Below are 57,332 nucleotides of genomic sequence, written 5' to 3' on the forward strand. Positions count from 1 at the left end.
CTTCACCCCGACGCCGGCCTCAGTGCCGACCAGTTTGATCGCGCCGGCGTACATGCCGCCGAGGGCCGAAGAGTCGATGGCCAGTTGCGGTTTGCTGCTGCCGTCATCAGCACGGGCCGTAGCACTCAGGGTTTGTGCGTTGACGTCGTTGCGCCCGGCAACAATCGTCAGGTTCTGCGCCTGAATCTCGGCGTTGATTTTTGCGCTGCGGGTGATGATTTCAAAGCGGTCGACATTGGTTGCGTTGAGTCCCGCGCCCTCGATGGCCACAGAACCCTGATCAACCTGAAAGCGATCCAGTCGGCCGTTGTCGAGCACTGGTTTACCGGTGGTCAACGTCACGCGTGGCGAGTTGATAAAACCGCAACCATTACAGGTAATGCCATAAGGGTTGGCGACGATCACCCGCGCCGACTGCCCCGCCACCTCGGTGTAGCCGCGCAACTGGCTCGGATTACCGCTGATGACTTCGTTGAGAATCGCCTGCGCCGAACCGCTGTTTTTCAGGTTCGGGTTGTCGATGATATGCCCGCCCAGCTGGGTGAGATTGTTCTGCGTCGAGCCGTTGTTGAGGATCAGCCCCTGCGCACCGACGTTGTAGTCGTGGAACTGGTTATGCGACAGGCCGCTGGCATTGGGCGTAGCGATGTTGATGATCGGCACGCCATTGCCGGCGCGATCCAGCGAGGTATTGGGGTTGGCCACGACAATACCGTCAGCCTGCGCCCACATCGGTTGCCAGAACATGACATTGGCCAGCAAAAACGCCACCCCGCGCTTGGGCATGCCCAAAAAACGTTCACGGTTTTTTACGGCCGCAGAAGGTTGGAGTGCAAGAAAGGCAAACTGGCGAACGTCCATGTCGGTGTTCTCGGAAAGTTGTTATTAGAGGAAGAAATCCAGCCGGAAATAGATCGGTGCTTCACGCTCGGTCAGCGCGTCCGGGCGTTCCAGGGAATGGGCAAAGGTCACGCTGGCGGCGACGTGCTGACCACGGGCAAACAGGTCCAGCGAATTGCTCGACATGCGCCCGTGTTGATCGCCGTTGTAGCGACCGTTCTGGATCACACCCTGGTCGTAACCGAGGCTGGTGCCGTATTCGGAGAACACCGGTTGCAGCCATTCGATGGTTACCGGACGCGACCAACGCAGATCGTTGCGCCAGTAACCGCCACTGTCACCGGACAGTGATTGATCCTTGTAACCACGAATCGACGACGAGCCGCCGAGGCTGGTGCGCTGCGGGCTGAACAGCACGTCTTCACTGCGCTGGCCGGTCATCAGGCTGCTGAAGCTGAACGACTCGCCCCACAACTTGAACGGCTGCAGGTAGCTCAGGGTGGCGGTGTATTTGCGGTAGCGTGCATCAGGCTCGCCGGGGCCGGGATCGTGACTGCCCTGCGCATCGAAGGCACCGATGCCCTCTTGCATGCCGGCGTCAAAGTTGACGAAGGCACTGCCGACACGGCGACCGTGGTTGAAGCCGAACTGCGCTTCGCTGATGCGGTTGCTGCTCAGTTTGAGTTTGCTGTCTTCGATGAAGTTGTTGGTGCGCAGATACGACAGACCCGCGCTGAGCGAGGTCTTGCTGACGGCGTCGCGATGGATCACCCGCTCGGCGCGCAACTGATGGTTTTCGCTGTCGCCAGTCTGTTTGAAGTTGTAGAGGTTGGCGGCGATTTGCGAGCGGTATTCGCTCTGGCTGTAGGTGTAGCTGAAGGTCCACCAGCCCCACGGCAAGCTGTAATTGAGCATGGCGTTGTTGGAGGTGTGCTGATGATCCGTCATCGCATCGTGACCGCCGCGCAGGCTCAACTGATCCGCCAGGCCGAGCGGGCTGTCCCAGTCGAACGTGGTGCCCCACTGCTGTTCGCCAGTGCTGCGCTGGCCGTCGTTATTGCGTGACAACCCGACTCGCCATGGCTTCTGCGGCGTGTTGGTGACCAGCACTGCACTGCCACCGACGTTCTGGCCGGGCGCCAGCTCCATTTTTGCCTGATTCGATGGCAGGCGGTTGAGCTGATCGACCATTTGCTCGATCTCGCGCAAGTTGACCAGTTCACCGGTGTTGCCGGGAAAGGTCATGGCCAGTTCGCGCGCCGAGAGCTGACTGTTTTCCGCGCCCTTCATGCCTTCCAATTTGCCTTCGACCACCAGCACTTGCAGATGCCCGGTGGACAGATCCTGCTGCGGCAGGTAGGCGCGGCTGGTCACCAGGCCTTTCTCGATGTAGTGATCGGTGATGACTTTGAGCAGCTCGTTGAGCTGCGGCACACCGAGGCATTCGCCGATATAGGGTTTGAGCAGGCGGGTCTTGTCACCCTCGGAGAGGCTGTCGGCACCTTTGAGCTCGATGTCTTTGATCGGGAAACAGCGGGTGTCGGTGGGGGCTGCCGGTTGCGCAGGTTTGGCGTCCTTGCCGGGCAGATCCTTGAGTTCCTCAAGGCGTCGCTGCTGCTCTTCGAGCAGGCGGTTCTGGCGGTCACGGATAAGGTCGGTGTCACCTGGAGTCGGAGCGGCGACGGCAATCTGAAGTGGAGACAGGCACAGCAAAGCTACGCACAACCTCGCCACGAGGGCGGGTGAGGACATGTTCGATCCCTCGATACGAAAGTAACATCAAAATAGTGGCGCGATATTAGATGGCCATCATTTTGACGTCAAACTATCGTTTAAACCTTTTGTCGGGTTTGTATCAAGAATTGAACAAACGGGGCCGTTGCAGCCCCGCGATGCTTCTGACTGGCTTACCCGCGAATACGGTGCTCATCAAAAGCATAATCTTCCTGGCAATCAGCCGAAGGACCTTTCTCCACATTGACGTAATGCACCGTGTCAGCATCAGTAAACTTGTAGGTGTAAACATCAGGCGCAGTGACGCCATTGGTTCTCAGCACACTCTTGCCATTGGTAGCTGTCCAGGTGCCATGCTCGGTTTGCACCTTCTGTGTCTGCTTGGCGTCGCGGAAAAAGGTGATGGAGAACGTACCGTCGGCGTTGAACTGGTTTTTCCAGGACATGAACTGGCATTTGCCGTTTTCGTCGCGCTGACCTTTCCATGAACCGACCAGCGATGGGTCAACGACCGGCTTATTAGTGGCGCAGCCAGACAATGTCGCAGCCAGAATAATAAGTGCCAGGGAGAGATTCCGTTTCACAGGGTGTTTCCTTTTTTTCGATAAATTCAGTGCGCTGTGCATGCCGACTCAACTTTTTACGAGCGTGCGCTGCCGAGGCTGAGTAACGTCATAAACATGCTGTTCGCAATGCTCACCACTGAACTGGAACTCCACCTGGTAGACCTTGCCGCGCTCGGGAGTGAAAACAGTGGTCAGCGGCCCGCAGGTATAAATACCTCCCGTAACCCGGCTGTTCGAATACCCCGAAATTTCAAAGGGCTTGCCGGCATCCGCTTGTGCCTCCACTTGCGGGAAGCGCTTGACCGTGGCGCTGTTGGCCACTTCATTGAGTTTGGCGATCCAGCCGAAAACATGGCCCCGACCTGAATCGACGACGGTGCCAAGGACCTCCATTCGACGGTCAGGATCATCCGCGCGCCGGATGGAAAACTCCACCGGATTGGTGCCACCGGAGGCTTTCATGATGACCTTGGCGTGCTGGTCATCCGTGGCCACTTTGTTCTGGCCCAGTTGAACACCATCTTTCAGCAGGCTTGGAGAAGAATCCCGAACATTGGAATGGCAGCCTGCCAGCGTAAAAATCACAGCCAGAGGCAGTAATGCGCGTTTATTCACGGACGAATTTTCTCGATTAAGGACGGGCGCCAGGAATGGCATCAAAATAGTGGCGCGATATTAGTTGGCCATCATTTTGGCGTCAAACCTTTGTTCGTCAGTGCTCAACACCCAGTCGCGTCGCGACGTCCTCCGGTGCCAGCAGGCGACCATCGGCCGAGATCAATTCCAGCTTGCGAATCGGCTGACGCTCCTTTGCATCAACCATTACCGACCCCGGCTCACCCGGCGCGTACATGAATTCTCCGCCCCACTGCGACAGCACGACGATCACGGTCTGCAAGGCTTTGCCACGCTCGGTCAGCACGTATTCCTTATAAGCCCCGCCGTCGGCGGCTGGCATCGCCTGCAGAATCCCCTGCTCCACCAGCCCCTTGAGGCGGGCGCTAAGCATGTTTTTCGCGATATCCAGACTCTTCTGGAAATCATTGAAACGCCGGATGCCATCCAGCGCATCACGAATGATCAGCAGCGACCACCAATCACCGATCAGGTCCAGCGTGCGGGCAACCGGGCAGGCATTGCCCTGCAAACTTTTGCGTTTCACGTAAATGTACTCCCTCGAATCAGTGGGCGGCTGTGCGGCTCAGGGTTGCATCATACAACTCTATCGCCGATCGACGGCTGAACTGCACAAAACCAGCACCTGCATACAAGTAGCCGGATCGCTTTGCACTGATAGTGAATGCCGCCATTCCGGCACTACCGCGAACCCTGAAGCAAGGAGTTTCCATGAGCACCTTCACCACGCAAGACGGCACCGAGATCTATTTCAAGGACTGGGGCAGCGGTAAACCCGTGCTGTTCAGCCATGGCTGGCCGCTGGATGCCGACATGTGGGAATACCAGATGGAATACCTGAGCAGCCGTGGCTATCGCACCATTGCGTTCGATCGCCGTGGCTTCGGCCGTTCTGATCAGCCGTGGACCGGTTATGACTACGACACCTTTGCCGACGACATCGCGCAATTGATCAATCACCTGGACCTGCGCGACGTGACGCTGGTGGGCTTCTCGATGGGTGGCGGTGACGTCAGCCGCTACATCGCCCGACATGGCAGCGAGCGCGTGGCCGGTCTGGTGTTGCTCGGCGCAGTGACGCCGCTGTTCGGCAAGAAAGCCGACTTCCCGCAAGGCGTCGACACCTCGGTGTTCGACGGGATCAAGGCCGGCCTGCTGAAGGATCGCGCGCAGTTCATCGCCGATTTCGCCGCGCCGTTCTACGGCACCAATCAAGGTCAGAAAGTCTCCGAAGGCGTACTCACGCAAACCCTGAATGTCGCCCTGCTGGCGTCGCTCAAAGGCACGGTGGATTGTGTCACTGCATTCTCGGAAACCGACTTCCGTCCGGACATGGCGAAAATCGATGTGCCGACACTGGTCATCCATGGCGACGGCGATCAGATCGTGCCGTTCGAAACCACCGGCAAACAGGCGGCGGCGCAGATCAAAGGCGCCGAGTTGAAGGTTTATGCCGGTGCACCGCACGGGTTTGCGGTGACGCATGCGCAGGCGTTGAACGAAGACTTGCTGGCGTTCCTTAACCGATAACCCGGAAAAATCTGGCGCCCAACCTGTGGCGAGGGAGCTTGCTCCCGCTGGACTGCCTAGCAGGCCCCTTCTTTTGCTCAAGACGGGGGCCGCTTCGCGACCCAGCGGGAGCAAGCTCCCTCGCCACAATTTTGCTTATTGGCGGACCAGAATCCGTGTCCACCCGCCCTTCCCGAAGCCCCGTATTCAAAGGGCTTCAGCCTTCTGCATCAGAATTTTATCTTCACATCCCAGCTTAATAATATTTTACCGATATCCCCCCTCTGCCTAGTCTGACCGCAAGCAAAACGGACAAGCCAACAGCGCCCGAATCCAACTGCCTTGCTAGGAAGGATGTAGAGATGACCACTGAAATAATAAAAACAGACACGCTGATCGTGGGTGCCGGCCAAGCGGGCGTGGCCATGAGCGAGCACCTGAGCAAACTCGGTGTGCCGCACCTGGTGCTGGAGCGCAATCGCATTGCCGAACGCTGGCGCACCGGGCGTTGGGACTCGCTGGTGGCCAACGGCCCGGCGTGGCACGACCGCTTTCCGGGACTGGAATTCGATGACGTCGACCCTGACGGTTTCGCTCCGAAAGAACGCGTGGCCGATTACTTCGAAGCCTATGCGAAGAAATTCAATGCGCCGATCCGCACCGGTGTCGACGTGAAAAGCGTGGTGCGCAATGTCGGTCGTCCGGGCTTCACCGTCGAGACCTCCGAGGGCGTGATTGAAGCCAGCCGTGTGGTCGCGGCCACTGGCCCGTTTCAGAAACCGGTGATCCCGGTGATTGCACCCAAAGACGAGCGTCTTTTGCAGATCCACTCCGCGGACTATCGCAACCCGCAACAACTGCCGGCAGGCGCGGTGCTGGTGGTCGGCGCAGGCTCCTCCGGCGTACAGATTGCCGATGAACTGCAACGTTCCGGCAAGCAGGTTTACCTCTCCGTTGGCGCTCACGACCGCCCGCCTCGCGCCTACCGCAACCGGGATTTCTGCTGGTGGCTGGGTGTGCTCGGCGAGTGGGATCAAGCGGCGATGAAACCGGGGCGCGAGCACGTGACCATTGCGGTCAGCGGCGCACATGGCGGGCGCACCATCGACTTCCGTGGTCTGGCCCATCGTGGCATGACTCTGGTTGGCGTCACCGAGTCGTTCAATGACGGCGTGGTGACCTTCAAGCAGGACCTGGTCGGCAACCTCAATCGCGGTGACGAAAACTATCTGGCACTGCTCGATGCCGCCGATGCCTATATCGAGCGCAACGGTCTGGACCTGCCGCAGGAACCTGAAGCACGGGAAACCTATCCGGACCCTGACTGCGTGAAAAACCCGCTGGCCGATCTCGATCTGGCCAAGGCTGGGGTCACCTCGATCATCTGGGCCACCGGCTTCGCCGTGGACTATTCCTGGCTGCAGGTTGCGGCGTTCGATGACAAGGGCAAACCGGTGCACCAGCGCGGTGTGTCGAGCGAACCGGGGGTGTATTTCCTCGGTCTGCCGTGGCAGTCGCGCCGGGGTTCGTCGTTCATCTGGGGGGTGTGGCATGACGCCAAACACGTCGCCGATCACATCGCCACCCAGCGCAAATATCTCGACTACCGCGATGCCGAGCAGCGTGAAGCCACCCTGCACGCGAACGCCCACAACAAAGCCGCCGACACCGTCGACGCCTGAATTCGCTCTTTCGATCCGGCGCCGATTGCGCCGGACAACCCTGATTCTGGAGCTGCACATGAGCAAGCCAACCCACACCCGCATTCGTATGTTCAACACCAAAGACACTTACCCGAACCAGACGCTGGACAATGATTTGTGCCAAGCCGTGCGCGCCGGCAACACCATCTATGTGCGTGGCCAGGTCGGCACTGATTTCGACGGCAATCTGATCGGACTTGGCGATCCGCGCGCGCAGGCCGAACAGGCCATGCGCAACGTCAAGCAACTGCTCGAAGAAGCCGGCAGCGACATGAGCCATATCGTCAAGACCACCACCTACCTGATCGACCCGCGTTATCGCGAGGCGGTGTATGGCGAAGTCGGCAAGTGGCTCAAAGGCGTGTTCCCGATTTCGACCGGGCTGGTAGTGTCGGCACTGGGGCAGCCGCAGTGGCTGATGGAGATTGATGTGATTGCGGTGATTCCCGAGTAAGTCAGGAAACCGAGTCGCGGCCTTCGCGAGCAGGCTCGCTCCCACATTTGAAATGCATTCCCCCTGCTCGCGTTAAGGCCGGCAAGGAAACCTGCTACCCAACTTGAAATGCATTCCACTGTGGGAGCGAGCCTGCTCGCGAAGAGGCCAGCCCAGACACACAAGGAGTTCAATAGATGACCTTTTCAATCGCAGCCCGCTGCGCCGAAACCGGCCAGTTCGGTGTCGCCATCAGTTCCTCCAGCATCGCCGTCGGCGCGCGCTGCCCGTGGCTGTTGCCGGGTGTTGGCGCAGTGTCGAGCCAGAACATCACCCTGCCCTCCCTCGGCCCGGAAGTGCTCGCGCTGATGGAGCAAGGCGTAGCCCCCGATGCCGCGCTGGACCAGGTGCTGACCCGCAACGGTTACAGCCAGTACCGCCAGATCACCGCCATCAACCACCTCGGCCAGACCGCGCATTTCAGCGGTTCGCAGACCCTCGGCGTGCACAATGCTGTCACCGGTGAACAGTGCGTGGCGGCCGGCAACATGCTTGCCGGGCGCTCGGTGATTGAAGCGATGGTCAGTGCCTTTGAAGATGGCGAAGGCCAACTCGCCGACCGCTTGCTCAAAGCCCTGCACGCCGCTCAGGCGTTGGGCGGTGAAGCCGGTCCGGTGCACTCCGCCGCAGTCGTTGTGGTCGGCGAGCAGACCTGGCCGATCGTCAATTTGCGCGTCGACTGGGCCGATGAAAACCCGATCGGCCAGTTGCAAAAACTCTGGGACGCCTACCGGCCGCAGCTGCAGGACTACATCGATCGCGCCCTCGATCCAGCCAAGGCGCCGGGTTATGGCGTGGCTGGAGATGATCGATGAACAGCAGCGTCGAGTTGCTCAAGACCCTGGTGGGGTTTGACACCACCAGCCGTGAATCCAACTTGCAGTTGATCGAGTTCGTGCATGATTACCTCGCGGGTTTCGATGTGCCTTGTGCGCTGATTTACAACGAGGAACGCAGCAAGGCCAACCTGTTCGCCACGATCGGCCCGGTGGATCAACCGGGCATTGTGCTGTCCGGGCACACTGATGTGGTGCCGGTCGACGGCCAGCCGTGGACAGTGCCACCGTTTGAATTGACTGAGCGCGACGGCAAGCTGTTCGGCCGGGGCACCGCCGACATGAAGGGCTACATCGCCTGCGTGCTGGCACTGGTGCCGGCGCTGGTGCAAGCCTCGTTGCGCCTGCCGGTGCATATCGCCCTGTCCTATGACGAAGAAGTCGGCTGCCTCGGCGTACGCTCACTGCTCAAGGTGCTGGAGCAACGCCCGGTCAAACCGCTGCTGTGCATCATCGGCGAACCGACCGAACTGAAACCGGTGCTCGGCCACAAGGGCAAACTGGCGATGCGCTGCGATGTGCACGGCCATCCATGCCATTCGGCCTACGCGCCGCTCGGGGTCAATGCCATCGAATACGCCGCTGAGCTGATCGCTGAACTCGGTCGCCTCGGCCAGCAACTGAAAGCGCCAGAGCATCACGATGCGCGGTTCGACCCGCCCTACAGCACCGTGCAAACCGGGGTGATCAGTGGCGGCAAGGCGCTGAACATTGTCCCGGCCGATTGCCGTTTCGATTTCGAGATCCGCGCCCTGCCCTCACAGGATCCGGCCCTCGTTGCCGAGGCGCTGCAAGCCTATGCCGAACGCGAAGTGCTGCCACGCATGCGCGCGGTCAGTGAGCAGGCCGCTATCCACTTCAGCGCGCTGTCGGCTTATCCGGGGCTGGCCACCGATGCACAGAGTCAGGCTGCCGAATTGATCGCGGCGTTCTGCGGCTCGACAGCGTTCGGCACCGTGGCGTTCGGCACTGAGGGCGGTCTGTTTGATGCGGTGGGCATTCCGACCGTGGTCTGCGGCCCCGGCAGCATGGACCAGGGCCATAAACCCGACGAGTTTGTCAGCCTCGCTCAGTTGCAGGCCTGCGATGACATGCTCCAGCGCCTGCTGTCGTTTATTCGCGGCTGAACACGGGCTCGACTGCGCTCATGCGTACAGTCGAGCCAGCTCTTCGCGACAATGATCGACAAACAGCTGCACCGGTTTGGTCAGTTGCACCCGGCGCAGCCAGGCGGCCGACAATCCCGAGCCGGTCACGCTTTCTGCCAGCGGCACGCAGACCACTTTCTGGCCGTCGTAGGTGTAGTCGCTGAACGGCTTGGTCACCAGAATCGAGAAGCCGAAACCATTGCCGACCATGCCGCGCACCATCTCGATCGACGGTGAGCTGAAGACAATATTCGGCGTCAATCCGCGCTCCTCGAAAATGCTCACGAAATAGGTCCGGCTCGGCACCACGTCGAGCAGAATCATCGGTTCCAGCACCAGATCATGCAGCGAAACTTTCGCCTGTTGCGCAAAGCGGTGGTTGGCCGGCAGCAACGCGTACGGCTGTTGCGGCGGCATCAGCGGCGTGGTTTCGATGGTGCTGTCGAGGTCGTGTTCGAACATCATCGCCAGGTCGATACTGCCGGCGGTCAGCGCCTGCACCAGCTCTTGCTGTTCGCCATCGCGGATGCGGATTTCCACGCCCGGCCAGCGCTGTTTGAAGCCGGCGATCAGGCGTGGCAGATACAACGGCGCGACGGTTTCAAAGCAGCCGATGTCGATCTGCCCCGCCACCACGTCGTTATCGGCCAAGGCGTTCTGTTCGAACTCATGGGCCACCCGCAGCAGCTCCAGCGCCTTGCGATAGAACCGCGAGCCACTCGGCGTCAGGGAAACCCCTTGCGCGTGATGGCGGATGAACAGCTGCACACCGAAGCTTTCTTCCAGGTGCTTGATCGCGGTGGAGACCGACGGCTGCGCGATTTAGAGCTTGCGCGAGGCCTCGGCAACACTGCCGCAGTCGGCGGTGGTGACGAAGTATTTGAGCTGGCGCAGGTTGTAGGCAGCCATGGGAAAACCTCCGAAGATGCGGCAGTTTCATTGTGGCGAGGGAGCTTGCTCCCGCTTGAGTGCGCAGCACTCACAAAATCAGTGGTGCCGCTGGAAGTTTTGGGGCCGCTTCGCAGCCCAGCGGGAGCAAGCTCCCTCGCCACAGAGATCTCATACGAGCCAGTGTGAACATACCGGAGCGCCCCTCAAGCCGAAGCATATTTTTTTTAAGGTCTGAAACAACAAACTTACTAATTTATCTATCCCGACGCTTTGCACATGATCACTTCAACAAGAAATGCGCCGCCCGTGCCGGCGCTTGCCGAAGTACGTCCACGTACTCATCCTTGCCTTGGAGTTCGTCATGGCTACCCCTGCAGCATCCTCCGCTCCGCTGATTGAAAAACACACGATAGGATACGTGCCCCCCGAAGATCGCCACGGAAAGGTCAGGGATCTGTTCACGCTCTGGTTCGGCGGCAACATCGCGCCGTTGCCCATCGTTACCGGTGCGCTGGGCGTGCAGTTGTTTCACTTGAATCTGGTCTGGGGCATCGTCGCCATTCTTGTCGGCCATCTGGTTGGCGGCGTGCTGATGGCGCTGCACTCGGCGCAAGGCCCGCAGATGGGCATCCCGCAAATGATTCAGAGCCGCGCACAGTTCGGCTCGCTCGGTGCGCTGCTGGTGGTGCTGATTGCCGGGGTCATGTACATCGGCTTCTTCGCTTCCAACATCGTGCTGGCCGGCAAGTCGTTGCACGGTGTGGTCGACAGCGTTCCAGTGCCGGTCGGCATCGTCATCGGTGCGTTCGGTTCGGGGATCATCGGCATCATCGGCTACCGCTTCATCCATGTGCTCAACCGCATTGGCACCTGGGTGCTGGGGATCGGCATCGTCGTCGGTTTCGTCTACATCTTCACGCATATTCAGACCGACGACTTCCTCACGCGCGGCAGCTTCAACCTGTCCGGCTGGCTGGCCACGGTGTCATTGGCGGCGTTGTGGCAGATCGCGTTTGCACCCTACGTGTCCGACTATTCGCGTTACTTGCCGGCCGATGTCAAAGTCTCGTCGACGTTCTGGACGACCTATCTGGGTTCGGCACTGGGCTCGAGCCTGGCATTCATCTTCGGTGCCGTCGCCGTGCTCGCCACGCCGGTGGGCATGGACACCATGGACGCAGTGAAACTCGCCACCGGCTCGATTGGCCCGCTGATGCTGGTGCTGTTCCTGCTCAGCGTGATCAGCCACAACGCCCTCAACCTCTACGGCGCGGTGCTGTCATTGATCACTCTGGTGCAGACCTTCGCCTACCGCTGGATCCCCACCGCCAAGAGCCGCGCGGTGATCTCGATCATCGTCTTGCTGGCCTGCTGCTTTGCCGCTGTCGGCGCCTCGAAAGACTTCATCGGCCACTTCGTCGACATGGTGCTGGTGTTGTTGGTGGTGCTGGTGCCGTGGACGGCGATCAACCTGATCGACTTCTACGCCATCCACAAAGGCCAGTACGACATCCAGTCGATCTTCCAGGTCGATGGCGGCATCTACGGCCGCTACAACCCGCAGGCGTTGCTGGCCTATGCGATTGGCATCGCGGTGCAGATCCCGTTCATGAACACGCCGCTGTACGTCGGCCCGGTGTCGGCGCACATCAACGGCGCGGACCTGTCATGGCTGGTGGGATTGTTGGTGACTTCGCCGTTGTATTTCTGGCTGGCCAACCGCGACACCTCCTATCGTCGGCGGATGATGGGCGGGAAACTGGCGAGCAGTCTGTGAGATTGATTTGCTAAAAAAAGAAGGCCCGCCCAGTGCGGGCCTTGTCTATCACGGTGTGGTATTACTTCAGGCCTGACGACTATTGGGTAAGGGCAATCCAATGCTGCGAATACTCGGTAAGGCCTCATCGATCAACGTGCGCAAAGTGCTGTGGACGTGCGCCGAATTGCACATTCCGTTCGAGCGTGAAGACTGGGGGTCGGGGTTCAAATCGACGAACGATGCGCAGTTTCTCGCGCTCAATCCCTGCGCCATGGTGCCGGTGATTCAGGACGGCGATTTCACGCTGTGGGAATCCAATTCGATCATTCGTTATCTGGTGTTGCGCTACGGCGGCGCGCAGCTGTATCCGCTTGAGCCGGTGGCCCGGGCGCGGGTCGATCAATGGATCGACTGGCAGGCTTCGGAACTGAATCGCTCGTGGTCGTACGCCTTCATGTCACTGGTGCGCAAGTCGCCGGATTATCAGGACAGCGCTGCACTCGCCGTCGGGATCGAAGAATGGTCGAAGAACATGCACATCCTTGATCGACAGTTGCAATCGACCGGTGCGTACGTCAGTGGCGAAGAGTTTTCACTGGCAGATATCCCGATCGGACTGTCAGTGAACCGCTGGTTCGAAACGCCGCTGAAGCATCCTCGCCTGCCCGCTGTCAGCGCCTACTACGATCGTTTGAACCAACGCGAAGGCTATCGCCTGTACGGGCGAAACGGTACGCCATAACGCAAAAAACCGCTGATCCCGAATCGCGGAGTCAGCGGTTTTTTATTTGCCTGAAAAGTAAATCAGGCTGGCACGCCCAGAATGATGTGCGAAGCCTTGATCACCGCAATCGCGCTGACGCCCTTGGCCAGGCCCAGCTCGGCAACGGCATCACGGGTCACAATCGAGTAAACCTTCGAACCACCGGCCAGCTCGATCACCACTTCAGCATTGACCGCACCGTCGGTCACGCTCAGTACTTTACCTTCCAGGCAGTTACGCGCCGACAAGCGAATGTCGCTGGATTCGGTCATCAGCATCACCCATGGCGCCTTGACCAGTGCGACGGCTTCTTTGCCCACCGCAATGCCGAGGTTCTTGATGCTTTCCATGGTCACGACGGCAACCAGTTGCTCGCCGCCAGCCAGGGTCAACACCACTTCGGCGTTGACGGCGCCGGCCTGAACCTGGCTGACCTGACCTTTGAATACGTTGCGTGCGCTGACTTTCATGCTGGACGTCCTTTTTTTGACTTTAGAGTTAGGAAACGGCGTGCATCATCAAAGTTGACGCTATATAAAAACAACTACAGCGCTGCGCCCGGTTGTCACGCCTGCACGTAAACCCATGCATCGACTCCAGACTTTAGCAGCACGTTGATGAGTTAAATGAGCAAATCTTCGTAAAACGCGCCAAACGGCTGCGACGGGTGGGCGATCTGGATTTCCAGAACCCACACGCCCGCATGCGGCGCCTGATCGAAGTCACCCAGATCGCCTCCCCGGTGAATCGCATGAGGAAAATCGCTGACCCGATGGCCCTTGATATTCAGGTTCAACACCCAGCCCATTGCCTCGGCCTGATCACTGGCATAACGATAAAGCTCAACACCGGAAACACCCTGACGCCAGAAGGCTTCGACCCGGTTGAACAGCTCCTTTGCCGCCGCCGCGCAGGCAATCATTTGCGGGTCGGAGCCGGTGGTGTAAGTCGCGCCCGCATCGCCTTCATGGCCCTGCCAGACCACGCCCATATCGATGAAGAAAATATCCTCTTCGCCCAGCACCGGATCGCCGTCAGAGCGCTGTTTGAAGGTCTTCAGCGTGTTGGCGCCAAAGCGGATCAGCAGCGGATGCCAGATGCGGTCCATGCCCAGTTCGGCGAGGATTTCCTTGCCGCGCGCCGTCGCTTCGGATTCGAGCATGCCCGGTTTGATCACCGCAGCAATGGCGTCGACGGCTTTCCAGGTCAGTTGCTGGGCATGGCGCATGGTTTCCAGCACAAACCGTTCGCCGACGGCTTCTTTGCCGCTCAGGACTGTTTTCTCGCTCAGGGCTGTGGTCATTTTCTGGTTCCTCATGGCTGCGCTGTATAGTTTTTTATATTGCGAAACGCCGATAAAGATACAGCCATGACACAAAGTGTCAATTACTCTTCTGCACGTACCACGCCGCGCTCTTCAAGCAAGCGCACAAACATGCTCAAACTGCGCGAAACCGTGCCCCGTCGCCACACCAGCCAAGTGGTCAGAAAGCGAAAGTCCGCCGCCAATGGCCAGACGCTGACGGTCGCGCTGCCGGGCATGCTCTGCAGCATTTTGCGCGGCATCAGCGCCAGCCCAGCGCCGGCGCTGACACACGCGAGCATGCCGTGATAGGACTCCATTTCGAAGATCTTGCCCGGCACGGCGGCGTCGGTGCTGAACCACTTTTCGAAGTGATGCCGGTAGGAGCAGTTGGAACGGAACGCATAGATATTCTCGCCGTTGACGTCTGCCGCACGTTGGACCGGGGCGTGATTGAGCGGTGCGATGATGACCATTTCTTCCTCGAACGCCGGTACGCCCTCCAAGGTCGGGTGCAACACCGGACCGTCGACAAAAGCGGCAGCCAGACGCCCGGAAAGCACGCCCTCGATCATCGTCCCGGATGGCCCGGTGGACAGGTCGAGATCGACTTTCGGGTGCAATTGGTTATACGCCGCGAGCAACTCGGGAATGCGCACCGCTGCCGTACTTTCCAGCGAACCCAGGGGAAACGCGCCTTGCGGTTCTTCGCCCGCCACCGTCGCCCGAGCTTCCTGCACCAGGTCGAGAATCCGCCGCGCATATTCAAGAAAACTCCACCCCGCCGGTGACAAGCGCAGACGGCTTTTCTCGCGGATAAACAGATCAACTCCGAGATCCTGCTCAAGTTGCTTGATCCGCGTGGTCAGGTTCGACGGCACGCGGTGGATCTGCGTAGCGGCGGCGCTGATGCTGCCGTGTTCGGCCACGGCTTTGAAAATTTCCAGCTGCACCAGATCCACAGTCATTCTCCAATCGTGAAAGAAACGATCTTTATTATTCAGTTTCCAGAAAACAAACACCACCCTACTCTAGGCTCATCCGACGAACATGCAGGACGACGCCATGAGCCAGATTTCCAGCCAGACCCACGCCATCTCGATCAACCCCGCCACTGGCGAGCAGATCGGTCACTACGCGTTTGAATCCGCGCAAGCCCTCGACGCCGCGCTGACCCGCGCCGCTTATGGTTTCGGCAAGTGGAAGCGCAAGCCGCTGCAGGATCGTTCGCGCTTGTTGACCGCGCTGGCCGCTGCGCTGCGTGAAACCAGCGATGCCATGGCGACGATGATCACTCAGGAAATGGGCAAGCCAATCGCCCAGGCTCGTGGCGAAATCGAAAAATGCGCCAAGCTCTGCGAGTGGTACGCCGAACACGGCCCGGCGATGCTCGACGCTGAGCCGACGCAGGTTGAAGGTGGCAAGGCGCGCATCGAATACCGTCCGCTCGGCCCGATTCTCGCGGTGATGCCGTGGAACTTCCCGATCTGGCAAGTGCTGCGCGGTGCCGTTCCGGCGCTGATCGCCGGCAACACTTACGTGCTCAAGCACGCGCCGAACGTGATGGGCAGCGCCTATCTGCTGCGCGACGCCTTCACCCGCGCCGGTTTCGCCGAGGGTGTTTTTGAAGTGATCAACGTCACACCTGAAGGTGTATCCACCGCCATCGCCGACCCGCGCATTGCCGCCGTGACCCTGACCGGCAGCGTCCGTGCCGGCATGGCCATCGGCGCTCAGGCCGGTGCCGCGTTGAAGAAATGCGTGCTGGAACTGGGCGGTTCCGATCCGTTTATCGTGCTCAACGACGCCGATCTGGACGAAGCTGTGCAAGCGGCGGTCGTTGGTCGTTACCAGAACTCCGGTCAGGTCTGCGCGGCAGCCAAACGGCTGATCATCGAAGAAGGCGTGGTTGAAGAATTCACCCGCAAGTTCGTCGAGGCTACGCGTAAGTTAAAGGTCGGTGATCCATTGTCCGCCGAGACCTACATCGGCCCGATGGCGCGTTTCGATCTGCGTGATGAGCTCGACCAGCAAGTGCGCGACACCCTGGAAGAAGGCGCCACCCTGCTGCTCGGCGGCGGCAAGTCGCAAGGCCCGGGCAACTACTACGAGCCGACCGTGCTGGCCGATGTCACCGACCGCATGACCTCGTTCAAACAGGAACTGTTCGGCCCGGTCGCGTCGATCATCACCGCCCGCGATTGCGCCCACGCCGTGGCCTTGGCCAACGACAGTGAGTTCGGCCTGACCGCGACGATCTACACCGCCAACGTGGCACTGGCCCAGCAACTGACCAGCGAACTGGACACCGGCGGCGTGTTCATCAACGGCTACTCCGCCAGCGATCCACGCGTAACTTTTGGTGGCGTGAAGAAAAGCGGTTTCGGCCGTGAACTGTCGCACTTCGGCGTTCGCGAGTTCTGCAATGCACAGACCGTGTGGCTGGATCGCAAATAATCCAGACACCGGAAAAACGGTGGGAGCGAGCCTGCACGCGAAGGGTGAATGTCAGCCAACACATCTGTTGCTGACACACCGCTTTCGCGAGCAGGCTCGCTCCCACTTTGGCTTTAGGCGGCGGCCTGTTGCGACTCGGCGATGCTGCGATCCTTGCTCAACAATCCCAGCACTACCGCCGCCGAGACGAGGGTGATCACCGTCAGAATGTGCAACAGGTACTGAAACGCCGACGCATACCCTTGCACCAGGCGTTCGTTGGCCAGACCTGGCACGCTGTTGATCGCATGCGCCATATCGCCTGTGGTCACCCGATGCGCGGTTTCGGCAATCAGTTGTGCTTGCGCACTGCCCGCCACAACGTGCACGGCACTCGACAGATCAGCGTGCAGCAATGACGCCAGCACTGCCGCGACAATCGCCAAGGCGATCCCCTCACCCGCCACGCGCACCGTGCTGAAGATGCCCGCGGCCATGCCTGCGCGTTCTTTCGGCACGACACTGACCGACAAACCATCCATCAGCCCCCACGGCAATCCGGCGCCAATGCCGATCAGCAGCATCGGCACCACCAGCGCAAATGTCGCGTCACCGACGTTGTACAGACTCAGCCAATGCAGGCCCACGGCAGCAATCAGGAACCCCGCTCCAGACAAGATGCCCGCGGAAACAAAACGCGCCAGCGAGGCCGCCAGCATCGGCACCACCAGCATCGGTGCCGACAACGCCAGTAACAGCAGACCGGCATCGATTTCGCTCAAGCCCTCAACGCCGATGAAGCGCAGCGGCAACATCACCACCAGCACGATGTAGCAGAAACACGTGCCGATCGGCAGCATCTGCACGCCAATGAATCGCGGATAACGGAACAGGGTCAGATCGAGCATCGGCCGTTCGACACGCATTTCGACGATCACGAAAGCTGCCAGCAACACCGCCGAAGCGCCCAATAAAGTGATCACCAAAGGACTGTCCCAACCACTGTCCGGCGCCTGGATCAGGCCAAACGTGAACAACGCCAGCATTGCGCTGAACAGCAGCGTGCCCGGCCAGTCCAGCCCCTTGGCATCGGGGTCGCGGGTTTCGCGCATGCGTGGCAGGCCGAAGACCATCGCTATCACGCCGATCAACGCGGTAAAGACAAAAATCGCCCGCCAGTTGAAGGCCTCAATCAATGCCCCTGCCACCAAGGGTCCGAACGCCAGACCGATGCCGAACGTCGTACCGAGCACGCTGTAAGCCCGGGTCCGGGCATGCCCTTCGAACTCTTGCGCCAACGCCGCCGAGCCGCTGGCCAGCGCCGCCGCGCCTGCGACACCTTGCACAGCACGCAACACATCCAGCCAGAACACCGAAGGTGCCAGGCTCTGCGCAATCGAGGCGGCGGTAAACAGCAGCATGCCGAAGGTGAACAGGCGTTTGCGTCCATACACATCAGCCAATGCGCCGGCGGCCATCAGCAAACTGCCGAACGACAGCATGAACGCGTTGGTGATCCACGTCAGCGCCACCGGGCTGCCGCCCAGATCGCGACCAATGGCCGGCGTCGCCACCGCGCCGCCGGTAAAACTGAGCGGCAAGACCAGAGCCGAGAGGCACACGGCCGCGAGTATGAGCAACTTGTCGCGCGTTCCGTGCGGCTGAATCATAGCGTTCATCATTCCATCCTTTGAGCAATCACAAAGCTGCGTCGCGCAGCGAATAAGGCGCGAAATACACAGAAAAATCCACAGAAGTTTGCGCACGAAAGAGATGAGAGCGAGCAACCTCGCTCTCACAGCTCATGCGTTCAGTTGGCGAAGTCGGTGGACAGCGCCAGCTCATTCCAATCGGCCAACTCCTGCGCCACCAGGCGATTCTTCGCCTCAATCCGCGCAATCGTGTCGCTGCCCAGCGCCAGGCGCAGCGGCGGGTTCGGGGCATTGACCAGCGCCAGCATCGCCTCGGCAAACTTCAGCGGATCACCCGGTTGCGCATGATTGGCCGCTTCGGCGAACACGCGCATCTTGCCCACGGTTTCGTCGTAGTCCGGCAGCTCGAGTTGCGTTTTGATCAACGATTGCTCATCAAGGAAATCAGTGCGAAAGAAACCCGGCTCGACCACCGAGGCTTGAATGCCCAACGGCGCCAATTCCTGATGCAGTGCCTCGGTGATGCCTTCGACGGCAAACTTGGTCGAGCCGTAAACACCCCAGCCCATGTACGCCTGATAGCCGCCGATCGACGAAATATTGATCACCCGGCCACTGCGTTGCGCACGCATGTGCGGCAGCACGGCTCGGGTGACGTTGAGCAGGCCGAACACGTTGGTCGCGAACAGGCGCTCGGTTTCGCTGGCGCTGGTTTCTTCTACCGCGCCCAGCACGCCAAACCCGGCGTTGTTGATCAATACGTCGATTCGGCCAAATCGTTTGATGCCTGCGGCGACCGCTTGATGCGCTTGCTCTTCGCGGGTCACGTCGAGGCGTACGGCCAGCAGGTTCGGCTGATCGCCGAGGCGGTCGGTGATGTCTTGCGGGTTGCGCGCGGTGGCAATCACCGCGTCACCGGCACGCAAGGCCTGCTCGGCGATGAGAATGCCAAAACCACGGGAAGCGCCAGTAATGAACCAGGTACGCATAACAACTTCTCCTGTTAGAAACCCTGACATGGGTGCCGGGCCTGTTTGATAAGTTGATGCGACTTTAAAGCCGTGCTACTGATGCGATAATCCCAACAATTTTGCATGACTTTGTGAAAGGTATTCATAGATGAAATCACCTTCGGCGGCGGATCTCAGCGTTTTCCTGTGCACTGCGCAGCACTTGAACTTCAGCAAAGCCGCCATCGAACTCGGCCTGACCCCCTCCGCTCTTAGCCATTCAGTAAAGGCGCTGGAAAATCGCCTGGGCGTGCGCCTGTTCAATCGCACCACCCGCAGCGTGGCGTTGACCGAGGCTGGCGAGCGCCTGTACGCGCGATTGAAACCGGCCTTTCGCGACATCGACGATGCGCTGGAAGACCTCAACCATTTCCGCGACAAACCCTCGGGTAACTTGCGCATCACCTCGGGGCGGCAAGCCTGCGAATTGGTGTTGCTGCCGATTGCCAGTGAGTTTTTGCAGGTGTACCCGGACATTCGTATGGAAGTGGTCGAGAGCGATGCGCTGCTGGATATCGTCGCCAATGGATTCGATGCCGGCGTGCGCTTCGGCGATCGCCTGGAGGCGGACATGGTGTCGCTGCCGATTGGCCCGACAATGCGCTCGGTAGTGGTCGGCTCACCCGCGTTTTTCGAACGCTACGCGGCACCGCAAAAACCCGAGGATCTGCACGGATTGCCGTGCATCCGCCACCGCTACCCCAGCGGTTCGATGTATCGCTGGGAGCTCAAGCGCGGCGGCATTGCCCAGGAAATCGAAGTCAACGGCCCGCTGACCCTCGGCGATGTCAGCCTGATGGTCGGGCCCGCGCTGCAGGGACTTGGTCTGGCTTATGTGTTCGAAGACATGGTCAGCGAACACCTCGCCAGCGGGCGGCTGGTGCAAGTACTGGCTGACTGGTGCCCCTGGTATCCGGGTCTGCACTTGTACTACCCGAGCCGCCGTCATGTGCCGGCAGCGCTGAAGGCGTTTATCGACTTCGTGCGCAACCGGCGCTAGCGCTTAAAGGTATTTCAACCAGACGATGTCACGGCGACGAGCCTTCAACGCCGAGAACCAGCGCACCGCCGGGAACAGCGCAATAGCCAGAATGACGGCCGCCAGCCAGATCGCCGAGACGGACGAAAAACCGAAATAGCTGCCCTGATTCAGTCCGAACAGAGCCACGCCGATCACGTATAAAACCTTCAACGCGTACAGATGCAGCAGGTAGAAAAACATCGGTGCCGAACCGAAAACGCTCAACCAGCGAATCCAGCGACGATCCTGTACACGCTCGAAGGCCAGTAGCAGCAACAGCCCGACGCTCACCGTCAGCGCGATAAACAGCAGCGACGGTGGGTATTTGGTGATGTTGAAAAAGCTCATCAGTGTTTGCAGCAGCGTGTCGCCCACGGCCCATGGTTTTTCGCCGTAGCCGTTGATCAACCGCACCCCGACAAAACCCAGCAGCCCGGCGCTACCCGCAATCAGCAGGTGTCGTTGACGAAATACCGCTTCAACGCCGCGAGCAAACCACGGCCCCAGCGCATAACCGAGACCGATCACACCAATCCACGGCAACAACGGATAGGAGGTACGCAAACGCAGGTTATCGCTGACGTCGATCCAGCCGCGATCATGCAAAATCGCCCACGGCACATGCAGCGCCGACTCCACGGGGAAATGCACAGTGTCGAGCAGGTTGTGCCCGGCAATGTTCATCAGGCTCAACGTCAGCAACAACCAGCGCGGCAGCCAGACCAGCAGCGACAAGGCGATCATGCTCAAACCGATAGCCCAGATCACTTGCAGATAAATCACGCTCGGCGGCAACTGGAACGTCCATGCGAAGTTCACCAACGTGAATTCCAGCACCACCAGAAACAGACCGCGCTTGAACAGAAACGCACTGACATCGGCCTTGCCCGCGTACTTTTCACCGAACAACCACGCCGACAATCCGGTCAGCAGTACGAACACCGGTGCACACAGATGCGCCAACGTGCGGCTGAAAAACAGTGCCGGCTCGGTGCTGGCAATGTCCATCGGGTCACTGACCTGACGGTGCAGCAAGAAGGTTTCGCGCACGTGGTCCAACAGCATTAACAGAATCACCAAGCCTCTGAGGGCGTCAATGGACAGCAGCCGGCCAGTGGTCAATGGGGCAGAACGAGGGAGCACAATCGTCATGAGCGTTTCGCAATCGAAGGGATAACAGCGGGCGCCCAAAAGGAGCACCCCTAAAAATTTGCGTTACCTTATAACAATAAACGGCAAAAACCCAAGCTCAATCGATAGTGATTCTCAGAAAAACCTCGGTTGATCTGGACGCACAAGTTGCCCAATAGCCTCAGGCTTCTATAGTGATCAAGTCCCCTGCCCTTGCGGCCTGCTGTCGAGCGTTGTCCATGGTCAACACCGATCACCTGATCATCTGCGAACACTGCGATTGCGTTTACGAAAAAGCCGTGCTCGCCAAACATCAAAAGTCCCTCTGCGTGCGTTGCGGCGGCGTGCTGCAGCGCTTCAACGGTTTGACCGTCGAACAGCGCTTGGCGCTGACGTTCACGGCGGCGATGCTTTGGCTGTTCGCCAATTTCTATCCGGTGATGAGCATCAGCCTCAAAGGCCTGAAAAATAGCGCGACGCTGTGGGATTCGGTGCTGGCGCTGAGTCAGGGGCCAATCACCTTTATGGCGATGGTCGCGGCGATTTCGATCATCATCGCCCCGGCGTTTCAACTGGTGCTGCTGGTGTGGGTGCTGAGCTTCGCGCTCTCCTCGCGACGCGCTCCTGGCTTCAAGGTGTGCATGCGCTGGCTGGAAACCCTGCGCCCGTGGAGCATGCTCGAAGTGTGCCTGCTGGGGGCGATGGTGGCGGTGTTCAAACTGGCAGGATTGCTCGATGTATTGCCCGGTATCGGCCTGTTTGCGCTGGCCGTGTTGAGCTTGATGATGATCAGGATTGCCGGCCGTGATATCCGCGACCTCTGGGACATTTTATGAAACGCCCACCGACCGCCAGCGAACTCAATCTGTGCCTGTGTCATAGCTGCGGGCTGGCCTGTGACATGACCGACGAACCGCACGAGTGCCCGCGTTGCGATGCGCCGCTGCACCGGCGCAAGAGCAATTCGCTGACCCGCACCTGGGCCTACATGCTCGCCGCGCTGGCGTTTTACGTGCCGGCCAATCTCTTGCCGGTGATGAACACCACCATGCTTGGCAGCGGTGCCGACAGCACCATCATGAGCGGCGTGCTGGAGTTCTGGGAGGCCGGCGCGTGGGACATCGCGCTGATCATTTTCATCGCCAGCATCGCGGTGCCGGGGATCAAGTTCGTCGCCCTGACGTTACTGCTGACGACCGTGCAACGCGACAGCGCCTGGGCGCGCAAGGAACGCTCGAAGCTGTACCGTTTCGTCGAGCTGATCGGCTATTGGTCGATGCTCGACGTGTTGGTGGTGGCGCTGGTCGCGGCGCTGGTGAAGTTTCAGGCGCTGGGCGATATCGAGCCACGACCGGGCATCCTGTTTTTCGGCCTGGTCGTGGTGTTTACCATGCTCGCGGCGATGAGTTTCGATCCGCGCCTGATCTGGGACAAGGACAGCGGCGGCGACCTCAGCGACGCAGAACCTGGAGCAGCACCTGTAACGGATGACGCAGTGCCTGATCCGACTGGCGCTTGACCTGACTGCGGCAGGAATAACCGGTCGCCAGTGCTTCACCCTGCTCTGCTGGCGCCTGGACCTGACGGGCCCACGACTGCTCGTAGATCACCGCTGAGGTCTGGCGATTGCGCGCCTCGTGGCCATACGTGCCGGACATGCCGCAGCAACCGGTGGCTTGCGTGGCCAGCTTCAATCCTGCACGTTCGAACACCTGTTCCCACTGGCGCGTCGCGGCCGGCGCGTTGGTTTTCTCGGTGCAGTGGGCGAGCAGGCGGAACGACGCGGTTTTGTCCTGAGGCAACTGCTCGGGCATGACCTTGAGCAACCACTCCTGCACCAGCGCCACTTCCGGGCACTGCTCCATCCCCGGCACTTTCAGATATTCCTGGCGATAGACCAGCGTCATCGCCGGATCGAGGCCCAGCAACGGCACGCCCACGTCCGCCAATTCACGCAGTTGCCGAGCATTGCGCAACGCCGCGCGGTTGAATGCCGAGAGGAACCCCTGCACGTGCAACGGCTTGCCGTTGGCGCTGAATGGCGCCAGATACACCTGATAACCCAGACGCGAAATCAGCTCGACCAGATCCGCCAGCAACGGCGCTTCAAAGTAGCGCGTAAACGCGTCCTGCACGATGACCACGCTGCGCTCGCGTTGCGCCTGGGTCAGCGCCGACAAGGTCGAAACCGTCGCCGGCTGCACCTGCCAACGGCGCATCGCCGCGTGGAAATCAAAACGGCTGAGCAGCGGCACATCGACCATGCCACCGATCCGCGCCAGTAATCCACGAACCCATGCAGCGCCCATCAAGCCGTTGTAAAGCGCCGGAATCCGCGCCATGTACGGGATGCTGTACTCCAGCGAGGCAATCAGATAATCCCGCGCCGGGCGCAGATAACGGCTGTGATACAACTCCAGAAAGCGCGAGCGAAACTCCGGCACATTGACCTTCACCGGGCACTGCCCCGCGCAGGATTTGCAGGCCAGGCAACCGGCCATGGCGTCGTAGACTTCGTGGGAGAAGTCTTCCGACTGCTGGCGCGTATTGCGCCAGCGCTGCCACAGCGTGCTGAAAAACGCCGGCGTGCGAATCGCCTCGGACAACACATCAACGCCCGCCTCGCCCTGCAAACGCAGCCATTCGCGAATCAACGAGGCGCGGCCCTTCGGCGATTGCGCTCGTTCGCGGGTGGCTTTCCACGACGGGCACATCGCATCGTCAGGATCGAAGTTGTAGCAGGCGCCGTTGCCGTTGCAGTGCATGGCGGCGCCGTAGCTCTGCCAGACCTTCTCGTCGATCTGCCGGTCGAGTTCACCGCGCAAAGTGACTTCATCGATTTTCAGCAACGCCACGTCGGTGTTGGCCGGCGTGGCGATTTTACCCGGGTTGAACTGGTTGAACGGGTCGAATGCCGCTTTCAGCGCTTGCAGCGCCGGATACAACTCACCGAAGAACGCCGGTGAGTATTCCGAGCGCAGACCTTTACCGTGCTCGCCCCACAACAGGCCGCCATAACGCTGAGTCAGCGCCGCGACGCCATCGGACACCGGACGCACCAGTGCCGCTTGCTGCGGATCTTTCATGTCGAGGATGGGCCGCACGTGCAACACACCGGCATCGACATGGCCGAACATGCCGTACTGCAAACCGTGGCTGTCGAGCAGGTCGCGCAACTCGGCAATGTATTCGGCCAGGTGTTGCGGCGGCACCGCAGTGTCTTCGACAAACGGCTGCGGGCGCGCTTCGCCGGCGACGTTGCCGAGCAAGCCCACCGCACGTTTGCGCATGCCGTAGACTTTGTTCACCGCTGCGTGACCGACCGCCAGCGTGTGGCCCAGACGCTCGACCGTGCGGTCGTTGCTCAAGTGCTCGACGAACGCCTCGACCCGGCGCTGCAAATCTTCGGGATCGTCGCCGCAGAACTCGACGAGGTTGATGCCCAGCGTCGGCCGCTCGGCGCTTTCCGGGAAATACTCGGCGACGCCGTGCCAGACGATGTCCTGCATCGCCAGCAACAACACTTTCGAGTCGACGGTTTCAATCGACAACGGCTTGAGCGCCATCAACGCCCGCGCATCGCGCAAGGCGTCCATGAACCCGGCGTAGCGAATGTTCACCAGCATCGAGTGTTTGGGGATCGGCAGCACATTCAACCGCGCCTCGACGACAAACCCCAGCGATCCCTCGGCACCGCACAACACGCTGTTGAGGTTAAAGCGATTGTCCGCCTCACGCAGGTGCGCGAGGTCATAACCGGTCAGGCAGCGGTTGAGATCGGGAAAGCGCTGTTTGATCAGCTCACCCTGCTCATCAATGATCTGCCGCGCACAGCGATAGATTTCGCCGACGCGATCTTCGCGGGCACACAGCGCTTCAAGCTCACTTTCCTCAAGCGGCAAACCGTGCAAACGCTCACCGCCGCGCAAAACCATGTCGAGTTCGAGCACATGGTCGCGGGTCTTGCCGTAGGTGCAACTGCCCTGGCCGCTGGCGTCGGTGTTGATCATGCCGCCGACGGTGGCGCGGTTGGAGGTCGACAGTTCCGGGGCGAAAAACAGCCCGGCGGATTTCAACGCAGCGTTGAGCTGGTCCTTGACCACCCCGGCCTGGACGCGCACCCAGCGCTCCTCGACGTTGATTTCGAGGATGCGGTTCATGTGCCGCGACAGGTCGACGACGATACCGTCAGTCAGCGATTGGCCGTTGGTGCCGGTGCCGCCACCGCGCGGGGTGATCACCACTTGCTGGTACGCCGGCTCGGCGATCAGTCGCGCCACGCGCGCCACGTCATCGGCGTCCATCGGAAACACCGCCGCTTGCGGCAGACGTTGATAGATCGAGTTGTCAGTCGCCAACACCACGCGGCTGGCGTAATCGGCGCTGATCTCACCGCGAAAGCCGCTGGCCTTCAGGGCTTTGAGGAACTGCTGGTAATCGTTGGTCAGGACTTTTGCGGGCGACAGCTGGGCAATCATCGGTCAGGGTATCTCGGTCAAAATCGGGCCGTGTGGCGGTGAACAGTTGTACGCAACGAATGATTGCGTCAGGCTCCGCCATCTCATGGTGCCCATGTTCATTGCTGGCGAACGCCGGGACAACCGTAAATTCGACCCACTATTGATGACTTTTACGAATGAATCCGCGCACGCTCACCCCTTCCATGTCGTTATTGCTGGCCTTTGAAGCGGCGGCGCGCCACGAAAGCTACACCCGCGCCGCCCACGAACTGTCGCTGACGCAGAGCGCGGTCAGCCGTCAGGTGCAGATTCTCGAGAAGATGCTCGGCATGCGCTTGTTCAGCCGCGAAGGTCGGCAAGTGGTGCTGACCGATGTCGGGCGCATGTATCAGAGCGAACTCGCCGAAGCCTTGGGTCAGATTCGCAGTGCCACCTTGCAGGCGATGGCGTTTGGTTCCGGCATCCACAGTTTGCGCCTGGCGACGCTGCCGACTTTCGGTTCGAAATGGTTGCTGCCACGCCTGAAGGATTTCTACACCGCGCACCCAGGCATGACCGTGCACTTGCATTCACGGATCGAAGCGATCGACTTTGATACCAGCGAAATCGATGCGGCAATCTGTGTGGGCGGCGGAGAGTGGCCGGGGTTGACTGCCCTGCCCCTGCACACGGAAGAACTGGTGGTGATTGCCAGCGCTCAGCTATCGGCTGCCGAGCGCGATGACGCCGAACAACATATCGCCGGGCAACTGCTGCTCAATGTCAGCAGTAATGCGCAGGCGTGGGCGGAATGGTTCAGCCATCACGGTTTGCCGCACCGCAGCATGCGCATCGGGCCGAGCTTTGAAATGACCTCGCACTTGATTCAGGCGGTGCGGGCGAATATTGGTGTGGGGTTGGTGCCGCGGATTCTGGTTGAAGACGAGTTGTTGAATGGCGAGTTGCTGCAACTGGGCGAGCCGATTACCAGTCGACGCAGCTATTACCTGGTGTATCCGCCGCGTAATGAGAATTTGCCGTCGCTGAAAGCGTTTCGGGATTGGTTGGTACATACACTCTGAAGAATGAGTCGCCCCCTTCGCGAGCAAGCTCGCTCCCACAGGTTATCGGGTCGTTCACAAACTTTGTATTCAACAAAGAATCCTGTGGGAGCGAGCTTGCTCGCGAAGAGGCCAGCATGGGCAACCTCAAAACCGTGGTTTAACTGCCTTCCAATCCGGCTTATAGCGCTGCATCTGCCGCACATCATCGCGCTGGCGAATCCCGCAAGTCAGGTACTGATCATGCAGCTTGCCCAACTGATCATGGTCCAGTTCCAGCCCAAGCCCCGGTGCCCGGCTGATCTTCACACAGCCATCGACAATCGGCAGCTTGCCACCCTTGATCACCTCTTCATCCGGCTCCTGCCACGGGTAATGCGTGTCGCAGGCGTAATCCAGATTCGGCACGGCGGCCGCCACATGCGCCATCGCCATCAGGCTGATGCCCAGGTGTGAGTTGGAGTGCATCGACACACCGAGGCCAAATACATCGCACATTTTCGCCAGCGTCTGCGTATCGCGCAGGCCGCCCCAGTAATGGTGGTCGGCGAGAACAATCTGCACGCTGTTCTGCGCGACACTGCGGCGGAACTCGTCGAAATCGGTGACCACCATGTTGGTCGCCAGCGGCAGACCGGTGCGCTTGTGCAGTTCGGCCATGCCGTCGAGGCCCGGGGTCGGGTCTTCGTAATATTGCAGATCACCGCCGAGCAATTCGGCCATGCGAATTGACGTTTCCAGCGACCAGTTGCCGTTCGGATCGATACGCAACGGGTAACCGGGGAAGGCTTGTTTCAGCGCCTTGATGCACGCCACTTCATGCTCCGGCGGCAACGTACCGGCCTTGAGTTTGATGCTTTTGAAACCGTACGCCTCGATCATCCGCGCAGCCTGCGCAACGATCTGCTGCTCGCTGAGTGCTTCACCCCAATTATCCGGCTTGTACGGCGAATCGACATGCTGCGCGTACTTGAAGAACAGATAGGCGCTGAACGGCACCTCATCGCGAATCGCGCCGCCGAGCAGGTCCACCAGCGGCACATTCAGGTAATGCGCCTGCAAATCGAGAAACGCCACTTCGAATGCCGAGTAGGCATTGCTCACCGCTTTACTGGCGTGGGAACCGGGTGCCAGCTCAGCGCCGGCGAGACTGGCAGGTTTGTTCGCGGCAACCGTGGCCTGCACGATGGCGCGCAACTGATTGAGGTTGAACGGGTCGAGGCCGATCAGTTGCGCCTGCAACTGCTGCTGGATCGCCAGCGCCGGGGCATCGCCGTAGCTTTCGCCGAGGCCGATGTAGCCGTTGTCGCTTTCAATCTCGATGATCGAACGCAGGGCGAAGGGTTCGTGGATGCCACTGGCGTTAAGCAGTGGCGGATCACGAAAGGCAATCGGGGTCACGGTAACGCGGGTGATTTTCAAGATAACGCTCCTGACAGATCAACAATCAATTCAATGGCTCGCGGCCGGGCTGGCCGTCGCGACAACGGCGGCCTCGTCATGCGGCTTTGCCGGGGTTTTACCTTTGGTGCCGGGCGCTGTGCGGGCGAAGAAAATCACCACAGCGGCGATCAACGAAGTGCCGGCCAAACCATACAGACCGCCCTCGATCGAGCCGGTGGTTTGTTCGAGAAAACCGAATGCCGTCGGTGCAACGAAGCCACCAAGGTTGCCGATGGAGTTGATCAAAGCGATCACCGCCGCAGCGATACGCGCATCCAGATAGCTTTGCGGAATCGGCCAGAACAGCGCAGACGCAGCCTTGAAGCCGATGGCGGCGAAACAGATGGCGACAAACGCGAAGATCGGCCCACCGGTGGTCGACATGAACATGCCAATGGCCGCGATCACCAGCGTCAGGGCCACCCAGGCTTGCTGAAACTTCCACTTGCCGGCCATCGCCGCGAAGCCGTACATGGCGACAATCGAAATGATCCACGGAATCGAATTGAGCAGGCCGACCTGGAAATCACCGAGGTTGCCCATCTTCTTGATCATGCTCGGCAGCCAGAATGTCGCGCCGTAAATGGTCAGGGCAATGGAGAAATAGATGAAGCAGAACAACGCAATCTGCCGGTCCGCCAACAGTTTGAACATCGACGGTTTGGCCACCTGCACCGCTTCACGGGCCCGCTGTTCTTCGGCAATTGCCGCGACCAGTGCTTCACGCTCCTCTTCAGTCAGCCACTTGGCCTGACGCGGATGCGATTGCAGCCAGAACCAGACAAACGCGCAGAGCACCACCGACGCAGCGCCCTCAATCAAAAACATCCACTGCCAGCCATGCAGGCCGAGGCCGCTGATGTGCAGCAGTGCACCAGACACCGGGCCGGAGATCACCGAGGCAATGGCCGAGCCGCTGAGAAACACCGCCATGGTCTTGCCGCGCTCGGAGGCCGGCAGCCACTGGGTGAAGTAATAAATGATCCCCGGAAAGAACCCCGCCTCCGCCGCGCCGAGAATAAAGCGCAACACGTAGAAACTGGTTTCCCCCCTGACGAAGGCCATGGCCATGGCCGCAGCGCCCCAAGTGAACATGATCCGTGTCAGCCAGACCCGCGCGCCGTAACGCTGCAGGAGCATGTTGGAAGGCACTTCGAACAGCGCGTAGCCCACAAAGAACAACCCGGCACCGAGGCCGTAAGCCGCCGCACCGATGCCCAGATCGGTTTCCATGTGACTGCGCACGAAACCAATGTTGACCCGATCGATGTAGTTGACGATGAACATCACCACGAACAGCGGCAGCACGTGGCGCTTGACCTTGGCGGCGGCACGGGCGAGAACCGTGACGTCCAGCGGACTCTGGAGGGTTTTCAAGGGGCGACTCCCGATCTTGTTTTTTTAGGGATGGCGTGAAGCGATGGACCGATCATGGACGGCGATCATTGATCCCGTCTAATCTAACTTGGCATTCGATTGATACCTGGATTAGATCAATGTTCGAACTGACCCAACTGCGTTGCTTCACCACCGTTGCCACCGAACTCAACTTTCGCCGCGCTGCTGAGCGCCTGAACATGACCCAGCCACCGCTGAGCCGGCAGATCCAGTTGCTGGAACATCACCTCGGCGTCGAGCTGTTTACCCGCAGCACCCGCAGCGTCGCGTTAACCGCTGCCGGTCGGGCCTTTTTCATCGAAGCCCAGAACCTGCTGGAGCGTGCGCAGCAAGCGGCCGTCACCGCCCGGCGGTTTGCCGAGGGCGACATTGGTTCGGTAAACATCAGTTTTGTCGGCAGCGCGGTGTATGAGTTTTTGCCCAAGGTGATCGCCGAGGCACGCCTGAAACAGCCGCAGGTGAAAATCGATCTGTCGGAGATGAACACTTACCAGCAGCACGAAGCCCTGCGCGCGCGCCGCATCGATCTGGGCATCGCCCGTGCGCCGCTATTGGAACCGGGCTACGCCACAGAGTGCCTGGTGCGCGAACCGTTCGTGCTGGCGGTGCCGAGCGGACATCCATTGGCGACAGCGGCTGACGTGGCGGTCAGTGACCTGGATAAACAGCCGTTCCTGATGTATTCCCACGCCGCGTATCCGCCGTTCAACGAATTGCTGACCGGTATGCTGCGCTCGGCGCGGGTCGCGCCGGATTATGTGCAGTGGCTGGGTTCTTCTCTGACGATTCTGGCTCTGGTCAACGCCGGCATGGGTCTGGCACTGGTGCCGCGTTGCGCTACCAGTGTGGTGTTCAAAAATGTGGTGTTTCGCGATATCGATCTGGGCGAAGGGGTGCAGAGCGAGTTGCACCTGATCTGGCGGGAGAACAACGACAACCCGGCGTTTGCGATGTTGCTGGAAGCGATTCGCCGGGCGGTGGCTGAGGGTTGGGGTTAAGAGACTGGCGGCGCTAATCAGCGCTTTGGCGGTGGTGGCGCACTGGGCCCTTTAACCAAGGTTTTTGCCAGTTGCTTACCGTCCGGGCCAACAAAGAGGCGCGCAATGTGAGGTGGAATAGGTTTTGGTTCTTTTGCACTCATGATAAAACCTCCTCGACGAAACTGAATTCGACCCACTGAACTTTCGACGAATCTATCACCAATAATTCGGCGCCAAAAGGGAGCGCCAGGCCATCATCGCCAAGCCAGCGTGGATTCAACACGATGAACTGCCCTTCCGTAGGGCTGGAGGGCCACTCCAAAGGCCAGCCAAACAATCGCCGCTCATCACTCAGATGCAAAGTGACAAGGCGATCGTGCCTCTCAAAGGCGCTGTACCACTCGTTGGGATGAGAGTTTTTACGTGTCAGATTTCGCTTGCGTAGCAGCGCATGCAGCCTCCCGTTTGAAGCCAAATAACAGAAAAGCCCAGCGAGACATACTGAAACAATAAAGGCCCACAATGCCTCCGCCCGAGCATCCCATTTCCCCACAGAAAAGCCTTTCGAACCCACCCACAGACAAATTGCCCCAATCCCCAATACCGCTCCCTGAATCACAAACGTAAAAATCAGCGCCTGCACAATCTGCCCGAACGTATCGGGGCGTTTGAACGCAGTCAGCGAGTAAAAAATCCACGCTGACAAGAATCCGGGGATCAAGTACTGCAACAGTGGAATAACTTCTTTGACCAGATCATCCATGATCCGAGGCTCCTTGAAAGGTCATGCCGGCCTGACAATCAACCGACCCTCAAAAGCCTAGTGCACATGGTTCAATACCCTGGTGCGCAACTGTCACCGCTCATTACGCATCCTGCAAAATCAGATCCGCACCCTTCTCCGCCACCATCAACACCGCCGCGTGGGTATTGCCCGACGTCACGTTCGGAAAGATCGACGCATCAACAACCCGCAGCCCGCCGAAACCGTGCACCTTCAGGCGCTTGTCGACCACCGACGTCTGCTCGTCGGCGCCCATCGCGCAGGAACCGCAGAGGTGATAAATCGAGCCGCAGTTGTCACGGAAGTACTGCAACATCTGTTCATCGGTTTGCACCGCTGGCCCCGGCAAAACCTCGTCGACGGTGATGGATTTCAGCGCCGGCGCATTCATGATCTTGCGCATCAGACGACTGCCCTGAATCACCTCGTCGATGTCCTTTTGCGTGCTCAGGTAGTTTGGATCGATCAGCGCCGCATCGCGCGGATTTTTCGAGGCAATTTCGATGTGCCCGCGGCTGGTTGGCCGGCACGGGTTGAAGCACAGCAGGAAGCCTGAATAGGGTTCGGGCTTGAGGCTGGCCTTGTTGTTTTTCGGGATCTGGTACGACAGCGGATTGAAATACAGCTGCAGGTTTGGATGATGCTGCTGCGCGTCGCCACGGAAGAAACCACCGGCCTGATTCACGCTCATGGCCAATGCGCCTTTGCGTGTCAGCAGGTATTTGATACCGAGCTTGAGCTGGCCGAACAGCGAGCTCAGCTGATCATTGAGCGTCGGGATATTGGCCTTGTAGTAGTAACTGGCGCAGAGGTGATCCTGCAGGTTTTGCCCGACTGCCGGCAGGTGTTTGACCAAAGGAATGCCGTGTCTGGCCAGCAGCGCGCTATCCGCCACGCCGGACAATTGCAGGATCTTCGGCGTGTCGACCGCGCCGGCGCACAGGATCACTTCCTTGCGCGCGGTAAAGGTCCGCACGACGCCATGCTGAGTAATCGAGATGCCAGTCGCGCGTTCCTGCGCGTCATCAAACAACACCCGATCGACCAGCGCGTAATGCTCGACCGTCAGGTTCGCTCGTTTCAGTGCCGGATGCAGATGGGCGAAACTGCTGGAGCAGCGCTGACCATTCCTGGTGTTGACGTCGTAGAGGCCTGCGCCTTCGAACTTCGCACCGTTGAAATCCTCACTGCGCGGATAGCCGAGTTCAGCGCAACCCTCAAGAAACACATCACAGATCGGATGGGTCTGGCCCTTCATCGGCGTGATGCTGATCGGGCCACTGCCACCGTGGTACTCGCTGTCACCCAGCGGGTGATTTTCCAGTTTGCGGAAGTACGGCAGCACGTCCTTGAAGCCCCAGCCATCGTTGCCATGGGCGGCCCAATCGTCAAAATCATGAGCCTGGCCGCGCACGTAGATCATCGCGTTGATCGAGCCCGAACCGCCCTGCACTTTGCCGCGCGGGGCGTAGATTTCACGGTTGCCCAACTGCTTTTGTGGCTGGCTGTAGTACATCCAGTTGAAGGTCGGGTTGTAATACATTTTGGCGAAGCCGACCGGGATCTTGAACCACAGCGAACTGTCCTTGCCGCCCGCTTCCAGCAACAGCACGGTGTATTGGCCCGAGGCCGAGAGCCGGTTGGCCAGCACGCAGCCAGCGGCGCCGGCGCCAGCGATGATGTAGTCGTATGTCATGCACGGTTACCGCGTAAGTCGTTGTACAAAATTCGCCGCCCTTGTGGGAGCGAGCTTGCTCGCGAAGGCGGCCTATCAGCTTGCATTTTTATTGCCTGACGTTCCGCTTTCGCGAGCAAGCTCACTCCCACAGGGGATTGGCTTGGCAATCAAAACCTGTGTCAGCCGCGAGCCGGCGAGGTGTCTTTGACGTCAGCCGGGCTCGGCGCCATCTGCAGGTGCAAACGCTCACCGGTGTACGGCGAATGCCGGCGCACCACGTCCATGTTCAGCTCGACCCCAAGACCCGGTTCGGTGGACGGAATGATGTAGCCGTCCTCCCACTGCAACGGCTTGGTCAGTACTTCGGCGTGGAAGCCGCCCCAGGTCTCGATGCTTTCCTGAATCAGAAAGTTCGGTGTGCAGGTCGCCAACTGGAAACTCGCTGCCGCACCAATCGGCCCGTTGTACAGATGCGGGGCGATTTGCGCGTAATACGCTTCGGCCATGCTGGCGATCTTCTTGGCTTCGAGCAGGCCGCCGCAGCGCGCCACGTTCATCTGCAAAATCGACGCGCCGCCGGCCTGCAACAACTTGAAGAATTCGTATTTGGTGGTCAGGCGTTCGCCAGTGGCAATCGGGATGCTGGTCTTCGCCGCGACTTGCGCCATGGCCTCTTCCTGGCCCGGTGGCACCGGCTCTTCGAACCACAGCGGGTCGTATTTTTCCAGACGCTTGGCCAAGCGAATTGCCGACGACGGCACCATCTGCCCGTGCGTGCCGAACAACAGGTCGCACTTGTCGCCGACCGCTTCGCGGATCTTGCGGCAGAAGGTTTCGCAGCGCTCCAGCACCTCCAGCGAAATCTGGTGCCCGGAGTACGCGGTGTACGGCCCGGCCGGGTCGAACTTCACCGCGGTGAAGCCTTTGTTCATGTTGTCGATGGCGCATTCGGCGGCCAGATCCGGGTCGTCGTAGTCATACTCGCCACGGCTGTTGAGCGGATACAGATAGGTGTAGGAACGCAGGCGTTCATTGACTTTGCCGCCAAGCAATTCGTAAACCGGTTTGTTCGCCGCTTTGCCGATGATGTCCCAGCAGGCCATCTCCAGGCCGCTGACCACGCCCATCATGGTCAGGTCGGGGCGTTGGGTGAAACCGCTGGAATAGGCCTGGCGGAAGAAACGTTCGATGTGGTGCGGATCCTGATTGAGCAGGTAGCGTTCGAACACGTCTTCGATGATCGGCAGCATGGCTTTCGGGCCAAAGGTCGCCGCGTAAATCTCGCCGACGCCTTCGATGCCGCAATCGGTCTTGAGTTTGACGAACAGCCAGTACATACCGCCGATGTGCGGCGGCGGTACGGCAACGATATGGGTTTCAAGGGCGATGATTTTCACTCAGGCACCTGCTTTTTTCGAAGATTGACGATTGATTCGCGCACGCAAGGTCACGGCAGCGAGCGTGCCGACCAAACCGATAGTGGCGATGTAGCCGAAGTACAGCTTGTAGCCGAGGGCCCCGGGAAAGTGCTCGGTGAGGTAGCCGTTGATCAGCGGGATAAAGGCATCCGGCATGTAGCCGACCACCGAGACAATGCCAATGGCCAGGCCGGTGATGCGCAGCGGAATGTTGCAGCTGTCGAGGATCGCCCAGTACAGACCACGAATTGCGTAGGTCATCAAACCGATGAAAATCACCGTAGCGATCAACAGCCCCATGCTGTTGAGTCCCGGGAAAACAATCAGCCCGACAATGGCCAGACTCGCCAGCAACAGCGCAACGATCAGCACCGAGATATTCGAGAACTTGTCGCCCAGCCAGCCGCCACCGATGCCACCGATCGGACGCATCCACAGTTTGATCGTGGTGATGGTGCCGGCCATGACCGCGGTCATGCCGCTGCCTTGCAGATAGTCGGAGAAACTGTAGGTGGCCCAGAAGATGTGATAACCGCAGAACACGATGGCGGTGACCAGCCAAAGCTCAGGAATTTTTACTAGTGTGGTCAGGTCGGCGAGCAGGTTGAACTTGCCCTTCTCCACCGCTGGCGTGTCCTCCATCGACTTCGGATCCTTGATCAGCACCAGCACGCAGCCGATGGCGATACAAGTGAAGGCGTACAGATAAACCACGTGCTTGAAGCCTTCGGCGGTCGACTCGCCACGGGTTTCAGTGGCGAAGGCAAACAGCCCCAATGCCACCGTCGCCAGCAACGCTTCAACCAGCCCGCGACCACCGTCGAGAATGCCGAAGAACCGGCCCTGTTCGGTGTGGTGCGCAATCATCTTCACGCGCTTGAGCACCGAGGCCCAGAAGGTCAAACCGGTGGTCAAACCCCAGCAGCCGAAGATGATCATCAACCCGGTCATCGACGGCGCGGTCGAGTACCAAAGACCCAGGACACCGGTAGCCACCAGCGAGAAAAAAATCAGAAAGCGCGGTGCAATGCGGTCGGCCAGCCAACCGCTCGGCAAGTAACTGAGCAGGAAGATCGTGCCGAGCATCGAGTACAGATAACCCAGCTCGCTGTGGTTGATCTGGAACACCTCGAGCATGGTCGTTTGATAGACCTGGCGCAGGTACAGAATGGGGTAGATCGCGCCGGCGGCCAGCACCAGCAACATCAATTGGAAATAGCGACTTCCCTTGTCGCTCTGGCTTTTTACGGCCGACGTGGAACCCTGAACAGCGGCAGCAGAGGATGCATGCTTGGACATTGAAGTGACCTCGGGCAGCCCGTGCTGGGCGCCCCTGATAATTGTTTTTATTAGATAAAATCAGCTGCGAGTTTCAAGCTACAAGCGGCAAGCCAAAGCCCGTCACCGTTTGCCCTTACTTGCAGCTTGAAGCTCACAGCTAGCAACTGCTTTTCTAGTACTTCATGACCACGAGTCGGGTCTGGGTGAATTCGAGCATGCCGTGCTTGCCGTCATCGCCGCCCAGGCCCGAGCGTTTCCAGCCGGCGTGGTAGCCCTGATACGGATCCGCCGGGGTGCGATTGACGTACAACTCGCCGGCCTCGATGGCGTTGGCGACTTTCTGTGCGGTGCGGTAGTTCTCGGTGTAGAGCACCGAAGACAGGCCGAACTGATGGTCGTTGGCCATGGCCAGCGCCTCGTCGATGTCGCGGTACTTGAGCACCGGCAGCACCGGGCCGAAGATTTCCTCCTGGACGATTTCCATGTCCTGCCGGCAACCACTCAGCAGCGTCGGCGGATAGAAATGCCCCGGCCCTTGCGGCAGCACGCCACCGCTTTCGAGCGTCGCGCCGGCAGCGATGGCGCGCTCGACCAGGGCGTGAATGTTCTGCTGCGAACTGGCGTTGACCAGTGGGCCCATCAGGCTGGCGTCGGTGGCGCGGTCGCCGAATTTGACTTCAGCGATTTTCGCCTTGAGCAGCGCGAGGAATCGCTCGTAGACGCTTTCCTGCACATAGACGCGCTCTACCGCCGTGCACAACTGGCCGCAATGAGTGGTCTTCGAGGCGATGATCGCGGTCGCCGCCGCTTCCAGGTCGGCGTCCGCTTCGATGATTGCCGGGGTTTTGCCGCCCAGTTCCAGCGACGGCTTGGCGATGTTCGCCTTGCAGTAATCGAGGACGATGCGCCCGGCGTTGACGCTGCCGGTCAGGGTAATCAGACCCACGGCTTTATGGGTGCAGACGGCCGCCGCCGTGGCGTGATCCATGGTCAGGATGTTGATCACGCCGGCCGGCATGCCCGATTGCTGCACCGCTTTGGCAATTTCGAATGCCGAGGTCGGCGTGTTGTTGCTGGGGCGCACCACCACGGTGTTGCCGGCAATCAGCGCCGGGGCGATTTTGCGCAGCAAGGTGTAGACCGGATAGTTGAACGGGATCAGGCACGCAACGACACCGATTGGCTCGCGGTGCAGAAACAGGTTTTCGTCAGGGCTGTCGCTGGGGATGATTTCGCCTTCGATACGCCGCGCCCATTCAGCGTGGTAGCGGGTGATCTGCGCGGCGTAACGGGCTTCGTTGCTGGCATCGCTGACGCTTTTGCCGGACTCGGCGGCCAGTGCGGCACCGATGGCCTCGGCGCGGTCTTCGAGGGCTGTGGCGAAGGCACGCAGATGTTCGGCGCGTTCGATGCTGGTGAGTTTGCTCCAGACCTTTTGCGCCGCTGCCGCCGCATCGACTGCGGCGGTGGCCTCCTCGGCGGTGGCACCCGATACATGGCCGAGCAACGCTTCGGTGGCCGGGTTGTAGACCGCGATCAGCGCCGCGCTGGCAGGCTCGATGAATTGGCCATTAACAAAATTTCGCTCGGTTCGCATGTGCATCGCCCATCGTTTGTTTTTATCAATGCCGCCAGTCTTGTCATCGATGGCGGGTTGAACAAACGATTTATCGGGCGGTTAAACATTCGAAAAAGGCAGGTTACCCTTAATGGCGCCCCTGCCCCCTGTGGGAGCGAGCCTGCTCGCGAATGCGGTGGATCAGGCACAACACTGTTCACTGACACACCGCTTCCGCGAGCAGGCTCGCTCCTACAGAGGATTTATGGTGATTCAGATGGCAGCGGTCGAAGGCTCCAGCTGACGCTGCGCCAGCCAGATTTCCTCTTGCAGCCACTGACTGAACACCTGCAACTGCGGCATCCCGGTCTGCTCCGGCCGGGTCACCAGCCAATACGACTGATGCCCCTCTACATGCACATTCAGCACTTGCGTCAACTGCCCGCTGGCCAGCTCGGCCGCGACCATGTGCCAGTCGGCAATGGTGATGCCCAGACCATCGGTCGCCGCCTGAATCGCCAGATCGAGCAGATCGAACTCATAACCGCCCTGGGTATCCACACCAGTAATCCGCGCCGCATCGAGCCAATGTTTCCAGGTCAGATAACGCTGATCTTCCCTGGCCAGCACATGCAACAACGTCAGACGATTGAGATCGATGCCCGAGTCGCCGCCCTCACGGGCGTGCAGCGATGGCGCGCACACGGCAATATGCCGTTCCTGTATCAGCAATGAACTGTCGAGCCCGTCCCACTCACCGTCGCCAAAACGGATCGCACAATCGAGCGTGCTGGTTTCCGCGAGGCTGTCCTGCAAGCGTGTGGTGATGCTTAATTCGAGCTCCGGGTGTTGCTCGCGCAAACGGCCCAGGCGCGGCATCAACCAGCGACTGGTGAAGGTCGGCGGCGCATTGATGTGCAAGCGGTTGGAGTGGGTTTTCTGCTGGATGCTGCGCACCGTCAGCTCGATCTTGTCGAACGACTGGTGCAACGCCCGCAGCAGGACTTTCCCGGCACCGGTCAACTCCAGATGATGATGGCGACGCTCCAGCAGGCTCTCGCCGAGCTGTTCTTCCAGCTGCCGGACCTGACGACTGACCGCGCTCTGGGTGACATTGAGCAATTCGGCGGCGCGGGTAAAACTGCCGGTGCTGCCGGCCACTTCGAACGCTTTGAGCGCGTTCAGGCCGGGCATTTTGCGTTTCATATCAAGGCACTCGAAAACCACTGACAAGGCGCCAAGCTTCCCATGAGTGTGCCGGACTGTCCTACAGGAATTTGTGAGTAACATGCATTCGATGCAGGTTTGTTCACCATTTTTATCGTTTGTTCAACAAACGGCGGATGGCAAAACTGCGCGGCATCTCTAATAAAAACAATCGAGAGCCGCTCCATGCCCTTCTCTGCTTCCTTGCGCTTGCGCACAACGTCCATCGCTCTGTTCTGCAGCATTGCCGCCCCGACGATGGCCGTGCAGGTCACCGACAACCTTGATCTGGGCGGCGCCATTCGTGCGCGCTGGGACCTCGACCCGGATCGTGACATTCAGAAGTTCGGGCTCGACACGGTGTTCCTCAGCGCCAAGTACAATTCCGACAGCTGGATCGGTGAGGCGCAGTACCGCTTTTACGGTCGCTCGTATCCCTACCAGTACACGAAAAACTATGGCGACATTCAGTTCGCCAAGTTCGCGTGGGTCGGCTACAAATTCAATCCCGATCAGCAAGTGCAAGTCGGCCTGAACACCGTGCCGTTCGGTTTGCAGCCGTACTTCGGCAGCACCTTCTACGAAACCCTCGGCAACGTCATCGGCCTTGAAGACGTGCAACAGGTCGGCGCCAAGTACATCCAGCAAAGCGGCGACTGGAACCTCCAGGCCGGTTACTACCTGCGCCCGGCCTGGCAAGGCAAAGGCACCAGTAATGGTGTGAGCTACTCGAGCATCGTCTCCGAGGCTGACAGCTATGTCGCCGACGGCAGCGACAACCAGGAACGCAACACCGTGGTGCTGCGCGTGGCCAAGGCACTCGATCTGGGTCCGTGGAAGTCCGAAGTCGGCGTCTCCGGCCTGACGTCCAGCCTGCAAAACCGCGGCACCAACGATGACGGCCGACGCAACGCCGTGGCCATCCACTACCTGGGCAAGAACGGCCCGTGGGGCGTGCAGCTGCAAGCCGCGCGGCAACAGATGTCGCCGCGCAATCCCGGCAGCGATGAAGTGGTCACCCTCGGTGGCTACGACGGCACTTACAACGTCGCCAGTCGCGGCAATCTGTACGTGGCCGACCTGAGCTATGACGTGGCCGGCAAATACCTGCTCGATCAGGTCAGCGGGGTCAAGCTTTACGCCAACTACAGCGCCTTCGACAAATCCGCCAGCGGCTTCAAGACGTCGGAGCGGATGATTCTTGGCAGCTCGTTTTCGGTGAGTAAATTGTGGGTCGCGGCCGAGTGGTTGTTTGGCCGTAATGATCCGTACATTGGTGGCAGCAGTTACACCCAGAGTCTGGCTGCGGGCGGGCTGGATCAGTGGGAGAACCAGGCGTATGTGAACGTCGGCTACTACTTCTGATCCAGACATGATTGCGCCGATGAGATAGCTTTCGCGAGCAGGCTCGCTCCCACATTGGAATGCATTCCAGAGTGAGAGCGAGCCTGCTCGCGAAGGCGTCCGCACAAACAACCCTTGCATCAAACCCTGCGCAATAGTCAGATACCCCCTACACATAAAACCTACAAAAACAAACCGAGCCAAACGCTCGATCCGGGGTTCTGCCGCCATGCGTCAACTGCCCTCCCTCAACACCCTGCGCGTGTTCGAAGAAGTCGCGCGTCATCGCAGCTTCAGCCAGGCAGCCCTCGGCCTGAACGTCACCCAGGGCGCGGTCAGTCGCCAGATCAAACAGCTTGAAGACTACCTCGGCGTCGCGCTGTTCGTGCGTACCCCGCAAGGCCTGTCACTGACCGAAGCCGGCAGTAACCTCAAGCCGCATCTGGCCGAAGCTTTCGACCACATGGAGCGCGCCCTGCAAGCGGTGCGCGTGCCCAATCTGCGCCAACGTCTGCGCGTACTCGCACCGCCCACCTGGGCCACGCGCTGGCTATCGCCGCACCTGCGCGCGTTCTGTCAGCGCTATCCGGACATCAGCCTCAGCGTAACCAATCAGGCCAGCCACGACAGCCTCGCGGACATCGATTGCCACATCCGTTTCGGCCTCGCCGCGTCAACCCATTGCGCCAGTCAGTTGCTGGTGATGGAACGGCACATCGCCGTGGCCAGCCCGGAACTGTTCAATGGCGATCAAGCACCGGATCTACATGAGTTTGCATTGCTGCACATCCTGCATGACGGCAAGCGCCTTAAGGTCTGGGAGAACTGGCTGGCGGCGATGGGTCGTGAGGATATCGATGCGGGACAAGGGCTGGAATTCAGCACGCTCGATCAGGTAATACACACCGCATTGGCCGGGGGCGGACTGGCGGTGATTGACCGGCAGATGATCGAGAAGGAATTGGCCAATGGCAGCCTGGTGCCAATCACTCCGATTGAAGTGATCGGGCCTTATGGGTATTGGCTGGATGTGGCGAATGACAAGCGGGGATTGTCGAAGGTGAAGTTGTTTACTGATTGGTTGAGTCTGGTGAGTAACCCCTGAAAGAGCCCCTCACCCTAGCCCTCTCCCGGAGGGAGAGGGAACTGACCGAGGTGATTATTCGAACTACGCCGACCTGAGATACCGAGTCGAACGTAGATTTTGAGTACTACATACATCAGCCCCTTTCCCCCTCGCCCCACAAAGGAAAAGGGAACTGGCCGGGGTGTATGTATGGCGGACACCGATCTGAAATCTCGAGTCGAACGCAAACCTTGAAAGCCACAAAGATCGGCCCCCTTTCCCCTCGCCCACCTTGGGGGGAGAGGGTTGGGGTGAGGGGGTAGGCCTTTGAAGCACTACACATCAAATCGGCCTGGCGACTTTACTCACGACAATCGAACTGCCCTCCACCGGACTCTGCGCCTTGCACGCCTGGCTCAGCGTCAGCGACTTGGTCTCCGGCGCCCACGCCCACGACAGCAACGCGCCAATCGCCAGAATCGCCGCGAGGATGCCCATGGTCGGACTCAAGCCGATCCCGGCCACACTCACCGGCAACAGGAACGTACTGACGGCCGAACCCAAACGACTCACCGCCGTCGCCAGACCGATCCCGCTGGCGCGAACCTCGGTCGGAAAGCTTTCCGCCGGAAACACCCCGACCAGATTGCTCACCGCCGACAACACCAGCGTGAACAGACCAAACACCAGCACCATCAGCCACGCCGCACTGCCCGGCAGCACCGCCAGCAGAAACAGCGCCAGCGCAAGAATGATGAACGAGTTGATCAGGAATCCGCGCCGGGTGAATTTGATCGTGCACCAGATGCCGATCAGCGCACCGAGGATCAGCAGCATGTTCAACATCAACTCAGTGCCAAACCCTTCGGCCAGGCCCATCTTCTGCAAAATCGACGGCAGGAACGTGTAGATCGCAAAGTACGGCATCACGATGCACACGAAGAACAGACAGTTGAACGCCGTGCGCTTGCGGTACTCACGACTGAACAGCACGGCGTAACCCGAACGGGTTTCCGTGGAGCGGGTTTCGTCGAGTTCGACGTTATCGCCCAAATGCTTTTTGACGATCGCGCGCGCCTCGGCGATGCGCCCCTGATTGACCAGCCAGCGTGGCGATTCCGGCGTGCCGATACGCGCGATCAGAATCAACGCTGCCGGGATTGCCGACGAGGCCAGCATCCAGCGCCAGGCATCATCGCCAAGGCTGAGCATCGCCGTGCCGACAAAGGTCGCGGCCACGTAACCGAAGGTCCAGATCACGCTGAACGAACCGAGCAAAACACCGCGATGTTTCTTCGGCGAGAACTCGGCCAGCATCGCGTGGCCGACGCTGAAATCACCGCCCAATCCGATGCCGATCAACACCCGGCAAAGAAACAGACTCATGGCGGTTTCGGCGTAGAACTGCATCACCGAAGCGACGGTGATCAGCACAAAACTGACCAGGAAAATTTTCTGCCGACCGACCTTGTCCGAGATCCAGCCGAAAAACAGACTGCCGAGAAACAGCCCGATCAACGCCGACGCGCCGATCAAGCCTTGCCAGAACGCATCCAGCTGCATCTGCGGGCTGAGCAAGGTGAACGCGATGCCGATCAGGCCAAGGATGTAGCCGTCGGTGAAGTGCGCGCCGAAGGTCAGGCCAGCGATCTTGATGTGGAACCGGCCAATGGGCAGGTCGTCGATTTTTATGGGTTGAGCGGACATGTTCGTCTCCAATTGTTGTTATTGACGGAGAAACCGATTGCTCTTGCTTTGTTGTATGTGGGAGCAAGTCTGCTCCCACAAGGGGATTTCGCTGAGGGTTACAGCCCCCCCATCAACAGGTATTTGATCTCCAGATAGTCATCCAGACCGTACTTCGAACCTTCGCGCCCGAGGCCCGATTCCTTGATCCCGCCGAACGGTGCGACCTCGGTGGAGATGATCCCTTCGTTGATCCCGACCATACCCGCTTCCAGCCCTTCGGCCATACGCCAGACCCGGCCGATGTCGCGGCTGTAGAAGTACGCCGACAAACCGAACGGCGTGTCATTGGCGCGTTCCAGCACCTCGGCCTCGTCCTTGAAGCGGAAGCACGCCGCCACCGGGCCGAAGGTTTCGTCCTGCGCGATCAGCATGTCGCCGTTGACTTCGGTGAGGATGGTCGGCTCGTAGAACGTGCCGCCCAAGGCGTGACGACGACCGCCGCACAACAGCGTCGCGCCCTTCTCCAGAGCATCGCTGACATGGCTTTCGACCTTGGCCAATGCGGCGGTGTTGATCAGCGGGCCCTGCTCGGTTTCACCGTCCAGTGCATTGCCGATGCGCATTGCGGCAACCGCTTCCGCCAGCTTGCCGGTGAAGGCTTCGTAGACGCTGTCCTGAATAAAGAAGCGATTGACGCACACGCACGTCTGCCCGGTGTTGCGGAATTTCGAGGCCATCGCGCCTTTGACGGCGGCATCCAGATCGGCGTCGTCGAAGACAATGAACGGCGCGTTGCCACCCAGTTCCAGCGAGACCTTTTTCAATGTGTCGGCAGCCTGACGCATCAGCAGTTTGCCGGTGCGGGTGGAACCGGTGAACGACAGTTTGCGCACGATGCTCGACGCCTGCAGCGCGCCGCCGATAGCCACCGCATCGCCGGACACGATGTTAAAGACGCCGGCGGGAATGCCCGCTTGCTCGGCCAACACGGCCAATGCAAATGCCGACAATGGCGTCTCTTCCGACGGTTTGAGAATCATCGTGCAGCCCGCTGCCAGCGCCGGCCCGACCTTGCGAGTAACCATCGCCAGCGGGAAGTTCCATGGCGTGATCGCCGCGACCACGCCGATGGCTTCCTTGACCACGATGATCCGCGCATCGGCCTTGTGGCTCGGGATCACATCGCCGTAGGCACGCTTGGCTTCCTCGCCGAACCATTCGAGAAAACTCGCTGCGTAAACCACTTCGCCCATGGCCTCGGCCAGCGGCTTGCCTTGTTCGCGGCTGAGCAGCGTGGCCAGATCCTGTTGATTGGCGAGCATCAGCTCGCTCCAGCGCTTGAGGCGTTGACTGCGTTCCTTCGCGGTCAACTTGCGCCACGCCGGCAGTGCGCGATTGGCGGCGTCGATCGCCAGGCTGGTTGCTTCGGAGCCGGCTTTCTGCACCTCAGCAATCAGCTCGCCATTGGCCGGGTTGCGCACCGGATAGGTCGCACCGCCCTGCCCCCACTGGCCGTCGATAAAATTGCCGTGCCGGATCAAATCGCTCATGCCACCGCCCCCTGCAAAGTGAAACGCTCCAGGCCCGGACGCGCCGAGCGCAGGATGCGTTTACCGGCGGTGTAATCGTTGATCACATCGCACGGGGTGTAATTGCGTTCCAGCTCCTGCAATTCGTCCGCATCAAGTCTGGTTTCCAGTGCGGCCAACGCGCTGTCGAATTGCGCGGTGGTGTCCGCACCGACCAGCATGCAATCGACGCCCGGATGATTCGCCACCCACGCCTGCGCGATCTGCGCATTCGACACACCGCGAGCACGAGCGACGCGTTGCACCGAATGGGCGATTTCGAACGAGGCTTCGTCGCTGTACATCTGCTGAGTGAAGAAGTCGGTCTGGTTGCGCGTCGATTGCACATCGCCGGTCAACAGACCGCGCGCCAAGGGGCTGAACACCGACACACCGATACCCTGATCGCGGCAGAACGGAATCATCTCGCGTTCTTCCTCGCGATAGGCGCAGTTCAGTTGCAGCTGCATGTTGATCGGCTTGACCCAGCCATTGCGCTCGCAGGCCATGAGGATCTTCGCCAGTTGCCCGGTGAGCATGGTCGAGACACCGATATAACGGGCCTTGCCGGCGCGCACGATGTCATTCAAGGCGCCCATGGTTTCCTCTACCGGGGTGTTCACGTCGAAGTAATGCAGCATGAACACGTCGACGTAATCCATGTCCAGACGCTTCAGCGAGGCGTCGATGCTGTCCATGATGTGCTTGCGCGAATGGCCGCTGGCGTTGATGCCGCTGCGGGTGCCGTAACCGACCTTGGTGGTGATCACCAGGTCTTCGCGACGGGCCAGACGCTTGACGATGCGCCCGACCACTTCTTCGCCGACACCGGCGGAATAGAAGTCGGCGAGGTCGATGAAATTCACGCCGTTATCCAGCGCATGCGCGACGATCGGCTCGCTCTGTTTTTCGTTGAAGATCCACGGTTTCCAGTCCGGCGTGCCCATGTTCATGGTGCCCAGGCACAGACGCGAAACTTGCAGGCCGGAGTTGCCCAAACGGATGTATTGCATGGCGGCGACCTCAGGCTTTTGGCGTGTAGAAAGGGTTGCTGATGTGCGCAACGACGTCTTTGAGTTGCGCGGTTTGCGGCTTGCCGGTCAGGGCTGCGCGGATCGCGGTACGGCAGGCGTTGTAGTTGTTCAGGTACACCGCGTCGAGGTCATCGCAGCCCGGGTTGACCCAGTTGGCGGTGACAATCGCCCACTCGTCTTCGGCTTCCGGCGGCAGGGTGCCGTCGAGCAGTGCTTCGAGCACGGCTTTGGCGATCCCGGCTTGCGAGGCGCCCCACGTGGCGTTGCCGTGCAGGTCGCTGCTGATCGCCGCTTTGTTGACGTACAAGGTCATCGGTTTGACCGGAATGTTCGGCTGCGCAATCACCATGAACGGGCAGTGGCCTTGGCTCGGTGAGGCGAGGCTGTTGGCGAACGCCTGCCCGGCCGGGCCGTTACGCGGGCCGATCAGAATATTGATGTGTGCGGCGTTCACGCCCGGGCCTTCGAAACCTTCACCGATGTACAGGTCGAGTTCTTTCATCAGTCTTTACTCTTGTGCGATACGAGGGATGTTCGATAGCTCACGCAAGCCTGGAGGCGAGCGCGGTCAATAACGGGCGCGGGGAGAGACGGCGGGAGAAATGGGACATGGCTGCAAACGCTCTCTGCTTGTTATTGATGAGCTGTGTTTGCGATTTTTTAACACCGGGGCTGGAGCCGGCCGTAACCATTAAAAATCATGGGGCAATGAGTTTTAGTCATAGCCCTTTTGCTTGGGCAAAAAAATCCCGCTCAAGGAGCGGGATTGATTGATGTGGAGTGGATTACGCGACCACAGGAATCAGCGGATCAGCCGCCGCCAAAGCACTCACGCGATCAGCCGCCGGCGGATAGATCCACTGAGTGTTGATCTGGGTCTTGAGGGTTTTGCCTTCCTGCTTGACCAGTTTCACCTGACGATCCCAGCCTTCGGTGTACACCGCGCCCCAGGCACCGAGATCCAGGCACGTCACGTATTTTGGCTGGCTGTACGGCGTCGGGTCGACACCGAGAATCTGCGCAGCGACGTTGTTGCCGGCGTGTCGACCCAGCGAAATCGCGTGCTGGCAGGTCATCAACGCGTAGTTGCCGATGTCGTCAGTCGCCGCGTAGGCCACATCGCCGGTGGCGAAGATGTCGTCCTGACCGATGACTTTGAGGTGTGCGTCGACGTGCAGGCGGCCTTGTTTATCGCGCTCGGCGGGGATTTGCTCGGTCAGCGAGCTGGCACGCACGCCGGTGGTCCAGACCACGGTTTTCGCCTCGATGTGCTGACCATCGGACAACGTCACCCCGTTGCCATCGACCGACTGCACCGACACGCCCAGACGCCACTCGACGCCCAGCTCTTCACTGGCTTCGAGGATCGACTGACTGATTTCTTCGCCCATGGAGGCGCCGATTTTCTGCCCGCGATCGACGATGATCACCTTGATATCGGTCTGCTCGCCAAGGATTTCACGCAGACGCCCCGGCATTTCAGTCGCCGTTTCGATCCCGGTAAAACCGCCACCGGCGACGACAACGGTGTTGCGCGCCAGATTTTCCGCAAGGTCTTTCAAGGCATTCAGGTGAGCTTCCAGACGAATCGCCGCTTCGATCTGATCGACGTCAAAGGCGTACTGCGCCACACCCGGTGTGGCCGACTGCGCCAGACCACTGCCGCTGGCCAAAACGAGTTTGTCGTAGTGGAACACTTGCTTGCCGCCGGCAGCATCGATGTAACCGACGGTTTTTTTCGCCACATCGATGGTTTCCGCCGCACCTTTGATGAAGCGAACGCCGACTGCTTCGAACAGTTCATGCAGCGGTGCAGCCAGTTGATGTGCATTTGGCTCATAGAAACGCGGACGCACACGCAGTTCGGCCTGCGGCGCGAGCACGCTGATTTCGACGTCGTCGCGACCCTGCAGATCGACCAGACGCGTAGCACTCAATGCCGACCACATACCGCCAAAACCCGCACCGACGATCAGAATCTGCTGCTTCATTGTGTTTCTCCAGAAAACGCCAAACGGTTGAAAGAGGGGAAATCGGATTTGTGGAGAGCCAGTCGCTGCCCACTCAATATCGCCGACTCTATTGATCGGATATAAATCTCACAAGTCAGATTATTCGATAGGTTTAATCTGTTTTTTCGATATCAATGAAAATGCCATAAAAGGTAGAAGAACCCTGATTACTAGGCGCGAAGAACAGATATTGATGCAAATCCGCCTGACCAAGCGGATTGCCGATGGCGTTTCAGGCTGATAACATTTACGACAAATCAAGTCGGACTTACCTATGTCTCTTTACAGCGCAGGCGTCGAATACGGCATTCATTGCCTGGCCTTTCTGGTCACCAGCACCGGCGATACACGCGAAGCCAGCGTGCGCGACCTCGCCGAACTGCAAGGCGTGCCGGTGGAATACCTGGCAAAAATCTTCACCAAACTGGCCAAGAGCAAACTGGTGGTGGCGTCTGAAGGCGTGCGCGGCGGATTCAGCCTGGCGCGGCCGGCCGACGAAATCACCCTGCTCGACATCGTCAAGGCCATCGATGGCCGCAAGAACATTTTCGAATGCCGCGACATTCGTGGGCGTTGCGCCCTGTTTGAAGGCAATGCGCCGGGATGGGCCGTCGAAGGCACCTGCTCGATTCACGCCGCCATGATGACCGCGCAACAACGCATGGAAGAAGCCCTCGCCCAGCAGACCATTCTCGACATCGCCCGAAAGGTCGGGCGCAAAGCGCCAAAAGAGTTCGGCCAGCAAGTCGAAGACTGGATTCAGGATCGCCGCGAGAAAAAGGGCAACGTCGGCACCATTACGCTGACCGACATTTCCGGCTGATCTTTCAAGCAGCAAGAAGGCAAAAAAAAAGCAGAAACCGTTGATCCGGTTTCTGCTTTTTTGTGCATCTGAACGTGTCGTTACAGGCAATCACGCACCGATTTTCGCAACGATCCGGACTTGGCCCACGGCGGCCCCTGATACAACGAGACCCGGCTGCCATCCTTGTATTTGACGATATCGAGAATCTCGTCGGCGGTAATGATGCTGGGCGCCGTGATGCGATAGCCGTTGGAAATCGATGTCTGCGAGGTCTTCGCGACGTCCTGCTGCCACAGCGGCAATACACACGCGGCATAGTCTTTAGGTGTCTTGCCACTGGTCTTGCTGATATTCGGCTCCCCCGGTACCAGCGATGCCGGCAACGAACAACCTGCCAACATGGCCAACGCCAGACTCCCTATCCATCTCCGCATGGTGTTTCCCTGTTCTGAAAAAAAACGAATGTAACGTTTAAGCTAGCGCACATCCATCGTGGCACCGCGCCCACTATGGTGATTGGACAATTTTTTACATCCGTTCAGTCCAATGACAGACGAGCGTTGCCCCACCGGTAAAAAATGCGACTACTCTTTTCTACCGAGAATGTTCAGGAGGTGATCATGCGGCTCAATGAATACGAACACGAACTTCAGCGCGACCTGCAAAGCGTTGCTTCGGATCTACGCTGGTCGGCAGTCGACCTCAAGCGTATCGCTGAGCAACTGCGCAAATCCGGCAACGAGGCGGACGCACAAACCGTGCTGAGATCCTGCGAGGTCCTGCAAAGCGATGAAGAACGCTTGCAACTGTATGCCAAGGAAGTGAAGGCACGCGCCATCAGCCGAACCAAAGTCCACTGACACCCACTCGTCCCCTTCCCCAAACAAATGCCCCGGCAAACACCGGGGCTGTTTTTTTGCAGCCGTTCAACTGGCTGTGTGACTTTGCGCGCGCTTCGAGCGTTTTTTGTAGCCGGGAAACGCCAGCGCTTCTTCTCGGCTGCCAAACGACGCCAGTCGATCACCCTGAGTGCACTTCCGCCACTTGCCTGTCAAGGTGCTGGCACTTTTCGCACAGCCCATCGCTCCAAATCCCATCGGAACCTTTAAAACCGGGCCCGGCTCGAATATTGCAAATTTATTTCACTTTTGTGACAAGACGTAAACAGGTAACAGATGAAAGTACGCGCCACCGTCATTTGCGAACAGGATCGCCACATTCTCCTGGTCCGCAAACCCCACTGCCGCTGGACCTTGCCCGGGGGCAAAGTCGAGTCCGGAGAAACTCGAGCGGAGGCTGCCGTGCGCGAATTGCAGGAAGAAACCGGACTGGATGCCGAGGATGTGTTGTATTTGATGGAACTGCAGAGCGGCAGCACCCGGCATCACGTTTATGAAGCTTCAGTGGCGGATTTTGAACAGCTGCGCGCTCAGAACGAGATTATCGATTGCATCTGGCATCCGCTGGATGCCGTGCAGAATTTGAGCACCAGCGAAGCGACACTGCGCATCGTTCAGGCGTTTCAACGGCGTTTATAAAGGCCAACCGGCGAACGCCCGGCGCCCTGCACTCATTTCCGTGCGTAACTCACCGATGAAGTTGGAAATGTCACGGATGGTGACGAGATGTTCCGGGGATACGCCATTGAGCAATAACTCGACATGCCCGCTGTCTGGCTCATACACCTTTATTTGCAGCAGTCCCTGCGCGTTCGGAATGCAATCGCACTTGGACGCAGGAAAGCCGGATTCGACAATCCGGCAGATATCGGCAATGGCAAGCATGAGTGGACGCCTCGCAGGCGATGAGTCGGTCGACCCGTAGAGCATAGATGAGCACTTTGTGTCTTGCCCGATACAAAAATGCCAACTCAATCACATTTTTCGGGCACGTCCTCAGTGAGCGTCGTGATCCCAGATCCAGCCCCAGATGCCCGGCAAATTCACCGGCTGCAAACTTTGCTGAACGGTGCGAGCCAACGCGGCTTTTTCCAGCGCGGCGTGATCATCATAGAACGGCTGCGCCGCCAGCTTCACACCGGTCGCCGCGGCGCTGTCCAGCAGGATCTGCAAATACTCGCGGGTGTGCCGCGCGGTATAGCGGTTAAGGTCATGGAACGTCACCACCACCGGGATCACGCCATCCACCGTCGCAAACTTGCCCAACGCGATCTGCTCGCGAACTTCTGACAACTGCCGCAGCATGTTCGCCCGCCGCCGCGGACTGGCATTAAAGCCCCAGATCTTGCCGTCATTGGCGCTCAAATCGGTCAACAGCACGTGTAGTCCATGCTGTTGATAGGCCGCGAAAGTGCGTTGGTCATAGTTCCAGAATGGCGGACGCAGCAGTATCGGTGGTGCGCCGGTAATGGCAGCGATATCCGAAGTGCCGAAATTCAGCGAGTCCTCAAGCTGTTGCGGGTCGAGCGAACGATGGTTGGTGTGCCAGTGAGTCGCAGTATGGAAAGCGAGGATATGCCCCTCCGCGTGCTCACGCCGCATGATGGCCCGACCGATCTCGCTGTTGCCCGCTCGCGGGGCGCGAGTTTGCACGAAGAACACGGCTTTGATATCTGGCTGAATCGGGTTGTCCTTGAGGCTGTCGAGCACCGTCGCCGACGGATTCCAGAAGCTTGACGCACTGGGGCCATCATCGAACGTCAACAGAAAACGCACCGGCGCCTGAGCCTGGAGGCGGGTTTCGGTTTGCGCGGTCATTTCGATCGGCGCGGCAATGCACCCGGCCAATGCCAACGCCATGACCGCCGCACACAGAAGTTTGAATCCGCACATCATGTTTTGCCTTGAGCCCGACGGCTGCCGTCATGTGGTCGATTGGCAAAACTCCCTCGCCCTTATCCATCCCTGCGCCCGAAACTGCGAGCCGTGGTTGGATAAGGTACACAGGGTTTGGTTCCGGCGCTTGTTCAGCGTGTCAGCGCCTGCTGAAACGAGGTGTCGATAATTCCGGCAGTCGCCAGCGGCGCCGGCAGCGCTTTTACTTTAAACAGGAAATCGGCAGTGCTTTGCAGATCGGCTGCCGCCTGTTGATCCACCGGCCCGACGCTCATGTGCGCCTGACGCAACCAGTGCCGCGAAACCTCCTGATCGAGATTGGCTTTCTTCGCCCACAGGTCGGCGTATTCATCGGTGTGGCTGTCGACCCAGGCACGTGCCTGTTTTAAACGCCCGAGAAAGTCAGCGATGGCTTCGCGTTTACTGTCGATTGACGGCGCAGACGCGGCGATGGCGCTGAGTCCGGGCATCAGGTTTTTCGCGGTCAGAATCGGTCGCGCCCCGGAAAACACGATCTGCTGGGAAATGTAGGGTTCCCACACCGGGAACGCATCGATGCTGCCCTGGGGCAACGCCGCGGCGGCATCGATTGGCATCAGTTTGACGAAGTCGACGTAATCCTCCGGCAGTCCGCCCTGCTCCAGGGCACGCAAGGTCAGTTGCTGACTCCAGGCACCGGGCCAATAGGCGACTTTCTTGCCTTTCAGATCGGCGATGGTTTTCACCGGCGAATCCTTGGGCACCAGCAATGCGATGGTGTCGGGGTTTTGCCGGGAAACGCCGATCAACTTCACCGGGGCTTGTTTGGCGGCAAGGAACAGAAAACCTGAATCGCCGAGAAAACCCAGATCCAGCGCACCGGTCTGCAAGGCCTCGGCCAGGGGTGCGGCCGCCTGGAAATGTTTCCAGTCAACGGTGTAAGGCGCATCTTTCAACACCCCGGACGCTTCTATCGACGCGCGAATGTTGTAGTAATTCTGGTCACCCACATGCAGGACCAAAGGCTCGGCAGCGTAGGAAAGTGGTGATGCGAACAGTGCAGCGGTCAACGCGCTGCGTAGGAAACGGGAAAGCTTCATGGCGAGTCCTGCAAAGGAAATTGCATAGAACATAACGCTGTTAAATAAGGCTTTTGAAATTCGATTAACGCATAAGCTCATCACTGATGAGTGCTGCTGTTCACTGCGCAACAGTGCCTCACCACACTGTTCACCACGCAACACCTTGAATCGGCAAAAAACTGGTCAAACCCCGTTAAACCGGGGACCCGGCACTTATGGCACAGAGCCTGCAATATTCCATTCATGCAGGAAGCATTCGATAAAAATATCTTTTTGGACATAAGAAATCTGTGCCTTTGCCGGAGCGCTCACATGAAATCGTTGTTCCCGTTGTCCCGTCTGAAAACGCTGCTGGCCATCGGTGCCATGGCTCTGAGCCTGCAACCACTGGCCAATGCTGCTGAAACCGCTCCGGCGGAAGTGCACCTCGATTACGCCTATTACTCACCGGTCAGTCTGGTCCTAAAAAATTTCGGCTTTCTCGAAAAAGCCCTGCCGAATACCAAAGTCAGCTGGGTGTTGAGTCAGGGCAGCAACCGCTCGCTGGAGTACCTCAACAGCGGCGGCGTCGACTTCGCGTCCAGTGCCAGCCTCGCCGCCGTGCTCAGCCGCGCCAATGGCAGCCCGATCAAATCGGTTTACGTTTACAGCCGTGCGGAATGGACCGCGTTGGTGGTGCGCAAGGATTCGCCGTACCAGTCGATTGCCGACCTCAAAGGCAAGAAAATCGCCGCGACCAAAGGCACCGACCCGTACCTGTTCACCCTGCGCAGCCTGCAACAGGCCGGGCTGAAAAAGGACGACGTGGAACTGGTGCACTTGCAACACCCCGACGGTCGTACCGCACTGGAAAAAGGTGATGTCGACGCCTGGGCCGGGCTTGATCCGCACATGGCCGCCAGCCAGGTGCAGGCCGGTTCGCGCTTGCTGTATCGCAACCCGGCGTTCAACAGTTACGGCGTGGTCAGCGTCACCGAGCAATACGCCAAGGAGCATCCGCAAACCATCGACACGGTGATCAAGGCCTACGAACAAGCCCGCGAATGGGCGTTGAAAAATCCCGATGCGTTCGCCGCCCTCCTCGCCAAGGAATCCGGCCTGCCACTGGAGGTGGCCAAGCTGCAATTGTCGCGCACTGATTTGAGCAGCCCGCAACTGACTGCCAACGATGTGCTCGCCTCCAAAGCCGCCGCGCCGATTCTGGTCTCAGAAGAACTGGTGCGCCGTGGCGTCAATGTCGATCAGGTCATCGACCAATTGCTCGATAACGGTGTCCAGCAAGCCGTCGCCCGCCAGTAATCGACCAGGCATCCAGCGAATCCGCGCGCGTCGCGGATTTTCTGCGTGCGGAGCCAACCATGCCCAGCCACAGCAAAGACTTGCCCGCGCCATTCACTGTCGCGCGCAAACGCCCCTCGCCGATCAACCCTGCTTGGCAGCGCCGATTCAAAGGCCTGGCCTTGCCGCTGCTGATCATCATTGTTCTGGAAATTATCGTACGCCTCGGCTGGTTGCCGTCCTACCAGATGCCGGCGCCAAGCGAGATCGCCCTGACCCTCGCCGACCTTGCCGAAGGTGCCCTGTGGAAGCACATCGCGGCCAGCCTTGCGCGGGTGCTGCTGGGTTTTGCCATTGGCGCCAGCCTGGCGCTGGTGTTTGCCGCATGGGTCGGTTTGAGTCGCGAAGCCGAGGCGTACCTGGAGCCGACGTTCGCCGCGTTACGCGCCATACCGAGTCTGGCCTGGGTGCCTTTGCTTTTGCTGTGGCTGGGCATCGACGAGACCTCGAAAATCGTTCTGATCGCCATCGGCGCGTTCTTTCCGGTGTACGTCAACGTGGTCGCGGCGATCCGCAATATCGATCGCAAACTGGTCGAGGTCGGGCGCATTTATGGCTTCAGCCGTTGGCAACTGGTGCGGCGGATTCTGCTGCCGGCCGCCCTGCCCGGCCTGTTCACCGGGTTGCGCAGCGGCATGAGCCTGGCATGGATGTTTCTCGTCGCCGCCGAGTTGATTGCGGCAACCAAAGGCCTCGGTTACCTGCTCAGCGACGGGCGCGAAACCTCGCGACCGGACATCGTGCTGGCAGCGATTATCGTGCTGGCCTTGCTCGGTAAACTCAGTGATGGCTTGCTTGCCGCGCTGGAACGGCGCTGTTTGAAGTGGCGCGATACGTTCACCGGTCAGGACGCCAGGGAGTGATTGCGCAGAGGCGACTAAGCTGAAATCTCCAAGAGGAGATTCAGCCGATGTGCGGACGACTCTCGCAGTACCGTGGTATTCACGATTTCGTCGCGGTGTTGAGCATTCCCGATGCGTTGCTCAATCACGTCGGCGACGCGCCGCTGAATCGCTACAACGCCGCACCGACTACCTCATTGGCGGTCCTTCATCAGCACGAGCAGCGGCTTTATGCCGATAACTTGCGCTGGGGCTGGCGTCCGCATTGGGCCAAGGATCGCGCAGCACCGATCAATGCGCGGGTCGAGAAAGTCGCCCACGGCGCGTTCTTTCGGGCGATCTGGCGTCATCGGCTGATTGTGCCGGTCGACAATTGGTTCGAATGGGTCGATGCAGGAGAGAAAACGCGCCAACCGTGGCTGATCCGCCGGGCCGATCGCGCAGCGATTTTCTGCGCCGCCATCGGCCAGTTTCCGACTGCCGATGCCGCCGCGCGTGACGACGATGGCTTCGTGATCATCACCGCCGACAGCATGGGCGGCATGCTCGACATCCACGACCGCCGCCCCGTGGTGTTCGACGCCCAACGCGCCCACGAATGGCTCGACCCGGCCACCCCGGTCGAACGTGCCGAACAAATGCTGCTGTTCGAAGGCGAAGACAGCGAGGTCTTCACCTGGCACAAAGTCGACAAAGCCGTAGGCAACTCGCGCAACCAGGGCGCCCGATTGATTGATGAAGTGGCCTAAAAATCCGCCTGCGTCATGCGTCTATTCAGGTGACGCAGGATCTTTACAGACGTTGTTTCATCGGTGAAACAGCACCAAAAAAACAGTCGTTTGAGCGAACTAACCGCCTGTCTGACATTTCAATCGTCATACATACATTTAGAGGCACTACGGATAGCATGCGCGCCGCATTTCCGATTGGTATACCAGTTGACCAAAGAGTCAACAAATCAGGAATCCCCCACAACTTCTACAAGCCTTGCAGAGAAATAAGTTGCGCGACGATTTTGCAATCAAACAGGTCAGCGGCCTGGAGTGTATTTATCTGTCCATGACAGAACGCTTTGAACTCGACTGTTTTATCGGCCACTACATCAAGACCCGAAACCTGCGTACCGTGCCCGACATCGAACGCATCCTGCGCACCACCCTCGAAGCGTATCCCGGCCATCCGCCGGTGATGGTCAACGAGCTCAATGCGTGGATCGACAGAACCTTGGGATATCGGGCTTCACACCCCGACTTCACGCAGTTGGACGATCTTTAAAACCACGAAAAAGCCCCGCTCTTGCGGGGCTTTTTCGTATCAGTCCGTCAGAACTTGCGATCTGGATCGGATAGCTCCCTGCCATCATCGTGCTTCCAGGTCTGTTCCTTGTGCTTCTCACGCTCGATTTCTTCTGGCGTCGGCTCATCCTGCTGTTCTTCATCCACTTTCGGCTGTTTTTGCTCAGTCGCCATGCCCACCTCCCGTCACAAGTAAGCTGTCATCCTTACAGCGTAGAACAGTTTTCATCAGACAACTTACAACCACCAACGCAAGAGAAAGAAGAACGCCATGCTTAACAGCATGCTAAGCAAAGTATTACGGGTGTAAAGCACCAGACCGACGGCCACCAGCGAACTCAGCAGATACGGGTTATCCCACTGCAAATTCAGCTGTTTGTCCGGCATGAACACAATCGGCCCGCAGATGGCGGTGAGCATGCCCGGCACCGCGAAACCCAGAAACTGCCGCGCGTTGCTGCTCAAACGCACCGGCAAACGTGGCTCGAGAAACACGTAGCGGTTGAGAAACACCAGAATCCCCATGCCGAAAATCACTGCCCAAACCATCATGTGCGCCCCCGATACAGCTTGTTGCAGATAAACCCTGCAGTCATTCCCGCCAATCCCGACAATACCAGCGCCGAGCCCCATTGCCAGTAACTGAACAGCACCGAGCAGAACAACGATACCGCCACGCAAACCACCGTCGGTACGTTACGCACCACCGGTGTGATCAACGCGATAAACGTGGCGGCAATCGAGAAATCCAGCCCCAGATGTTCCAGCCCGGGAATGCTGCTGCCCAGCACGATGCCGGCCAGGGTGAACAGGTTCCAGGCGACGTAGAACGTCAGCCCCACACCCAGCGCATACCAGCGATTGAACTGCTGGCGGTCATGCTGGCTGGTCAGGGCGAACAGTTCATCGGTGAGCAAAAAACCCAGGCCAATCCGCCAGCGCCCCGGCAGCGGCGAAATCACCGAACGCATGCTCATGCCATACAACAAATGCTGCGACGTCAGCAGCAACGTGGTCAGCAGAATCGAGAAAATCCCCGCACCGCCCTTGAGCATGCCGATCGCCACCAACTGCGCCGCACCGGCAAACACGATGCTCGACAAGCCCTGGCCTTGCAGCGGCGTGAGGTTGGCTTCGATCGCCATGGAACCGGCCAACAACCCCCACGGGGCGGTGGCCAGAGACAGCGGCATGATCGCCGCAGCGCCGCGAAGAAACGCACTGCGCGGCAAAACTGAGTCAGACATAAACGTTCTTCAACCAGGAAAACGGTCAACGACTGTGCCAGCAAACTGGCGCTGCTGGCTTGAACAATCTTGCGCACTTAAGGGAAATCGGCAGGATCCAACCGTTCATCGGCAAGCTGCTTGCAAGCCAACAGTGCCAGCAACATGCTGGCGCTGCATTTTCCCCTCGAGACCGTCCCCCGCCATGACCGCCATCGACAATGACGTGTACAAGACTCTGCTCGAATCGACCCAAGCCATCCCATGGCGAATCGACTGGCAGACCATGAGCTTCAGCTACATCGGCCCGCAGATCGAAACCCTGCTCGGCTGGCAGCAGGACAGTTGGGTCGGGGTCAACGACTGGGTCGAGCGCATGCACCCGGATGATCGCGATTACGTGGTGGAATTTTGTGTGTCGCAGTCACGCGCCGGTGTCGATCACGAAGCCGACTATCGCGCCCTCACCAGCACCGGCGAGTACGTGTGGATCCGCGATGTCGTGCATGTGGTGCGCAAGGACGGTGAAGTCGAAGCGCTGGTGGGCTTCATGTTCGATATCAGCGAGCGCAAGAAAACC

General features: G+C 59.5%; 55 protein-coding genes and 1 pseudogene (1 of these 56 running past the window's edge). 23 read left to right on the forward strand and 33 right to left on the reverse strand.

What is annotated here, in order from left to right; genetic code table 11:
- From A8O26_RS08015 to A8O26_RS08035, 5 genes are all read right to left on the reverse strand, one after another.
- The coding region (locus tag A8O26_RS08015; RefSeq protein ID WP_155740647.1) for a filamentous hemagglutinin N-terminal domain-containing protein at positions 1–861 on the reverse strand (861 nt) is incomplete at its 3' end.
- A gap of 24 nt (positions 862–885) precedes the next feature.
- Complete coding sequence (locus A8O26_RS08020) at positions 886–2,592, reverse strand: ShlB/FhaC/HecB family hemolysin secretion/activation protein (RefSeq protein WP_064117519.1); 1,707 nt, start codon at positions 2,590–2,592, stop codon at positions 886–888.
- 155 nt (positions 2,593–2,747) lie between these two features.
- Complete coding sequence (locus tag A8O26_RS08025; protein ID WP_064117520.1) at positions 2,748–3,158, reverse strand: lipocalin family protein; 411 nt, start codon at positions 3,156–3,158, stop codon at positions 2,748–2,750.
- A 48-nt stretch (positions 3,159–3,206) separates the two neighbouring features.
- Entirely contained in the window at positions 3,207–3,755 is a 549-nt protein-coding gene (locus tag A8O26_RS08030) for a hypothetical protein (protein ID WP_064117646.1), read from the reverse strand.
- Between the two features lie 97 nt (positions 3,756–3,852).
- Positions 3,853–4,302, reverse strand: coding sequence for a winged helix-turn-helix transcriptional regulator (locus A8O26_RS08035; protein WP_064117521.1), 450 nt, complete (start codon positions 4,300–4,302; stop codon positions 3,853–3,855).
- Positions 4,303–4,487: 185 nt separating this feature from the next.
- Here A8O26_RS08035 and A8O26_RS08040 point away from each other — a divergent pair, with 185 nt between their 5' ends.
- The 5 genes from A8O26_RS08040 (at position 4,488) to argE (ending at position 9,444) form a co-directional block, all read left to right on the forward strand.
- Positions 4,488–5,306 carry an alpha/beta fold hydrolase gene (locus A8O26_RS08040; protein ID WP_064117522.1) on the forward strand — a complete coding sequence of 273 codons (819 nt, stop codon included), beginning with the start codon at positions 4,488–4,490 and terminating at the stop codon, positions 5,304–5,306.
- Between the two features lie 341 nt (positions 5,307–5,647).
- Positions 5,648–6,967, forward strand: coding sequence for a flavin-containing monooxygenase (locus A8O26_RS08045; protein WP_064117523.1), 1,320 nt, complete (start codon positions 5,648–5,650; stop codon positions 6,965–6,967).
- A gap of 58 nt (positions 6,968–7,025) precedes the next feature.
- The gene (locus A8O26_RS08050) at positions 7,026–7,442 is read left to right on the forward strand and encodes a RidA family protein (RefSeq protein ID WP_064117524.1); all 417 of its coding nucleotides are present in this window, start codon (positions 7,026–7,028) and stop codon (positions 7,440–7,442) included.
- Positions 7,443–7,618: 176 nt separating this feature from the next.
- Positions 7,619–8,296, forward strand: a complete 678-nt coding sequence (locus A8O26_RS08055; protein WP_064117525.1) for a DUF1028 domain-containing protein — start codon at positions 7,619–7,621, stop codon at positions 8,294–8,296.
- Complete coding sequence (gene argE / locus A8O26_RS08060; protein WP_064117526.1) at positions 8,293–9,444, forward strand: acetylornithine deacetylase; 1,152 nt, start codon at positions 8,293–8,295, stop codon at positions 9,442–9,444. The genes A8O26_RS08055 and argE overlap by 4 nt, the downstream gene beginning before the upstream one ends.
- 18 nt (positions 9,445–9,462) lie before the next feature.
- Here the strand turns inward: argE and A8O26_RS08065 are convergent.
- Positions 9,463–10,374 (reverse strand): annotated as a pseudogene (locus A8O26_RS08065) (LysR family transcriptional regulator).
- A 343-nt stretch (positions 10,375–10,717) separates the two neighbouring features.
- Here A8O26_RS08065 and A8O26_RS08070 point away from each other — a divergent pair.
- Positions 10,718–12,133, forward strand: a complete 1,416-nt coding sequence (locus A8O26_RS08070) for a purine-cytosine permease family protein (RefSeq protein ID WP_064117527.1) — start codon at positions 10,718–10,720, stop codon at positions 12,131–12,133.
- Between the two features lie 100 nt (positions 12,134–12,233).
- A complete protein-coding gene (locus A8O26_RS08075; protein WP_064117528.1) occupies positions 12,234–12,857 on the forward strand; it encodes a glutathione S-transferase family protein in 624 nt (207 codons plus the stop codon).
- Between the two features lie 62 nt (positions 12,858–12,919).
- Here the strand turns inward: A8O26_RS08075 and A8O26_RS08080 are convergent, their stop codons facing one another.
- The 3 genes from A8O26_RS08080 to ptrR form a co-directional block, all read right to left on the reverse strand.
- A complete protein-coding gene (locus A8O26_RS08080) occupies positions 12,920–13,348 on the reverse strand; it encodes a TOBE domain-containing protein (RefSeq protein ID WP_064117529.1) in 429 nt (142 codons plus the stop codon).
- A 152-nt stretch (positions 13,349–13,500) separates the two neighbouring features.
- Positions 13,501–14,181 (reverse strand): M24 family metallopeptidase, encoded by a 681-nt coding sequence (locus A8O26_RS08085; RefSeq protein WP_064117530.1) that lies wholly within the window; start codon positions 14,179–14,181, stop codon positions 13,501–13,503.
- An 83-nt stretch (positions 14,182–14,264) separates the two neighbouring features.
- Positions 14,265–15,143 carry a putrescine utilization regulator PtrR gene (gene ptrR / locus A8O26_RS08090; protein ID WP_064117647.1) on the reverse strand — a complete coding sequence of 293 codons (879 nt, stop codon included), beginning with the start codon at positions 15,141–15,143 and terminating at the stop codon, positions 14,265–14,267.
- Between the two features lie 103 nt (positions 15,144–15,246).
- On the opposite strand from ptrR, the gene A8O26_RS08095 reads away from it, so the two are divergent.
- Complete coding sequence (locus A8O26_RS08095) at positions 15,247–16,638, forward strand: aldehyde dehydrogenase family protein (RefSeq protein WP_064117531.1); 1,392 nt, start codon at positions 15,247–15,249, stop codon at positions 16,636–16,638.
- Positions 16,639–16,751: 113 nt separating this feature from the next.
- On the opposite strand, the gene A8O26_RS08100 is transcribed toward A8O26_RS08095, so the two are convergent.
- Positions 16,752–18,296: an MFS transporter gene (locus A8O26_RS08100; RefSeq protein ID WP_064117532.1), complete on the reverse strand. Its 1,545-nt coding sequence runs from the start codon at positions 18,294–18,296 to the stop codon at positions 16,752–16,754.
- Between the two features lie 131 nt (positions 18,297–18,427).
- Positions 18,428–19,258, reverse strand: coding sequence for an oxidoreductase (locus tag A8O26_RS08105; protein WP_064117533.1), 831 nt, complete (start codon positions 19,256–19,258; stop codon positions 18,428–18,430).
- Positions 19,259–19,388: 130 nt separating this feature from the next.
- Between A8O26_RS08105 and A8O26_RS08110 the strand changes: the two genes are divergently transcribed.
- Entirely contained in the window at positions 19,389–20,279 is an 891-nt protein-coding gene (locus A8O26_RS08110) for a LysR family transcriptional regulator (protein ID WP_064117534.1), read from the forward strand.
- A 3-nt stretch (positions 20,280–20,282) separates the two neighbouring features.
- Here A8O26_RS08110 and A8O26_RS08115 read toward each other — a convergent pair whose 3' ends face one another.
- Positions 20,283–21,452, reverse strand: coding sequence for a DUF1624 domain-containing protein (locus A8O26_RS08115; RefSeq protein ID WP_064117535.1), 1,170 nt, complete (start codon positions 21,450–21,452; stop codon positions 20,283–20,285).
- A 218-nt stretch (positions 21,453–21,670) separates the two neighbouring features.
- On the opposite strand from A8O26_RS08115, the gene A8O26_RS08120 reads away from it, so the two are divergent.
- Together A8O26_RS08120 and A8O26_RS08125 are read left to right on the forward strand one after the other, a co-directional pair.
- On the forward strand, positions 21,671–22,267 hold the full coding sequence (locus tag A8O26_RS08120) for a paraquat-inducible protein A (protein ID WP_064117536.1): 597 nt from the start codon (positions 21,671–21,673) through the stop codon (positions 22,265–22,267).
- Positions 22,264–22,950 (forward strand): paraquat-inducible protein A, encoded by a 687-nt coding sequence (locus A8O26_RS08125; protein WP_064117537.1) that lies wholly within the window; start codon positions 22,264–22,266, stop codon positions 22,948–22,950. Before A8O26_RS08120 ends, A8O26_RS08125 begins: the two co-directional genes overlap by 4 nt.
- On the opposite strand, the gene ydiJ is transcribed toward A8O26_RS08125, so the two are convergent.
- Positions 22,883–25,909 (reverse strand): D-2-hydroxyglutarate dehydrogenase YdiJ, encoded by a 3,027-nt coding sequence (ydiJ, locus tag A8O26_RS08130; protein ID WP_064117538.1) that lies wholly within the window; start codon positions 25,907–25,909, stop codon positions 22,883–22,885. The genes A8O26_RS08125 and ydiJ overlap by 68 nt on opposite strands.
- A gap of 158 nt (positions 25,910–26,067) precedes the next feature.
- Between ydiJ and A8O26_RS08135 the strand changes: the two genes are divergently transcribed.
- Positions 26,068–26,952 carry a LysR substrate-binding domain-containing protein gene (locus tag A8O26_RS08135; RefSeq protein WP_064117539.1) on the forward strand — a complete coding sequence of 295 codons (885 nt, stop codon included), beginning with the start codon at positions 26,068–26,070 and terminating at the stop codon, positions 26,950–26,952.
- A gap of 126 nt (positions 26,953–27,078) precedes the next feature.
- On the opposite strand, the gene A8O26_RS08140 is transcribed toward A8O26_RS08135, so the two are convergent.
- Both A8O26_RS08140 and A8O26_RS08145 read right to left on the reverse strand, forming a co-directional pair.
- Entirely contained in the window at positions 27,079–28,353 is a 1,275-nt protein-coding gene (locus tag A8O26_RS08140; RefSeq protein WP_064117540.1) for a glucarate dehydratase family protein, read from the reverse strand.
- Positions 28,354–28,383: 30 nt separating this feature from the next.
- Positions 28,384–29,751, reverse strand: coding sequence for an MFS transporter (locus A8O26_RS08145; RefSeq protein WP_064117541.1), 1,368 nt, complete (start codon positions 29,749–29,751; stop codon positions 28,384–28,386).
- 119 nt (positions 29,752–29,870) lie between these two features.
- On the opposite strand from A8O26_RS08145, the gene A8O26_RS08150 reads away from it, so the two are divergent.
- Positions 29,871–30,770 (forward strand): LysR substrate-binding domain-containing protein, encoded by a 900-nt coding sequence (locus tag A8O26_RS08150; protein ID WP_064117542.1) that lies wholly within the window; start codon positions 29,871–29,873, stop codon positions 30,768–30,770.
- Positions 30,771–30,909: 139 nt separating this feature from the next.
- Here the strand turns inward: A8O26_RS08150 and A8O26_RS08155 are convergent, their stop codons facing one another.
- The 6 genes from A8O26_RS08155 to A8O26_RS08180 all read right to left on the reverse strand — a co-directional run bounded on the left by A8O26_RS08155 (position 30,910) and on the right by A8O26_RS08180 (position 38,677).
- A complete protein-coding gene (locus A8O26_RS08155) occupies positions 30,910–31,515 on the reverse strand; it encodes a DUF6338 family protein (protein ID WP_064117543.1) in 606 nt (201 codons plus the stop codon).
- A 103-nt stretch (positions 31,516–31,618) separates the two neighbouring features.
- Positions 31,619–33,232 (reverse strand): GMC family oxidoreductase, encoded by a 1,614-nt coding sequence (locus tag A8O26_RS08160; RefSeq protein ID WP_064117544.1) that lies wholly within the window; start codon positions 33,230–33,232, stop codon positions 31,619–31,621.
- 161 nt (positions 33,233–33,393) lie between these two features.
- Positions 33,394–34,611, reverse strand: coding sequence for a mandelate racemase/muconate lactonizing enzyme family protein (locus A8O26_RS08165; RefSeq protein WP_064117545.1), 1,218 nt, complete (start codon positions 34,609–34,611; stop codon positions 33,394–33,396).
- Positions 34,612–35,931: an MFS transporter gene (locus A8O26_RS08170; RefSeq protein ID WP_064117546.1), complete on the reverse strand. Its 1,320-nt coding sequence runs from the start codon at positions 35,929–35,931 to the stop codon at positions 34,612–34,614.
- 154 nt (positions 35,932–36,085) lie between these two features.
- Positions 36,086–37,510 (reverse strand): aldehyde dehydrogenase, encoded by a 1,425-nt coding sequence (gene aldA, locus A8O26_RS08175; RefSeq protein ID WP_064117648.1) that lies wholly within the window; start codon positions 37,508–37,510, stop codon positions 36,086–36,088.
- Positions 37,511–37,744: 234 nt separating this feature from the next.
- Positions 37,745–38,677, reverse strand: a complete 933-nt coding sequence (locus A8O26_RS08180; protein WP_064117547.1) for a LysR substrate-binding domain-containing protein — start codon at positions 38,675–38,677, stop codon at positions 37,745–37,747.
- 186 nt (positions 38,678–38,863) lie between these two features.
- Here A8O26_RS08180 and A8O26_RS08185 point away from each other — a divergent pair, with 186 nt between their 5' ends.
- Positions 38,864–40,042 carry a hypothetical protein gene (locus A8O26_RS08185; protein ID WP_064117548.1) on the forward strand — a complete coding sequence of 393 codons (1,179 nt, stop codon included), beginning with the start codon at positions 38,864–38,866 and terminating at the stop codon, positions 40,040–40,042.
- Positions 40,043–40,250: 208 nt separating this feature from the next.
- Positions 40,251–41,126: a LysR substrate-binding domain-containing protein gene (locus A8O26_RS08190; RefSeq protein WP_064117549.1), complete on the forward strand. Its 876-nt coding sequence runs from the start codon at positions 40,251–40,253 to the stop codon at positions 41,124–41,126.
- Positions 41,127–41,429: 303 nt separating this feature from the next.
- Here A8O26_RS08190 and A8O26_RS08195 read toward each other — a convergent pair whose 3' ends face one another.
- From A8O26_RS08195 to A8O26_RS08215, 5 genes are all read right to left on the reverse strand, one after another.
- Positions 41,430–42,794 carry an MFS transporter gene (locus A8O26_RS08195; protein ID WP_064117550.1) on the reverse strand — a complete coding sequence of 455 codons (1,365 nt, stop codon included), beginning with the start codon at positions 42,792–42,794 and terminating at the stop codon, positions 41,430–41,432.
- A gap of 98 nt (positions 42,795–42,892) precedes the next feature.
- Positions 42,893–44,326: an NAD-dependent succinate-semialdehyde dehydrogenase gene (locus tag A8O26_RS08200; protein WP_064117551.1), complete on the reverse strand. Its 1,434-nt coding sequence runs from the start codon at positions 44,324–44,326 to the stop codon at positions 42,893–42,895.
- A complete protein-coding gene (locus tag A8O26_RS08205; protein WP_064117552.1) occupies positions 44,323–45,357 on the reverse strand; it encodes an aldo/keto reductase in 1,035 nt (344 codons plus the stop codon). Before A8O26_RS08205 ends, A8O26_RS08200 begins: the two co-directional genes overlap by 4 nt.
- Before the next feature lie 10 nt (positions 45,358–45,367).
- Positions 45,368–45,880 (reverse strand): formaldehyde-activating enzyme, encoded by a 513-nt coding sequence (fae, locus tag A8O26_RS08210; protein WP_064117553.1) that lies wholly within the window; start codon positions 45,878–45,880, stop codon positions 45,368–45,370.
- Positions 45,881–46,163: 283 nt separating this feature from the next.
- Complete coding sequence (locus A8O26_RS08215; protein WP_064117554.1) at positions 46,164–47,369, reverse strand: NAD(P)/FAD-dependent oxidoreductase; 1,206 nt, start codon at positions 47,367–47,369, stop codon at positions 46,164–46,166.
- Positions 47,370–47,664: 295 nt separating this feature from the next.
- Between A8O26_RS08215 and A8O26_RS08220 the strand changes: the two genes are divergently transcribed.
- Positions 47,665–48,213: an RrF2 family transcriptional regulator gene (locus A8O26_RS08220; protein WP_064117555.1), complete on the forward strand. Its 549-nt coding sequence runs from the start codon at positions 47,665–47,667 to the stop codon at positions 48,211–48,213.
- 80 nt (positions 48,214–48,293) lie between these two features.
- On the opposite strand, the gene A8O26_RS08225 is transcribed toward A8O26_RS08220, so the two are convergent.
- Positions 48,294–48,629 carry a hypothetical protein gene (locus A8O26_RS08225; RefSeq protein WP_064117556.1) on the reverse strand — a complete coding sequence of 112 codons (336 nt, stop codon included), beginning with the start codon at positions 48,627–48,629 and terminating at the stop codon, positions 48,294–48,296.
- A 186-nt stretch (positions 48,630–48,815) separates the two neighbouring features.
- Between A8O26_RS08225 and A8O26_RS08230 the strand changes: the two genes are divergently transcribed.
- On the forward strand, positions 48,816–49,055 hold the full coding sequence (locus A8O26_RS08230) for a hypothetical protein (protein WP_008085812.1): 240 nt from the start codon (positions 48,816–48,818) through the stop codon (positions 49,053–49,055).
- A gap of 315 nt (positions 49,056–49,370) precedes the next feature.
- Entirely contained in the window at positions 49,371–49,733 is a 363-nt protein-coding gene (locus A8O26_RS08235) for an NUDIX hydrolase (RefSeq protein WP_064117557.1), read from the forward strand.
- Here A8O26_RS08235 and A8O26_RS08240 read toward each other — a convergent pair.
- From A8O26_RS08240 to A8O26_RS08250, 3 genes are all read right to left on the reverse strand, one after another.
- On the reverse strand, positions 49,728–49,979 hold the full coding sequence (locus tag A8O26_RS08240) for a DUF1652 domain-containing protein (protein ID WP_064117558.1): 252 nt from the start codon (positions 49,977–49,979) through the stop codon (positions 49,728–49,730). The genes A8O26_RS08235 and A8O26_RS08240 overlap by 6 nt on opposite strands.
- A 111-nt stretch (positions 49,980–50,090) precedes the next feature.
- Positions 50,091–50,990 carry a polysaccharide deacetylase family protein gene (locus A8O26_RS08245; RefSeq protein WP_064117559.1) on the reverse strand — a complete coding sequence of 300 codons (900 nt, stop codon included), beginning with the start codon at positions 50,988–50,990 and terminating at the stop codon, positions 50,091–50,093.
- A gap of 131 nt (positions 50,991–51,121) precedes the next feature.
- Positions 51,122–52,069: an ABC transporter substrate-binding protein gene (locus tag A8O26_RS08250; protein ID WP_064117560.1), complete on the reverse strand. Its 948-nt coding sequence runs from the start codon at positions 52,067–52,069 to the stop codon at positions 51,122–51,124.
- 294 nt (positions 52,070–52,363) lie between these two features.
- On the opposite strand from A8O26_RS08250, the gene A8O26_RS08255 reads away from it, so the two are divergent.
- From A8O26_RS08255 to A8O26_RS08270, 4 genes are all read left to right on the forward strand, one after another.
- Positions 52,364–53,350 carry an aliphatic sulfonate ABC transporter substrate-binding protein gene (locus tag A8O26_RS08255; RefSeq protein ID WP_064117561.1) on the forward strand — a complete coding sequence of 329 codons (987 nt, stop codon included), beginning with the start codon at positions 52,364–52,366 and terminating at the stop codon, positions 53,348–53,350.
- Between the two features lie 59 nt (positions 53,351–53,409).
- Complete coding sequence (locus A8O26_RS08260) at positions 53,410–54,252, forward strand: ABC transporter permease (RefSeq protein ID WP_064117562.1); 843 nt, start codon at positions 53,410–53,412, stop codon at positions 54,250–54,252.
- A gap of 47 nt (positions 54,253–54,299) precedes the next feature.
- Complete coding sequence (locus A8O26_RS08265) at positions 54,300–54,980, forward strand: SOS response-associated peptidase (RefSeq protein ID WP_064117563.1); 681 nt, start codon at positions 54,300–54,302, stop codon at positions 54,978–54,980.
- Between the two features lie 253 nt (positions 54,981–55,233).
- Positions 55,234–55,506, forward strand: a complete 273-nt coding sequence (locus A8O26_RS08270; RefSeq protein WP_064117564.1) for a hypothetical protein — start codon at positions 55,234–55,236, stop codon at positions 55,504–55,506.
- 47 nt (positions 55,507–55,553) lie between these two features.
- On the opposite strand, the gene A8O26_RS29925 is transcribed toward A8O26_RS08270, so the two are convergent.
- The 3 genes from A8O26_RS29925 to A8O26_RS08280 all read right to left on the reverse strand — a co-directional run bounded on the left by A8O26_RS29925 (position 55,554) and on the right by A8O26_RS08280 (position 56,773).
- A complete protein-coding gene (locus tag A8O26_RS29925; RefSeq protein WP_172828131.1) occupies positions 55,554–55,700 on the reverse strand; it encodes a hypothetical protein in 147 nt (48 codons plus the stop codon).
- Positions 55,701–55,763: 63 nt separating this feature from the next.
- Positions 55,764–56,075 (reverse strand): AzlD domain-containing protein, encoded by a 312-nt coding sequence (locus A8O26_RS08275; RefSeq protein WP_172828132.1) that lies wholly within the window; start codon positions 56,073–56,075, stop codon positions 55,764–55,766.
- Positions 56,075–56,773 (reverse strand): AzlC family ABC transporter permease, encoded by a 699-nt coding sequence (locus tag A8O26_RS08280; protein ID WP_064117566.1) that lies wholly within the window; start codon positions 56,771–56,773, stop codon positions 56,075–56,077. Before A8O26_RS08280 ends, A8O26_RS08275 begins: the two co-directional genes overlap by 1 nt.
- Positions 56,774–56,957: 184 nt before the next feature.
- Between A8O26_RS08280 and A8O26_RS08285 the strand changes: the two genes are divergently transcribed.
- On the forward strand, positions 56,958–57,332 hold the start of the coding sequence (locus A8O26_RS08285) for a GGDEF domain-containing protein (RefSeq protein ID WP_064117567.1). 561 nt of this gene lie beyond the right edge of the window; 375 of the gene's 936 nt are visible here — the first part of the coding sequence; its start codon is at positions 56,958–56,960; its stop codon lies beyond the right edge, outside the window.

Origin of the sequence: Pseudomonas fluorescens, from assembly GCF_001648775.1 — a bacterium.
In the GTDB taxonomy this organism is placed as follows: domain Bacteria; phylum Pseudomonadota; class Gammaproteobacteria; order Pseudomonadales; family Pseudomonadaceae; genus Aquipseudomonas; species Aquipseudomonas fluorescens_M.

Coding starts and splice junctions, on each gene's coding strand:
- A8O26_RS08020 (WP_064117519.1), bottom strand. CDS start 2,592: ATGTCCTCACCCGCCCTCGTGGCGAGGTTGTGCGTAGCTTTGCTGTGC.
- A8O26_RS08040 (WP_064117522.1), top strand. CDS start 4,488: ATGAGCACCTTCACCACGCAAGACGGCACCGAGATCTATTTCAAGGAC.
- A8O26_RS08045 (WP_064117523.1), top strand. CDS start 5,648: ATGACCACTGAAATAATAAAAACAGACACGCTGATCGTGGGTGCCGGC.
- A8O26_RS08050 (WP_064117524.1), top strand. CDS start 7,026: ATGAGCAAGCCAACCCACACCCGCATTCGTATGTTCAACACCAAAGAC.
- A8O26_RS08055 (WP_064117525.1), top strand. CDS start 7,619: ATGACCTTTTCAATCGCAGCCCGCTGCGCCGAAACCGGCCAGTTCGGT.
- argE (WP_064117526.1), top strand. CDS start 8,293: ATGAACAGCAGCGTCGAGTTGCTCAAGACCCTGGTGGGGTTTGACACC.
- A8O26_RS08070 (WP_064117527.1), top strand. CDS start 10,718: ATGGCTACCCCTGCAGCATCCTCCGCTCCGCTGATTGAAAAACACACG.
- A8O26_RS08075 (WP_064117528.1), top strand. CDS start 12,234: ATGCTGCGAATACTCGGTAAGGCCTCATCGATCAACGTGCGCAAAGTG.
- A8O26_RS08080 (WP_064117529.1), bottom strand. CDS start 13,348: ATGAAAGTCAGCGCACGCAACGTATTCAAAGGTCAGGTCAGCCAGGTT.
- A8O26_RS08085 (WP_064117530.1), bottom strand. CDS start 14,181: ATGACCACAGCCCTGAGCGAGAAAACAGTCCTGAGCGGCAAAGAAGCC.
- A8O26_RS08095 (WP_064117531.1), top strand. CDS start 15,247: ATGAGCCAGATTTCCAGCCAGACCCACGCCATCTCGATCAACCCCGCC.
- A8O26_RS08100 (WP_064117532.1), bottom strand. CDS start 18,296: ATGAACGCTATGATTCAGCCGCACGGAACGCGCGACAAGTTGCTCATA.
- A8O26_RS08105 (WP_064117533.1), bottom strand. CDS start 19,258: ATGCGTACCTGGTTCATTACTGGCGCTTCCCGTGGTTTTGGCATTCTC.
- A8O26_RS08110 (WP_064117534.1), top strand. CDS start 19,389: ATGAAATCACCTTCGGCGGCGGATCTCAGCGTTTTCCTGTGCACTGCG.
- A8O26_RS08115 (WP_064117535.1), bottom strand. CDS start 21,452: ATGACGATTGTGCTCCCTCGTTCTGCCCCATTGACCACTGGCCGGCTG.
- A8O26_RS08120 (WP_064117536.1), top strand. CDS start 21,671: ATGGTCAACACCGATCACCTGATCATCTGCGAACACTGCGATTGCGTT.
- A8O26_RS08125 (WP_064117537.1), top strand. CDS start 22,264: ATGAAACGCCCACCGACCGCCAGCGAACTCAATCTGTGCCTGTGTCAT.
- ydiJ (WP_064117538.1), bottom strand. CDS start 25,909: ATGATTGCCCAGCTGTCGCCCGCAAAAGTCCTGACCAACGATTACCAG.
- A8O26_RS08135 (WP_064117539.1), top strand. CDS start 26,068: ATGAATCCGCGCACGCTCACCCCTTCCATGTCGTTATTGCTGGCCTTT.
- A8O26_RS08150 (WP_064117542.1), top strand. CDS start 29,871: ATGTTCGAACTGACCCAACTGCGTTGCTTCACCACCGTTGCCACCGAA.
- A8O26_RS08155 (WP_064117543.1), bottom strand. CDS start 31,515: ATGGATGATCTGGTCAAAGAAGTTATTCCACTGTTGCAGTACTTGATC.
- A8O26_RS08160 (WP_064117544.1), bottom strand. CDS start 33,232: ATGACATACGACTACATCATCGCTGGCGCCGGCGCCGCTGGCTGCGTG.
- A8O26_RS08170 (WP_064117546.1), bottom strand. CDS start 35,931: ATGTCCAAGCATGCATCCTCTGCTGCCGCTGTTCAGGGTTCCACGTCG.
- aldA (WP_064117648.1), bottom strand. CDS start 37,510: ATGCGAACCGAGCGAAATTTTGTTAATGGCCAATTCATCGAGCCTGCC.
- A8O26_RS08180 (WP_064117547.1), bottom strand. CDS start 38,677: ATGAAACGCAAAATGCCCGGCCTGAACGCGCTCAAAGCGTTCGAAGTG.
- A8O26_RS08185 (WP_064117548.1), top strand. CDS start 38,864: ATGCCCTTCTCTGCTTCCTTGCGCTTGCGCACAACGTCCATCGCTCTG.
- A8O26_RS08190 (WP_064117549.1), top strand. CDS start 40,251: ATGCGTCAACTGCCCTCCCTCAACACCCTGCGCGTGTTCGAAGAAGTC.
- A8O26_RS08195 (WP_064117550.1), bottom strand. CDS start 42,794: ATGTCCGCTCAACCCATAAAAATCGACGACCTGCCCATTGGCCGGTTC.
- A8O26_RS08200 (WP_064117551.1), bottom strand. CDS start 44,326: ATGAGCGATTTGATCCGGCACGGCAATTTTATCGACGGCCAGTGGGGG.
- A8O26_RS08205 (WP_064117552.1), bottom strand. CDS start 45,357: ATGCAATACATCCGTTTGGGCAACTCCGGCCTGCAAGTTTCGCGTCTG.
- fae (WP_064117553.1), bottom strand. CDS start 45,880: ATGAAAGAACTCGACCTGTACATCGGTGAAGGTTTCGAAGGCCCGGGC.
- A8O26_RS08215 (WP_064117554.1), bottom strand. CDS start 47,369: ATGAAGCAGCAGATTCTGATCGTCGGTGCGGGTTTTGGCGGTATGTGG.
- A8O26_RS08220 (WP_064117555.1), top strand. CDS start 47,665: ATGTCTCTTTACAGCGCAGGCGTCGAATACGGCATTCATTGCCTGGCC.
- A8O26_RS08225 (WP_064117556.1), bottom strand. CDS start 48,629: ATGCGGAGATGGATAGGGAGTCTGGCGTTGGCCATGTTGGCAGGTTGT.
- A8O26_RS08230 (WP_008085812.1), top strand. CDS start 48,816: ATGCGGCTCAATGAATACGAACACGAACTTCAGCGCGACCTGCAAAGC.
- A8O26_RS08235 (WP_064117557.1), top strand. CDS start 49,371: ATGAAAGTACGCGCCACCGTCATTTGCGAACAGGATCGCCACATTCTC.
- A8O26_RS08240 (WP_064117558.1), bottom strand. CDS start 49,979: ATGCTTGCCATTGCCGATATCTGCCGGATTGTCGAATCCGGCTTTCCT.
- A8O26_RS08245 (WP_064117559.1), bottom strand. CDS start 50,990: ATGATGTGCGGATTCAAACTTCTGTGTGCGGCGGTCATGGCGTTGGCA.
- A8O26_RS08250 (WP_064117560.1), bottom strand. CDS start 52,069: ATGAAGCTTTCCCGTTTCCTACGCAGCGCGTTGACCGCTGCACTGTTC.
- A8O26_RS08255 (WP_064117561.1), top strand. CDS start 52,364: ATGAAATCGTTGTTCCCGTTGTCCCGTCTGAAAACGCTGCTGGCCATC.
- A8O26_RS08260 (WP_064117562.1), top strand. CDS start 53,410: ATGCCCAGCCACAGCAAAGACTTGCCCGCGCCATTCACTGTCGCGCGC.
- A8O26_RS08265 (WP_064117563.1), top strand. CDS start 54,300: ATGTGCGGACGACTCTCGCAGTACCGTGGTATTCACGATTTCGTCGCG.
- A8O26_RS29925 (WP_172828131.1), bottom strand. CDS start 55,700: ATGGCGACTGAGCAAAAACAGCCGAAAGTGGATGAAGAACAGCAGGAT.
- A8O26_RS08275 (WP_172828132.1), bottom strand. CDS start 56,075: ATGGTTTGGGCAGTGATTTTCGGCATGGGGATTCTGGTGTTTCTCAAC.
- A8O26_RS08280 (WP_064117566.1), bottom strand. CDS start 56,773: ATGTCTGACTCAGTTTTGCCGCGCAGTGCGTTTCTTCGCGGCGCTGCG.